Source organism: Paraburkholderia sp. BR14374 (assembly GCF_040948685.1).
In the GTDB taxonomy this organism is placed as follows: Bacteria; Pseudomonadota; Gammaproteobacteria; order Burkholderiales; family Burkholderiaceae; genus Paraburkholderia; species Paraburkholderia youngii.
This window is the reverse complement of record NZ_JBFPKF010000029.1, coordinates 1-44,839: the sequence shown is the minus strand read 5'-3', so window position 1 is coordinate 44,839 and position 44,839 is coordinate 1. Positions and strand designations below refer to the sequence as shown.

General features: G+C 64.8%; 39 protein-coding genes. 26 read left to right on the top strand and 13 right to left on the bottom strand.

Annotated elements, in window-relative coordinates:
• Positions 1 to 32 precede the first annotated feature (32 nt).
• Both AB3X86_RS34770 and AB3X86_RS34765 read left to right on the top strand, forming a co-directional pair.
• Positions 33 to 1,307 (top strand): YadA family autotransporter adhesin, encoded by a 1,275-nt coding sequence (locus AB3X86_RS34770; RefSeq protein WP_368599460.1) that lies wholly within the window; start codon positions 33 to 35, stop codon positions 1,305 to 1,307.
• 331 nt (positions 1,308 to 1,638) lie between these two features.
• Entirely contained in the window at positions 1,639 to 4,653 is a 3,015-nt protein-coding gene (locus AB3X86_RS34765) for an ATP-binding protein (RefSeq protein ID WP_368599459.1), read from the top strand.
• 95 nt (positions 4,654 to 4,748) lie between these two features.
• Here the strand turns inward: AB3X86_RS34765 and AB3X86_RS34760 are convergent, their stop codons facing one another.
• Positions 4,749 to 5,537, bottom strand: coding sequence for an IclR family transcriptional regulator (locus AB3X86_RS34760; protein ID WP_368599458.1), 789 nt, complete (start codon positions 5,535 to 5,537; stop codon positions 4,749 to 4,751).
• 141 nt (positions 5,538 to 5,678) lie between these two features.
• Here AB3X86_RS34760 and AB3X86_RS34755 point away from each other — a divergent pair, with 141 nt between their 5' ends.
• From AB3X86_RS34755 to AB3X86_RS34735, 5 genes are all read left to right on the top strand, one after another.
• Positions 5,679 to 6,953 carry an aromatic ring-hydroxylating dioxygenase subunit alpha gene (locus AB3X86_RS34755; RefSeq protein ID WP_176385139.1) on the top strand — a complete coding sequence of 425 codons (1,275 nt, stop codon included), beginning with the start codon at positions 5,679 to 5,681 and terminating at the stop codon, positions 6,951 to 6,953.
• A gap of 105 nt (positions 6,954 to 7,058) precedes the next feature.
• A complete protein-coding gene (locus AB3X86_RS34750; RefSeq protein WP_176126051.1) occupies positions 7,059 to 7,841 on the top strand; it encodes an SDR family NAD(P)-dependent oxidoreductase in 783 nt (260 codons plus the stop codon).
• A gap of 16 nt (positions 7,842 to 7,857) precedes the next feature.
• Positions 7,858 to 8,817, top strand: coding sequence for a 2Fe-2S iron-sulfur cluster-binding protein (locus AB3X86_RS34745; protein ID WP_368599457.1), 960 nt, complete (start codon positions 7,858 to 7,860; stop codon positions 8,815 to 8,817).
• Positions 8,818 to 8,916: 99 nt separating this feature from the next.
• Entirely contained in the window at positions 8,917 to 10,176 is a 1,260-nt protein-coding gene (locus AB3X86_RS34740; protein WP_368599456.1) for a nitrate/nitrite transporter, read from the top strand.
• Positions 10,177 to 10,285: 109 nt separating this feature from the next.
• Entirely contained in the window at positions 10,286 to 11,392 is a 1,107-nt protein-coding gene (locus AB3X86_RS34735; protein WP_368599455.1) for a porin, read from the top strand.
• Between the two features lie 18 nt (positions 11,393 to 11,410).
• Here AB3X86_RS34735 and AB3X86_RS34730 read toward each other — a convergent pair whose 3' ends face one another.
• From AB3X86_RS34730 to AB3X86_RS34705, 6 genes are all read right to left on the bottom strand, one after another.
• Complete coding sequence (locus tag AB3X86_RS34730) at positions 11,411 to 14,014, bottom strand: response regulator (RefSeq protein WP_368599454.1); 2,604 nt, start codon at positions 14,012 to 14,014, stop codon at positions 11,411 to 11,413.
• A 16-nt stretch (positions 14,015 to 14,030) separates the two neighbouring features.
• Entirely contained in the window at positions 14,031 to 15,263 is a 1,233-nt protein-coding gene (locus tag AB3X86_RS34725; RefSeq protein WP_368599453.1) for a hypothetical protein, read from the bottom strand.
• Between the two features lie 298 nt (positions 15,264 to 15,561).
• Positions 15,562 to 15,708: a hypothetical protein gene (locus tag AB3X86_RS34720; protein WP_368599452.1), complete on the bottom strand. Its 147-nt coding sequence runs from the start codon at positions 15,706 to 15,708 to the stop codon at positions 15,562 to 15,564.
• Between the two features lie 34 nt (positions 15,709 to 15,742).
• Positions 15,743 to 16,927 (bottom strand): phospholipase A, encoded by a 1,185-nt coding sequence (locus AB3X86_RS34715; protein WP_368599451.1) that lies wholly within the window; start codon positions 16,925 to 16,927, stop codon positions 15,743 to 15,745.
• A 641-nt stretch (positions 16,928 to 17,568) separates the two neighbouring features.
• Entirely contained in the window at positions 17,569 to 18,360 is a 792-nt protein-coding gene (locus AB3X86_RS34710; RefSeq protein WP_368599450.1) for a phytanoyl-CoA dioxygenase family protein, read from the bottom strand.
• Between the two features lie 60 nt (positions 18,361 to 18,420).
• A complete protein-coding gene (locus AB3X86_RS34705; RefSeq protein WP_368599449.1) occupies positions 18,421 to 20,424 on the bottom strand; it encodes a VTT domain-containing protein in 2,004 nt (667 codons plus the stop codon).
• A 152-nt stretch (positions 20,425 to 20,576) separates the two neighbouring features.
• Between AB3X86_RS34705 and AB3X86_RS34700 the strand changes: the two genes are divergently transcribed.
• Positions 20,577 to 20,948: a hypothetical protein gene (locus AB3X86_RS34700; protein ID WP_368599448.1), complete on the top strand. Its 372-nt coding sequence runs from the start codon at positions 20,577 to 20,579 to the stop codon at positions 20,946 to 20,948.
• A 45-nt stretch (positions 20,949 to 20,993) separates the two neighbouring features.
• A complete protein-coding gene (locus AB3X86_RS34695) occupies positions 20,994 to 21,470 on the top strand; it encodes an OsmC family protein (protein WP_368599447.1) in 477 nt (158 codons plus the stop codon).
• Positions 21,471 to 21,536: 66 nt separating this feature from the next.
• On the opposite strand, the gene AB3X86_RS34690 is transcribed toward AB3X86_RS34695, so the two are convergent.
• Positions 21,537 to 21,770 carry a hypothetical protein gene (locus tag AB3X86_RS34690; protein ID WP_368599446.1) on the bottom strand — a complete coding sequence of 78 codons (234 nt, stop codon included), beginning with the start codon at positions 21,768 to 21,770 and terminating at the stop codon, positions 21,537 to 21,539.
• Between the two features lie 76 nt (positions 21,771 to 21,846).
• Positions 21,847 to 22,317: an Lrp/AsnC family transcriptional regulator gene (locus AB3X86_RS34685; RefSeq protein ID WP_176105629.1), complete on the bottom strand. Its 471-nt coding sequence runs from the start codon at positions 22,315 to 22,317 to the stop codon at positions 21,847 to 21,849.
• A gap of 157 nt (positions 22,318 to 22,474) precedes the next feature.
• Between AB3X86_RS34685 and AB3X86_RS34680 the strand changes: the two genes are divergently transcribed.
• A complete protein-coding gene (locus AB3X86_RS34680) occupies positions 22,475 to 23,155 on the top strand; it encodes a LysE family translocator (RefSeq protein WP_368599445.1) in 681 nt (226 codons plus the stop codon).
• A 283-nt stretch (positions 23,156 to 23,438) separates the two neighbouring features.
• Positions 23,439 to 23,765 carry a YnfA family protein gene (locus AB3X86_RS34675; RefSeq protein WP_368599444.1) on the top strand — a complete coding sequence of 109 codons (327 nt, stop codon included), beginning with the start codon at positions 23,439 to 23,441 and terminating at the stop codon, positions 23,763 to 23,765.
• Positions 23,766 to 23,800: 35 nt separating this feature from the next.
• On the opposite strand, the gene AB3X86_RS34670 is transcribed toward AB3X86_RS34675, so the two are convergent.
• On the bottom strand, positions 23,801 to 24,313 hold the full coding sequence (locus AB3X86_RS34670; protein WP_368599443.1) for a DUF1993 family protein: 513 nt from the start codon (positions 24,311 to 24,313) through the stop codon (positions 23,801 to 23,803).
• 273 nt (positions 24,314 to 24,586) lie between these two features.
• On the opposite strand from AB3X86_RS34670, the gene AB3X86_RS34665 reads away from it, so the two are divergent.
• From AB3X86_RS34665 to AB3X86_RS34645, 5 genes are all read left to right on the top strand, one after another.
• Positions 24,587 to 26,146 carry a protease pro-enzyme activation domain-containing protein gene (locus tag AB3X86_RS34665; RefSeq protein WP_368599442.1) on the top strand — a complete coding sequence of 520 codons (1,560 nt, stop codon included), beginning with the start codon at positions 24,587 to 24,589 and terminating at the stop codon, positions 26,144 to 26,146.
• Positions 26,147 to 26,224: 78 nt separating this feature from the next.
• A complete protein-coding gene (locus tag AB3X86_RS34660; RefSeq protein WP_368599441.1) occupies positions 26,225 to 27,889 on the top strand; it encodes a S10 family peptidase in 1,665 nt (554 codons plus the stop codon).
• Between the two features lie 182 nt (positions 27,890 to 28,071).
• Positions 28,072 to 28,743 (top strand): hypothetical protein, encoded by a 672-nt coding sequence (locus AB3X86_RS34655; RefSeq protein ID WP_368599440.1) that lies wholly within the window; start codon positions 28,072 to 28,074, stop codon positions 28,741 to 28,743.
• A gap of 72 nt (positions 28,744 to 28,815) precedes the next feature.
• Positions 28,816 to 29,166 (top strand): hypothetical protein, encoded by a 351-nt coding sequence (locus tag AB3X86_RS34650; RefSeq protein WP_368599439.1) that lies wholly within the window; start codon positions 28,816 to 28,818, stop codon positions 29,164 to 29,166.
• A 412-nt stretch (positions 29,167 to 29,578) separates the two neighbouring features.
• Complete coding sequence (locus tag AB3X86_RS34645) at positions 29,579 to 29,854, top strand: RNA-binding protein (protein ID WP_176105636.1); 276 nt, start codon at positions 29,579 to 29,581, stop codon at positions 29,852 to 29,854.
• 108 nt (positions 29,855 to 29,962) lie between these two features.
• Here AB3X86_RS34645 and nadE read toward each other — a convergent pair whose 3' ends face one another.
• Positions 29,963 to 30,823, bottom strand: coding sequence for an ammonia-dependent NAD(+) synthetase (nadE, locus tag AB3X86_RS34640; RefSeq protein ID WP_176126070.1), 861 nt, complete (start codon positions 30,821 to 30,823; stop codon positions 29,963 to 29,965).
• 383 nt (positions 30,824 to 31,206) lie between these two features.
• On the opposite strand from nadE, the gene AB3X86_RS34635 reads away from it, so the two are divergent.
• The gene (locus AB3X86_RS34635; protein WP_368599438.1) at positions 31,207 to 32,190 is read left to right on the top strand and encodes a L,D-transpeptidase; all 984 of its coding nucleotides are present in this window, start codon (positions 31,207 to 31,209) and stop codon (positions 32,188 to 32,190) included.
• An 18-nt stretch (positions 32,191 to 32,208) separates the two neighbouring features.
• Here AB3X86_RS34635 and AB3X86_RS34630 read toward each other — a convergent pair whose 3' ends face one another.
• A complete protein-coding gene (locus AB3X86_RS34630) occupies positions 32,209 to 33,078 on the bottom strand; it encodes a DMT family transporter (protein ID WP_368599437.1) in 870 nt (289 codons plus the stop codon).
• 86 nt (positions 33,079 to 33,164) lie between these two features.
• A complete protein-coding gene (locus AB3X86_RS34625; protein ID WP_368599436.1) occupies positions 33,165 to 34,721 on the bottom strand; it encodes an ABC1 kinase family protein in 1,557 nt (518 codons plus the stop codon).
• Positions 34,722 to 34,988: 267 nt separating this feature from the next.
• On the opposite strand from AB3X86_RS34625, the gene AB3X86_RS34620 reads away from it, so the two are divergent.
• From AB3X86_RS34620 to AB3X86_RS34580, 9 genes are all read left to right on the top strand, one after another.
• Positions 34,989 to 35,744 (top strand): DeoR/GlpR family DNA-binding transcription regulator, encoded by a 756-nt coding sequence (locus AB3X86_RS34620; protein WP_176105641.1) that lies wholly within the window; start codon positions 34,989 to 34,991, stop codon positions 35,742 to 35,744.
• A 613-nt stretch (positions 35,745 to 36,357) separates the two neighbouring features.
• Positions 36,358 to 37,449 (top strand): 2-aminoethylphosphonate ABC transporter substrate-binding protein, encoded by a 1,092-nt coding sequence (phnS, locus tag AB3X86_RS34615; protein WP_368599435.1) that lies wholly within the window; start codon positions 36,358 to 36,360, stop codon positions 37,447 to 37,449.
• Between the two features lie 101 nt (positions 37,450 to 37,550).
• On the top strand, positions 37,551 to 38,666 hold the full coding sequence (phnT, locus tag AB3X86_RS34610; RefSeq protein WP_368599434.1) for a 2-aminoethylphosphonate ABC transport system ATP-binding subunit PhnT: 1,116 nt from the start codon (positions 37,551 to 37,553) through the stop codon (positions 38,664 to 38,666).
• Positions 38,644 to 39,606 carry a 2-aminoethylphosphonate ABC transporter permease subunit gene (locus AB3X86_RS34605; RefSeq protein WP_368599433.1) on the top strand — a complete coding sequence of 321 codons (963 nt, stop codon included), beginning with the start codon at positions 38,644 to 38,646 and terminating at the stop codon, positions 39,604 to 39,606. The genes phnT and AB3X86_RS34605 overlap by 23 nt, the downstream gene beginning before the upstream one ends.
• The gene (gene phnV, locus AB3X86_RS34600) at positions 39,596 to 40,459 is read left to right on the top strand and encodes a 2-aminoethylphosphonate ABC transport system, membrane component PhnV (protein ID WP_176105646.1); all 864 of its coding nucleotides are present in this window, start codon (positions 39,596 to 39,598) and stop codon (positions 40,457 to 40,459) included. The genes AB3X86_RS34605 and phnV overlap by 11 nt, the downstream gene beginning before the upstream one ends.
• A 108-nt stretch (positions 40,460 to 40,567) precedes the next feature.
• Positions 40,568 to 41,311 (top strand): phosphonate utilization associated transcriptional regulator, encoded by a 744-nt coding sequence (locus AB3X86_RS34595; RefSeq protein ID WP_368599432.1) that lies wholly within the window; start codon positions 40,568 to 40,570, stop codon positions 41,309 to 41,311.
• Positions 41,312 to 41,336: 25 nt separating this feature from the next.
• The gene (gene phnA, locus AB3X86_RS34590) at positions 41,337 to 42,617 is read left to right on the top strand and encodes a phosphonoacetate hydrolase (protein ID WP_368599461.1); all 1,281 of its coding nucleotides are present in this window, start codon (positions 41,337 to 41,339) and stop codon (positions 42,615 to 42,617) included.
• Positions 42,614 to 44,065 carry a phosphonoacetaldehyde dehydrogenase gene (gene phnY / locus AB3X86_RS34585; protein WP_368599431.1) on the top strand — a complete coding sequence of 484 codons (1,452 nt, stop codon included), beginning with the start codon at positions 42,614 to 42,616 and terminating at the stop codon, positions 44,063 to 44,065. Before phnA ends, phnY begins: the two co-directional genes overlap by 4 nt.
• A gap of 3 nt (positions 44,066 to 44,068) precedes the next feature.
• Positions 44,069 to 44,629, top strand: a complete 561-nt coding sequence (locus AB3X86_RS34580) for a phosphonate degradation HD-domain oxygenase (RefSeq protein WP_368599430.1) — start codon at positions 44,069 to 44,071, stop codon at positions 44,627 to 44,629.
• Positions 44,630 to 44,839 lie beyond the last annotated feature (210 nt).

Sequence of the window (44,839 nt, the reverse complement as noted above, 5' to 3'; positions counted from 1 at the left end):
TCGACAACCGGGTGACGAACGTCGAGGGTTCGATGCAGAACATCGCGAATGACTTGAGCAGCGGTGTGGTGGGCCTGGTGCAGCAGGACGCGGGCACGAACGCGATCACGGTGGCGAAGGACAAGGCCGGCGCGATGGTTGACTTCTCGGGCACGGACGGCGTTCGCACGCTGTCGGGCGTGAAGGCCGGGACGCTGTCGGCGACGAGCAGCGAAGCGGTGAACGGCTCGCAGCTGTATGCGACGAATCAGGGTGTGGCGAAGAACGCCTCGGACATCACGGATCTGGATGGCCGCGTCACGCAGAACAAGACGGATATCACGAAGCTGCAAAGCCAGGTGGGCGATGTCGGAACGCAACTGTCGGGCGCGGTGCAGTATGACCGTTACGCCGACGGCTCGGTGAACCTCGGTTCCGTGATGCTGGGCGGAGGCCTGAGCGCGGGTCCGGTGATCCTGACCAATGTGGCCAACGGCACAAGCCAGTACGATGCTGTGAACTTCGGCCAGCTGTCGGCGTTGCAGGACCAGGTGACGGACCTCAACGGACAGGTGTTGGATCTCGGTAGCCAGATGTCGAACATCCAGCCGGGCAGTCCGTACTTCAATGCCACGGAAGTTTCGATGTCGGGCAGCGGTAGTGACCCAGTGGTCAATGCAGCGACGCCGGGTACCGGTGTGGGCAGTACGGCGGCCGGAGCGGGTGCTGCAGCCTCGGGCAACTACGCCACAGTGGTTGGCGCAAACGCCAGCGCGGCAGCAGACAACGCTGTGGCAGTCGGCGCCAGCGCAGCCGCTACCGGCGCCAACTCGACGGCGATTGGGACGGGCTCGCAGGCGGATCATGCGAACTCGGTGGCGTTGGGTCAAGGTTCGGTGACGGAGCGTGACAACTCGGTGTCGGTGGGTTCGGCCACGCAGCAGCGTCAGATCACCAACGTCGCAGCGGGTACGGCGGACACGGATGCGGTCAATGTCGGTCAGATGAACAGTTCGGTCGCACAGGGCGTGCAGCAGGCCAACAACTATAGCGACCAGCTGTTTAACCAGACCAACCAGGCGATCAACGATGTTGCCAAGAACGCTTACGCCGGTATCGCAGCGGCAATGGCTATGCCGAACATGACGCCGTCCGGTCCCGGGCGCACGATAGTCGCGGCCGGTGGGGCTACCTATAAGGGGGGAAGTGCTGCGGCAGTAGGAGCGACGTACCGTTCACGTAACGGTAAGTGGCTGATGAACGGCGCCGTATCGGTCACGTCGACGGGTGATGCTGGCGTGCGTGCCCAGGTTGGCTACGAGTTCTGATATCCGCGTTATGACAAACCAGCAAACCGGTTGGCACATGGCTAGATGATGGAAATTGCACGGTCTTGCCGGTCACGGCAGACCGTGTTTTTTTATACCGGCAGAGTTCCCCCTTGTCGTGTAGCCGCAATGCGTCGCTACATGGCGCCGCTCTCTGGATAAGGCTGTCTCTTGCATATATACGGCAGTCGTCGGCTGCATGAACGCGGGTTGGGCGGCTTCAAACGCCCAACGACTCAGATTGGCCGTATGATGCTGAAATCATCCCCCGTGGTCCCGGATCCGGTACGCCATGCCATCAAAAAGCACAGATTCCAGTGGACATGAGCGCGTGACTCACACGCCCGGCGTCGGCGCACACGTTGATGAGCCGAGCAGGCTCAACCGCTATCAGCGGACGCTCGTCATGGGGGCGGGCGTTGTCATCACGTTTGTGGTGGTGCTACTGAACGGCGTCTTGCTGCAATCGGCGGTTGCGGACTACATAGAAGATCTCTATAGGGACTTCTCTCTTCGGCAGGCCCACCTGCAGTTGGAGATTCTCGAGCGGGAACGAACGCTGAGAGCCGCGATCCTGCACGAAGAATCGACATGGGGCACACGAGAGCCTCCACCCAAAGCACTCATCGACGAATTTGCCGCACAGCATGGACGAGTCGTTCTACAAAGGCACGCGAATTTTGACCCAGTGATGATGCTCGGCGATATTGGTCCGTCGCGGCCCGCATCGGATTTCGCACCGTATCTCGCGCTCGGCGTTGATTTTGAGTATCGTGTCGGGCCCTGGGCCAAGGTGCAGATCAATGCGGTGTCAGGGTATTTCTATTCGCCTGATCGGCACTTCGTCGGAATTCTTCCTGCACCGATACCCGGCGACCCGTTCAAGCAGAGCGGCGCGAAAGACGTCCATGAGCTTCTCGACCGCATTGCACCGGACATAGGCGATTTGACAGACCCAACGGTGGTCGAACGGTTGCGTGAGGGCGGCGGAGAATCCTGGTTTCCCCCAGTCACCGATCCTTTGAGCGACCAGCCCGCTATCCGACTTGTTATGCCGGCTTTTAGCGAGGGGAAGATATTCCTCGTGGCTGTCCGAAAGATTTACTTGGGTTCCCTAATCGAAAAGCTTGCCGGGGGGCGCTACGATGAGCAAACGCTGCTGCTCGATTCCGCCGGTAACGTGATCCTCAGCACGGCCAAGCCAGGTACCGGCGCCGCCCTGAGGCAACGCATTCTCGATTCCCGTCCGCGAGCGGCGGAGCGCACAGCAGGAAACCGTAGTCATCGAAATGGACTGTTCATGGCCACTGAGGAAGTCACGAACACCGGCTGGACAGTCGTTTATGCATTCACATGGCGCACGATTCTGCGCGACTTAGGGCCCCGCCTCGCCACTTACATCTCGGTGATGCTGCTAGTGCTGGGTTTCATGTGGCTGCTTTTGCTGATGCTCGATCACAAGCTCTTCAAGCCCGACTACGAGCGTTCGCAACGAGTATTCGAAAGTGAGGCCTTGAATCGCGCGATGGTTGCCGCCGCGCCGTCCGGGTTCGCGCTGCTGTCTTTCGAACAGGGCGAAATTCTGTTGCAGAGCAACCTGATGCGTAGCTACGAGCTGAACACGCATCCGGACGAACCACGCTTGCACGAGCGTTTGCTCGCTCTCTATGACCACAGCCCCGGCGCTCCCGCGTGGCAGTCCGATCTGGAGATGCCGCTCAGGCTGGCCGATGGCCGCGTGGACGACCTGCTGGTGAGCATGGTTCGCACCAAATATCGCGGGAAAGACGTGTTGCTTTGCAGTTTTTCCGACATCACGACGCTGAAGAACACCGAACGCAAGCTCGACGAAGCGCGTGCCGCGGCGGACGCCGCCAATCAGGCGAAGTCGGCGTTCCTCGCGATGATGAGCCACGAAATACGCACGCCGCTCAATGCCATTCTCGGCAACCTCGAATTGCTCGGACGCTCGCCGTTGTCGCCGTTGCAGGAGGAGCGGGTAGGGGTTGTCACGTCGTCGTCCACTGCGCTGCTCGGCATCATCAACGACATCCTCGATTTTTCGAAGGTAGAGTCGGGGCAGATGACGCTCGAGTCGATCAGCTTCGATCTCGCTCAGGTGATTCGTGAGGTGGCCGCGATGTTCGAACCAGTCGCGCAGGCGAAGGGACTCGAGTTCGACTGCGTGATAGACGATGCGCTCGCGCCGCACTATCTCGGTGACCCGACGAGAATCCGGCAGATCGCGATCAACCTGGTCAGTAACGCCATCAAATTCACCGCCACGGGCGATGTACTGCTAGAGGTCTACCTGAAGGACGACACGGCCGCCGATTCTCCGATCGTGATCGGCGTCAGCGACACCGGCATCGGCATGACCCCGCAGCAGCAGGAGACGCTATTTCATGCTTTTACACAGGCCGATTCGTCGATTGCAAGGCGCTACGGCGGAACAGGCCTCGGACTCGCGCTCTGTCTGCGCCTGACTGAATTAATGCATGGCACGATCTGGGTGAAGAGCGAGTTGAATACCGGAAGCACCTTCATCGTGACCTTGCCCATTCCGGTGAGTGCAGCCACCCCGGTCAGCGCCCCAGGGCATACCAAAGCCGAACCGAAATCCACCGAGATCGACACACAGGCCATTCACATCCTCGTCGTCGACGATCAGTTCGCCAACCGGGAGTTGCTCGTCGCGCAACTCGCTACGCTGGGGTACGAGGCCGAAATGGCCGATAGCGGCGGGGCGGCATTGCGGCGCTTCAACGAGCGGCACTACGATCTGGTGATGACCGACATCAATATGCCGGGGATGGACGGATACGCGCTCGCGCGGTGCCTGCGTGCCCAAAGCGCGACGGTGCCGATCATCGCGATTACCGCGCACGTCGCGGCAGAAGAGCGCGCGCGATGCACGAATGCGGGAATCGACGAGGTCCTGCTCAAGCCTGTCCTGCTCGACACGATGGACGCGACGGTGCGGCGGCTGGTCGACGAGGCGGCCAGGCGTCCCGCGAACGACACCGTGGCGAGGCGCGATATCTCGCAAGGGCCATTGCCCGAGCACATCCACGCCGCGATGACTCAGGCGCTGAAGGATTCGCTTCGGGAACTGCATGCCGCCATTGAACTTGGGGATATGAAAACGGTGCTCGCCCAACTTCATGCGGTACGCGGATCTTTCGCGATGATTCAGGAAACCGAACTAGCGACTGCTTGCGCACAGATGGAGCAGCAAGCCAGAAATAACGACATCGCTGCCGTCAAGGATGGGCTCGAACGTTTCGAGCCACTTGCATATTCGGCGCTCGCGCGGCGCGTCATTGGCGTGCAGTCCGACGCATGAGTTTCGGCGTCAGCGCTGAGTCAGCCGGCGCCTGAACCGAGCGTCGACTTCGCCGCCGATACTCCCCGCGTTGGCCAATATCTTCGATGCCGATTTCACCGGCGCGTCGCGACCGGCACTCGTCCCGTTTCCCCTTGATGCCCCAGCGCGCGCGACAGATTGCCCACCTCTCGCTTGAGCAACGCCGCGAAGTGCGCGATGCGCTCGTCGGTTACCCGCACGCTCGGCCCGAAGATGCACACCGAACCCGCCACCTGGTTCGCACCGTTGAAGAACGGCGCGGCCACCGCGACTGCGCCGGCGATCAGCTCGTGATGGCTGGTGCCGAAGCCCTTCGCGCGGACCGCATCGAGATCGGCGGCGAGCGCCGCGACGTCCTGATTCGGATCGGTCAGGTAGCGCCGCAGATCGTCCTCTGACAGCGGCATCTGCGAAAGAATCGTGCGGCCGCTCGCGCCGAGCACGAGCTTCTCGCGATAGCCGACTCCGCGCCGGAAACTAAGCGGCTGCGGACTTTCCAGTTCGGCGACGCAAATCCGGTAGGTCCCCTCCGGCACGAACAACGCGACCGTCTCCGAGGTCGCTTCCCAAAGCTCGCGCAGCATCGGCTGCGCGAGCTGCGCGATCGTATTGTTCGCCATCCACGCGTGCGCGACTTGCGCGACCGAACTGCCGAGCCTGAAGCGCTGCGGCTCGCCCGACGACGCGAGAAAGCCGTTCTGCTCGAGCGTATTCAGCAGCCGGTACAGCGTCGGCCGGCTCAGGTCCACGCGGGTCAGCAACTCCGCGACGGTCAATTCCTTGTCCCCCGGTCGGAACGCCAGAAGAATTTCTAGCGCTCGTTCGACTGCGCGCACATTTTCGTGCGGCTTTTTTTCTTCCATTTGAAATTTCCTTTCCGCGACGGTCCGCATCGATTGCACATTGTAGTGAAAGTCCCTATCAGCACGAACTTGACTCACATCAATCTGTCCGTACAATGAGACCACATTCTCATACAATGGACAACCGGATTCGGAGGAATTATGGACAAGAACATGTCGGAGACGCTGGTTCGCACTGGCCCGGGCACGGCGATGGGCAATCTGATGCGCCGCTACTGGGTGCCGGTGCTGCTCGCGAGCGAAATCGCGGAGCCCGATTGCCCGCCGGTGCGCGTGCAGATCCTCGGCGAAAAGCTGCTGGCCTTTCGCGATTCCGAGGGCCAGCCCGCGCTGATCGACGAGTTCTGCTCGCACCGCGGCGTGTCGCTGTACTTCGGCCGCAATGAAGAGAACGGCATTCGCTGCTCGTATCACGGTCTCAAGTTCGACCGCAACGGCAACTGCGTCGAAGTGCCGTCCGCACCGCAGGCGTGCAAGCACATGGGCATCACCGCGTATCCGTGCATCGAACGCGCGGGCATCGTGTGGGCGTACATGGGGCCGAAGGACCGTCAGCCCGCGCCGCCGGATCTCGAGTGGTGCAACCTGCCGGACAGCCACGTGTTCGTGTCGAAGCGGCTGCAGGAATCGAACTACCTGCAGGCGATGGAAGGCGGCATCGACACGAGCCACGTGTCGTATGTGCACCGCTACGAAGTCGACGATGACCCGATGCACCAAGGCACGAAGGCGCTCGACTACATCAAGGCGGACGGCAACGTGATCTTCGAGATCGAGAAGCAGCCGTTCGGCCTCACGCTGTTCGGCCGCCGCAACGGCGAGCCGGATTCGTACTACTGGCGCGTCACGCAGTGGCTGTTCCCGTGGTACACGCTGATCCCGCCGTTCGGCGACCACTCGCTCGCGGGCCACGTGTGGGTGCCGATCGACGATCACAACTGCTGGGCGTGGAGCATCAACTTCCGCCCGGACCGTCCGCTCGACGAGCAGGAACTCGCCGACCTGAACGCCGGCAAGGGCATTCACTGCGAGTACGAGGAGGGTGGCTCGTTCCGTCCGAAGGCGAACAAGGACAACGACTACCTGATCGACCGCAAGGCGCAGAAGGAAAAGCGCGCGTACTCGGGCGTGTTCGGCTTCGCGATGCAGGACGCGTCGCTGCAGGAAAGCATGGGTCCGATCCAGGACCACAGCAAGGAAAAGCTGTTGCCGACCGACCGCGCGATCGTGATGGCGCGCCGCATGATGTACGAGGCGGCCACGGCGCTGGTGCCCGACACCGATCCGCCCGCGATCGACGCGGACCAGCAGCGCGTGCGCGCTGCCGGCGTCTTGCTGCCGCGCGATCAGAAGCCACAGGAATGGGCGGTGATCCATCTGCACGACGGCAAAGACCAACCGATCTACACGATCTGATGCGCGGCGGGGCCGGGCTTCGCGCCGCCCCCTCGTGTCGTCGTCTGGTCCGACTGGACCTTCTGCCCATTCCGCAAAAGGAGGCCGGCTGCGCGCCGGCAAGCAATGCAGCAACGTAAAAGACTCGAAGACAAGGTCGCGCTGATCACTGGCGGCGGAGGCGGCATCGGCGCCGCGACCGCGCGCGTGTTCTGCGCCCAGGGCGCTGCGGTAGTGCTCGTCGACGCGAATCCAGAGGCGCTCGCGCGCGTCGCTGAAGAACTGAAGGAGGCTGACACGTCGGCGCGTGTCGAGACGTTCCCGGCCGACGTGTCGGATGACGCCGATGCGGTGCGCGCGGTGCAGTTCGCCGCCGCTTCGTTCGGCCGGCTCGACGTGCTGGTGAACAACGCGGCGATGCGCAACTACAGCGCGCTCGCCGACGCGACGCCGGCCGAGTGGCAGGCGATGGTGTCGGTCAATCTGGTCGGCACGTCGAACTATTGCAGGGCGGCGCTGCCGTTCCTGCGTCGCGCGGGTCGCGCGAGTATCGTCAACGTATCGTCGTGCTATGCGGTGACCGGCCGCAAGGGCATGGGCCTGTACGACGCGACCAAGGCCGGCATGCTGGCGATGACCCGCACCCTCGCGTTCGAGGAGACCGCGAACGGCGTGCGCGTGAACGCGATATGCCCCGGTTCGACGCTGACCGGATTCCACGTGAACCGCGCCATTGCAGCGGGCAAGAGCGTCGAAGTGCTGAAGACGCAGCGCCAGGACACGTCGCTGATCGGCCGCTGGGCGTCGCCCGAAGAGATCGCATGGCCGATCCTGTGGTTCGCGAGCGACGAGGCATCGTACATCACCGGCACGACGCTGATGGTCGACGGCGGCCTGTCGGCGATGTGAGCGGAGGAGAGGTGGCATGAACATGACCGATTCCACGCTGATGGTGCGGGTCGCCGCACGGCGCGACGAAGCCGACGGGATCGCCGGCTTCGAGTTCGTCGATGTCGACGGCCGCGAGCTGCCGCCGTTCGAGGCGGGCGCGCACATCGACGTCTACGTGCCCGGCGGGCCGGTGCGGCAGTACTCGCTGTGCAACGCGCCTCACGAGCGTCACCGGTATCAGATCGCGGTGTTGCGCGACGCCGATTCGCGCGGCGGCTCGCTGCGCATGCACGACGCGGTGAACGAAGGCGACGCGCTCCGCATCGGCGTGCCGCGCAATCATTTCCCGCTCGCCCGCCATGACGCGAAGCCGCTATTGCTCGCGGGCGGCATTGGCGTCACGCCGATTCTCTGCATGGCGGAGCAGCTGGCAGCGATGGGCGCGGCGTTCGACATGCATTACTGCGCGCGCTCGAAGAGCCGTGCGGCGTTCGTCGAGCGAATCGCCGCGTCGTCGTGGGCGGACAACGTGCAATACCACTTCGACGACGAGCACGGCATGCTCGATCTGAACGCACTGCTGACGGGCGGCGTGGACCGGCATCTGTACGTGTGTGGCCCGCAGGGCTTCATGAACGCGGTGCTCGATACGGCGCGCTCGCTCGGCTGGAGCGACGATCGTCTGCATTACGAATACTTCGCGGCGGCGCAACCTGCCGGCGACGGCGGCTCGTTCGACGTGCGGCTCGCGCGCTCGGGCCGCGTCGTGTCGATTGCGGCCGATTGCACGGTCACGCAGGCGCTCGCGGCGGCGGGCGTCGACGTGCCGGTGTCGTGCGAGCAGGGCATCTGCGGCACCTGCATCACGCGGGTGCTCGAAGGCGAACCCGACCACCGGGATCTGTACCTGTCGCCCGAGGAGCAGGCCCGCAACGATCAGTTCCTGCCGTGCTGTTCACGCGCGAGGTCGAGGGTGCTGGTGCTCGATCTGTAACGGCATTCGCCGGCGCCGGTCGCAGCAGGCGGCCGGCGCCCTATCCATCAGAAAGAAAGAAAACGGGCGGCCGCTGGCACGCCCGGCATTGGAGGAGTCATGGAGAAGAATCTGGCGTCGTCGGCGGGCATGTCCGCGAACGTCGGGGCCACGAACGGCGCACGGGAGGCGAGCAGCGCCGACACGAACCCGTATCGCTGGGTCGCGCTGTTCATCGTCTGGGCCGCGTTTCTGCTCAGCTATGTGGTCCGCGTGGCGTGGAGCACGGTGGCCGCGCCGGTCGGCGCGTCGCTCGGCATCAGCGTGTCGATGCTCGGTGCGTTCGTGACCGCGTTCTACGCGGGCTATGTGCTTGCGAATGTGGTCGGCGGCATGCTGACCGATCTGCTCGGCGGTCGCGCGATGCTCACGCTCGCGCTGCTGCCGCTCGGCGTGCTCACCTTCACGTTCGGCTATACGCATTCGCTCGCCTTCGGCATCGTGATTCAGGCGGCGATGGGTTTCGCGGCGGGCGCCGACTACTCGGCCGGCATGAAGATCATTCCCGCATGGTTCAAGCGCGACCGGGGCCGCGCAATGGGCCTCTACACGACCGCGACGTCGCTCGCCGTCGTGATCGCGAACGCGGTCGTGCCGTCGTTCTCAGCGCGGCACGGCTGGTCGAACGCGTTCCATATGCTCGGCATCGTCACGTTCGCGTGGGGCATCGTCACGTTGCTGCTGCTGAAGAACCGGCCGTCGAACGAAGCGAAGCCCGCGCGCAACAGCCTGCAGGACATGCTCGGCCTGTTGCGCAACCGGAACCTGATCGCGCTGTCGATCGCGGGCTGCGGCGGCTTGTGGGCGACCGTCGGCTTCGCTGCATGGGGCAACGCACTGATGACGCGCCAATACGGCATTGCGCCGATCGTCGCCGGATCGATCGTCGCGTCGTTCGGCATCGGCGCGGTGATCGCGAAGCCGACGCTCGGCTGGATCTCCGATCTGCCCGGCGTGTCGCGGCGGATGATGTCGATCGGCTGCCTGATCGCGTTCACGATCGCGCTGCTGGTGTTCGGCTACTGCTCGACCGCGCATCAGTTCTATCTGATCGCGCCGATCCTCGGGGCGTTCTCGTTCGGCTATCTGCCGGTGCTGATGGCACAGGTCAGCGACGCGTCCGGCAAGCGCCTCGCCGGCGCGAGCGCCGGCTGGACCAATGCGATCTGGCAGTCCGGCAGCGCGGTGTCGCCGATGGTGGTCGGCTCGCTGTATGGCGCGAGTCATTCATTCATGCTCGCGCTCATCACGCTCGCGATCGGACCCGCTATCGCGGTCGTCGCGATGTTCTTCGTCAATCCGCACATCGCACGCGAATGACCGACTCTCTCCGGTAGCCGCCGCGGCCACGCGCCGGCTACCGCGACCACAGAGACCGAACAATCACGCTTTCGCAGCACAAAACAACTCAATTTCCAGCAGGAGACACATGGTGAAGCACAAGCCTCTCGCCAGGCCGTCGAAGGTCCTTTTTGCATGGGGTATTGGTATCGGCATCAGCGGCGCGGCGCATGCGCAGTCGTCGGTCACGCTGTACGGCATCGTCGACTCAGGGGTGACTTACGTGACTCACGCTGTCACGCCGCAGGGATCGTCTGGCACCCAGGTCGCGCTCGGCACCGGCAACCGGCAGAATTCGCGTTGGGGTTTTACCGGCAAGGAAGATCTCGGCAACGGACTGCGGGCGATTTTCACGCTCGAATCGGGCATGGCGATGAACACCGGCGCGCTGCAGCAAGGCGGCCGGCTGTTCGGCCGGCAAGCGTTCGTCGGACTTGAATCGGACCGCTACGGCGCGATGATGCTCGGCCGGCAGATGACGCCGATGTACCGCTACTTCCTCGCGCTCGACCCGCTCGGTTATTCCAGTTACGGCCTTTCCGCGCAGGACGCGCAGTTCGTCGGTCGCGCGGATAACGCGGTGTCGTATCTCGGCCATGTGGGACCGTTCGAACTGAACGCGCTCTACAGCTTCGGCTATGACGCAGTCGCCTCCAATGTGCCGGTGGCGGGCTCGTTCCGCGTCGGCAAGCAGTACGACATCGGTGGACGCTACGTGCAGGGGCCGCTGAATCTGACGTTCGTGTACGAGCAGCGCCAAGGCTCGGTGATCGCGACATCGGGCGATAGCGAGCGGCGCTACGTGGCCGGCGGTTCGTATGCGATCGGCAAGGCGACGCTGTACGGCGGCTACGAATTGCTGCTGAACGATGTCCCGTCGACGCTCACCGCATCGCCGCCGCAGTCGATGGCGTTCGCGGGCGTGCGCTACAAGGCGACGCCGGCGCTGGACCTCGCAGCCGCGACTTACTACCACGCGTATCGCCACGTCGACGCGCACGCATTGAGCACCGGCGTCAACGCGGACTACTGGCTGTCGAAGCGCACCGCGCTGTACACCGACATCACCTATGTGATCAACAGCTCGAAGGCCGCGCTGAGTGCGACGGGATGGGCGACTTCGGTCGCGACGACGACCGTGAAGACCGGCGCGAACCAGCTGGCGGTTGCGATCGGCGTGCTGCACAAGTTCTGACGGCGGCGGTGCGCGCGCTCAATCGCTCAGTGCATCGCGATGGTCGCGCGGGCCTTTCGCCGACGCGTAATATCGCTGCAACGCGTCGGTCGAGCGCGCGCCCAGCGTGCGGATCTGGACGAGCCAGTCAGTTTCCACCGGCCACTCACCGCCGATCACGCGTGGATAGATCTGTCGTGCGTAGCGATGCAGTGCCTTCGCGCCGATGTTGCCGCTGACGCCAAGCAGCGCATGCAAGCTCGCGTGCGTCGCCTTGATATCGACAGCCGCGCTGTTTGCCGCGAGCCGCGCGACGAGCGAGCGGATCTGTTCGATGCCGTTCAGGAACGATTCGTCGAGCAGATCGAGGGAGACCAGTTCTTCCAGGTGCGGTTCGTCGAGCAGGCTTTCTTCAGCGATGGGGGTGGCCGCGTGCGCGCTCGCAGTGGGGGCCAATGTCACTGGCGTCGCCGCAAAATCCGTTTGCGCGCTTTCGCCCGCGGTTTTCGTGATTCGTTGTGAAGACGGAGCGTCCGCAATCGGCGCGCCGCGTGTGCCGAACTGCCGTGCGAGACATGCGTACAGCGAGCCGGCTTGCACCGGCTTGATCAACACCTCGTTCATCCCGGCGGCAAGGCAGGCCTGCACCGCTGCGGGATCGGTGTGACTGGTCAGCGCGATGACAGGCAGCGTCGCGTAGGCATCGGTGCGCGCGCGAATCGACTTCGTCGTCTCGATGCCGTTCATGCCCGGCATGTTCACGTCCATCAGGATCGCGTCGATGAAGCCGTCTTCGTGCAGGTTGGTCAGCACCGCCTGACCGTGATCGGCCTCGATGACGCTCGCGCCGCAGCGCTCCAGATAAGCCTTCGCGACGAGCCGGCTGTAGGTGTCGTCGTCGGCGATCACGAAGGTTCTGCCGGCGAAGCCATCGGGCAGCTCGCCCGGCTGATGCCGCGCGCCGTTGTCGAACAGGGCCTGCACCGCGGTGATCAGCTCCTGCACACTCGACGTCTTGCCGATGATCTCGTCCATGCCGGCGCGCCGCGCGCGCAGCCGCACCGCGTTGCCCGGTTCGGCGGTATAGGCGGCGATCAGCACGTTGCGGTTCGGGCAGTCCCGGTCGGCCCGGATGCGCTCGGTCGTCGCATAGCCGTCCAGATCGGGCATGCTGATGTCCATCAGCACGAGGTCGTAGAGCGGCGCGCGCCGCAGCGTGGCGAGCGCAAGCTCGCCGCCCGACGCCTCGCTGACATAGGCGCCCGCCTTCGTCAGCAGGCGGCGGGTGCGGGCGCGCAGCGTAGCGTCGTCGTCGACGACGAGCACGCGCTTGCCCTTGAACGCCGGCATCGCGCGTTCGAACAGGCGCCGCTCGTGCTCGGCGACCTCGTCGGCCGCCACCGGCGGAAAGCGCAGCGTGAATGCGGTGAACTTGCCGAGTTCCGATTCGCAGTCGATGCTGCCGCCGAACGCGCGCATCGCGCGCTGGCAGTACGCGAGCCCGAGCCCGGTGCCGCCCGAGTTGCCGGCCGTGCGAAACGGCTCGAACAGATGCTGCAGGATCTCCGCCGCGATGCCGGGGCCGGTGTCGCGCACGATCACCGAGTCGCTATCGACGGTCAATGTCAGCGTCGCCTGCGGATACGCGACGATGTGATGCAGCGCGTTCTTGATCAGGTTGAACAGCGTGAAAAGATAAACCGTCTCGTCGACCTTGAACACGAAGTCGCGGTTGACGACGACGCTCACCTTCGCGCGTTCCTTGTCGTTGTCGAAGCCGTATTCGGCGAGCGCCTTGCGCGTGGTCGCGCCGGCATGCAGGTAGCTGAGACTGTCCGGGCGGATCGATTTCGCGGCGACTTCGTCGAGCGTCATCGCGATGATGCGCAGGCCGCGCTCGATCGACAATTGGCCCTGCGCGAGATGGTTGTACATCAGCGAAGCCGTGCCGTCGGTGAGCGTCGGCGCCGCGCCCGCCTTGTTCGCCGAGGGCAACGCTTCCTCGACGCGGTCGAGCACGTGCCGCAACTGGCTCAGCGGATTGCGCATCTCGTGCGCGATGGAACCCGCGAGCGCCTGCAACGCGCGGTTCTTTTCGACGAAGATGCGTCCCTTGCTGATCGCGTGGCTGAACGCCATGCTGCACAGCACGACCACCGGCAGCAGCGCGAGGTTGGACTTGTCCTCGGCGCTGAGAACGACCGGCGTCGGCGAGCTCAACACGCCGGCAAGGCCGCCGGAAAACACGCCGATACCGATGCACGTTATCAGCAGCAGCGGGTTGTCGATACACAGCGCCAGAATGAAGATCATCATGACCTCGGTCATCATCCACATCGTGGAGAAGCCGTTTCTGACGGTCAGGAACGTGCAGACGAACGGCAGCACGTAAATCAGGCAGCAATGCCAGTAGATCAGCAGAGCGGGGTTGTAGCGCCTCGGCCAGCGCGCCTGGAACAGCAGCGGAACGCAGACGGCCGCCGCGCTGAGCCGCAGCAGCAGGTTGTCGTAAGGCTGCGGAAGGATGTAGGTCCAGACGATGTAATAGATGGGGTGACACAGGAGGCCGAGTGCGCCTCCCCATCGAATCGCGAACCTGCTTCTTTCCAGCATATCCCGCATGCTTTCGCGCGGTCTCGCCATCAGGCCTCCGAGTTCATCAGGAACCCATCATTTCATGCGTATTGAATTGCTGTGCTTCCACGCCTTCGGCGAGCGAATCGCCGTTCTTGCCGTGAAACGGTCCGACCGAAAAGCCGTACTTCCTCAGAAGACCATGAGTATAAGAGACCGACCACACGGGCGGGCTACCGATGATGAAATCGGATGCGATGCCTTCTTGCCACGCGGAATATCCTTCGGCAAAGCAGGTATAGCAGTCGCGGGTGGACGGCAGCCTGAACGGGAAAGCGGTGTCGAGTTCAGCGGGCCCACGCGCGAAACATTCAATATAGAGCGTATGACCGCGAGAAGCGAGTTCCGCTTCGACGCTGGCGGCGCGCGGATGCGAATCGTCGATCCAGAATTGCGCGCGTTTGAGATCGGCGGCGCTCAGGTAGGGCACGCTCGTGCTGCTCGCGAGGATCGCGCCGTCGAAGTCAGGGAGCGGCGTGTCCGGGCTGAACGTATGCACCGAGACTTTCGATTTGCCGAGCAGGTCCGACGCGAGCAGCTCGTTCGCCTGATCGGTCAGCAGGTTGATCTTGTCCGGCAGATCGATCAGCACCAGTTCCTTCGGCGCATCCTTGTACAGCAGATACTTCGCGACCGTCGTGCCGAGCCGGCCGGCCGCGCCGAACAGCGCGAGCTTCGTGTTGCCGAATTCGAGGCTGAGCTGTTCGCAGCAATGCATCGCCCAGTCCTTCAGCATCGCCGCGGTCGCCGCGTGGCCGGTCGTGATGTGAGGCGGCTTGACAGGCCGGGGCAGCGCCCCGTAGTTGCATGCGTACGGCGTCGACGCGCCCATCGCGACCATGTTCAAGCCCGCCTTTCTGGCGAGCTCCAGCGCCGGAAAGAATTGCGTCGCCCGAAAGCGCTTGATGCCGCGCGGGCTGCCGAGCCACATTTCGAGCGGCACCGGGCAGGCGATATTCGCGCCGATCACCTGCGAGCCCGAATAGATCGGCGATGCGATGAAAGGCTTGGTCTTCCACAACTCTTCTTCGAACGACTCGCTGCGTTCGCGAACGTTGTGAAAAGAAAATGAAAGGGTCTCCCAATCGGTCGCGTGAAACAGAAAGCCGACTCCCCCCTGACGGGCCGGAAGGCTATCGCGGATCTGTTCCGGGTGAATTTCGTGCTTGAGCGCAAGCGGTGCACTATTCCGATGCAAAAGAAGTCCGGTTGGCTCGTTTGAAACGGTCGACAGGTCTTTAAGGAGAGCGGTCTTCATTGGTTTTTCCTTGGTTTTGATTAGACGCTGGAAAAGTCAGCGCGCGGCGTGGCCAGCCGGTTGGACCGGCGACCCTTCAACTCTAGAGAAATCCGCACCGATATGCCCGTCTGTTCGTGCACACAGCATTCACGAGCGGGTTCAAGACGGGTTGCCCGCCGGGTGGGAATCGGCTCTGGGCAATCTTTGAAAGAATTACGGCAGGACTTTCGATGTATTACGGCACGTCGTGCGCCGTCCTCGAATGGCAAAAGGGCCGCTCGGCGGCCCTTTGCTTGCATCTCCCGCGAATACCGGATCAGCGTGTGATGCTATAGCCGATTCGCGCAATCCAGCGATGCTGGTTGTAGTCGAGAATGTTCTCGCCATAACCGCTAAAGAAGCCGAGCCATACGTAACCGCTGTCCTGCATGTAACTCGTGTCGCGCAAAGGCGCCGAGTACATCTGGCCCGGCGCCCAAAGAGGACAACGTCATGCGTCAGCGCGACACGGCGAAGCCAATGCGCGCGGCCCAGCGGTGCTGGTTGTAAGAGAGAAGATCTTCCGCGTAGCCGTTGAAATAGTTTAGAAACAGATACCCGCCCCATGCACTGCCGAACATCTTGGCAAGCGGGTAGGTAAATTGTACGTCGACGCTTCCATAGGTCGATTTCGTGCCCTTTCTCAACGTGGTCGCGAGCTGCCAGCCATCCGGGCTGCCGTATTTGACGAGCAGGTCGACATAGCCGCGATAGTTGGCGATATCCGAATTCGTGTCCTGTTTGTGCGTGTAGGCGTAGATTTTCGGCTCGATGGTCAGGTGGTTGGCGTTGAGGTCGCCAAAATCCCAGATCGGCTTGATGTAGACATAGTCGATGCCACGCGACCCGGGACCGGCGGTCCCGTTCGACTCGTGCTCGTAGCCCGACTCGATGCCCATCCGGGTGAACCAGCTGGTCCTCCACCCGGTGTCCTCCAGGTAGTAGAAAAGAGCGGGCATGTAGCTCGTATCGTAGAACGGGTTCATATGCCCGCGGATATCCCACAGAGAAGTCTGCGTGTAGGCGAAATAAAGGTTGTCGAGAAAACCGCGTGAACGCGGATCATCGGGCAGTACGAAGCGGAATTTGAAGCTGACCTGGAATTTGGCGAGACCGCTTTCCGACGAGTCCCAGCCGTCGGCGAAGTAGGTGGGCTGGTAGAACGAAAATCGCCCTACGAGAAAGGTGCCGAGGTCCGGCACCAAGGAATTCGAGGGCTTCACGGTCGAAGGCGGCACTTGCGCGGCGATCGACTCGTTGCCGGCCATCGGCCCTTCGACTGGCGCGCTCACGACCGGTGCGGATGCGGACGCAACCGCCGCCGCAGACGCGGGCGCCGCTGTTGCGGCGCTGGCCGTCGCCGCGTTGCGAGGCATGCGCGTGAGCAGGACTACCGAAGGTGATACGTCGACGCCAGGCACGTCGATGCGAAGCGCACCGCGCGCCCAATCGGGCCATGGCGCGCTATAGCTGACCGCCTTCATCTCGCCGGCCGCTAGCCGGACATGCTCGGGTGCGCCGGATGCGCGGGTGAGCAGTACGGCCCTTGGCAGGGCCTCGCCGTTGGTCAGCGTGACGCTCAAGGTGCGAGGCACGTCGACCGACGTGCCGGAGGGTGCGTCGCCGGTGTAGACGATCGTCACGACAAGCGGTTCGTCGGACCTCGCTTCGCGCGGCGGACGCAATATGGAAACCCCGGCGACGCTATACGCAGAGTAGCTGCCGAGCACCAGCGCACTAATGCAAACCGATAGGCTGGGGAGCAGTTTGGAAAATGAGCCGGAAAGCGGACTCGACGACAATCGGAAAACGCGCGAGCGATGGCTGCGAACGCCAGACTGGCGGTTTTTCTTCACGCGAGACATCAATCGATTCCGCACACGGAGCTCCTATTGGTCTACGAGTCAGGTCGCAATGAGACGATAGCGCCAAAGCATGCAGTTGGATAGAAAATCAGGGTCCGCGTTTTGATTGCGGAAACCGCCATCCACGCCGGTTCCCGCTATCCGCTTTTTCGCTCATTCTGCCAGTGCTATTAGGAATTGCGCGAGTGGAAAAAGACCTGCCGCGCTAGCGATGCGAATAGCGACGGGAACAGCGTCGGAATAGCGTCGTGTCGTTGCATTTGCGCAACGGAGCTTTAAATGTTAAATCGCGGATGATTCGCGCGTTGATATATCCGTTAGGCGGGGCGCACTTTTCGCTTATGACCATTGCGTGGCGATTCGCGATTCGATTGCCCGGCAAATCGTTGCCCAATCAATGCGACAGTTGAAAGCCCGCTTCAATAGGCGAATTTCCGGTATTGCTCCGGCGCGCCCGCCTTGTCGAGTTCGCTCACGCGCGGCATATGGCGCAGTAGTCGCTTCGCGCGTGACGTCAATTGCGCATAGACGGCTTCGGGTACGTCGATGTGGACTTCCGGTCGGAAATACCAGTTGCGGCTATAGCCGATCACGACCATCGGACGCGGCAGGTCGGTCCGGTTCGGCGTGCCGCGATGGAGCGCGCGCACGTCGCGAATCATCACGTCGCCGAGTTCCATCGTGATCGCATGCAACGGCAGGTGGCCGTCGCGCCACGCGTTCAGCGCGTCGTCGGAGCGCATCCGATGCGTGCCGAGCGTCGTTTCGAATGGGCCGTTCTCGAGCGTGACCTCACATAACGGAAAGTTGACCGCGAGCTGGAACGACGGGGTTTCCGCTTCGCCGTCGAACAGCGCGGGTGTGTCGCGATGAATCTCCTGATACGTCGAGCCGTTCAACGGCGTGTCGGTGGCCAGCTGGCACATCACGGGATCGTCGCCGGCCACGCGCTCGACGATGCCGAGCACGTCCGGATCACAGAAGATCGACTGATCGGCGAAGACCCCCGTGAACGGCAGTGTGACGTAGTGCCGGTTTTCGCCACGCACGGCGGTCGCCCGCGCGGCAATCTGCTGTTGCAGCAATGGCGCGAACGCGTCGCGCCATGCGAGCAGCGTCGCCTTCGGGAAGTGCTGGCGAAGAACGACGATGCCGTCGCGTTCGAACGTCGCTGCGCAATCATCGAGTTGTTCGGTCGAAAAGCGGCCCACGGTTGTCTCCTTTATCGAGTCGTTGAGTCGGGGCTTGCCTAAGTAGCCTGCATGTGACGCTCATTCCATCGGCGAGACCAGCAGCGACACCGGCACGCCGTGACAATCGACTTCCGCGAGGACCGTCGCGCCGAGTTCTTCGCCCAGGCTGGTGCGCGCGTCGATCGGAGTTCCATTGCGGTCGATGCGCAGAATGTTCAGCGGCCACGACGGCCGCGTCAGCCTCTCGTGTGCAAATGCGCCGACCCACAGCGGCGCCGCGGCGGTGCCGTTGCCGACCGCGTAGGCGCTCGGCCAGAAACGAAGCACGTAACGTTCCTCGCGCGATTCGCCCGGCCGCATGAAGACCAGCGACGACGGCACGCCATTGTTCAGCTTCGGCAGCACCGGCAGCGACATCGCCGCGACGTCGGGCGAAGCGAGCGACAGCAGGCTGTGCGCGGACACGTCGGTGCCCTCGACCCAGCCTCGCGCGCGCAGTAGCTCGCGGATCGAAGCGGGTTCGGAGACCCATTGCAGTGTCAGCGGCTCCTTGCGATCGCCGCCCATGTCGGAGCGATAGCACGGCAGCCGCTGCCACTCGGAGTGTTTCCACTGCGCCTGCGTGAACTGCACGGGTGGTGGTTGCGGCGCGCTGTTCGGCGGCGCCGGCATGGCGACGCCGAGCTGCAGGCCGACGCTGAGCACGACCACCGCGAGCACCACGAGCGGCATGAAACGGCGCGGCGGCGGCGGCCGCGGATGCCGCCAGATCGCCGTCAGCGCGATCAGCGCGACCCACACATAGGCGAGCGCCGCGCCGCCGATCGCGTCGGACACCCAGTAGCGGCCAAAGTACACGCCCGCGAGCGCGACCACGATCACGACGATGATGCTCGCTCCGGCAACCAGCATGCCTTCGAGCTTGTCGACCCGACGCGCGAGGAGGAACGCGAGAAAGCCGTAGACGATCACCGTCGCGGCGACGTGATTGCTCGGAAACACGAAGTGGCCTGTCATCAACTCATTGGGCGGCGCGCGGCGCATCGCGAGTTGCAGGCCGAGAATCAGCAGCTGCGAAAACACGACCGCGGCGAGCCAGTAGGTGATCGTGCGCCAGCGCCGCTCCAATACCATCCACAGCGCAACCGTGACGACCAGCGCGAGCAGCGTGATGCCGCTGCCGAGCGTCCCGAGCGCCGCGAGTACCGTGTCGCCCCACGGCGTGCGCACCGATTGCAGGAAGTGATAGACGGACAGATCGATGGTGGTCAACGGATCGCCGCTGACGACGTCTTCAAGGACCCCGAAGAAAAGCGCGCCGGCCACCAGCACGATCAGCGACGTCGCGAGCAGATGGGTCGCATCGGGCGTGTCGGGGTCGAGCATGCGGCGCGCGATGCGGCCGAGCGGACCCGGATGTCGGCATGCCCAGCTGCCGAGATGACGGCCCGCCGCGCTCGACCACGCATTCGCGTGCGATACGAGGAACCCCGCGCCGCGAAAGCTGAGCCACACGATGCACACCAGCATCGCGATGATCACGACGAGCCGGAACGACACCGCGCCCGCGAGCAGCACCGATGCGCCGAACACGACACCGGGCAGAATGTGCGCGGGCGCCCACAACAGCGCGGACAGCACGTTGATCGCGAGGAAGCGCAGCGGCCGCATGCCCATCATGCCCGCCACGACCGGCACGATCGCCCGCAATGGGCCGATGAAGCGGGCGAGCACGACGCTCTTCGCGCCATGCTTCAGAAAGAAGCGCTGGCCCGCGTCGAGTACGCCGGGGTGTGCGCGGAACGGCCACAGGGTGACAATGCGCTCCTTGTAGCGATCGCCGAGCCAGAAGCTGGCGCCGTCGCCGGCAACCGCGCCGACGATCGCCCACGCGAAGACCCAGGCAAGACTCAGCGAGCCGGTGCCGGTCAGCGCGCCGGCGAGGAACATCGCGGTGCTGCCGGGAACGAAGGTGCCGATGACCGCGATGGATTCGAAAAATGCGGCGAGAAACACGACCGCCAGCATCCACGTCGAGTGGCCGGCGAGCAGATGCAAAAGGTGGCTGTAGGCGTGCTCCATCGTGCGCGATCGGCGGTTCTCGGGCGTGACGATCGATCATAACGCGCACGGGCAAACGGTGGGCGCGGGCGGGGGCGGCGCTTCTGCAGCGGTCGGGCGATCGGCTCAGAATAGATATCGTGGCTCGGCGGATCGATGCGCTTGGGGGAGCTATGAAGACAGCAACCGGTGGGATCGTATGGTCGGCGTTGCTCGTGACGCTTTTGACGGTGGGGGGCGCGGGGACGGTCGAGGCTCAGCAACTGGGCAATCCTGGCGGCAGCCAAGCCGGAACTCGTGCGGGCACCGGCGCGGACAGCGGCAATGCGGCTGCCGGCGGCGCAATGGGCATCGGTACCGGCGTCAGTCCGAGTGCGATGCCGGGGCCGGGCATGTCGGCGGGTGGCTCGTATGGGCTCGGCGCCGGTGGCGCGACCGGCTCGGGCGGCGCACTCAACAACATGCGCGCGAACGGCACGGCGCTCTACATGAGTCCCGACCCGCGCGCGCCGAACGTGACCGGCCGCGCGGCGCCGCCGCGCTAGGGCGGCGGATAGAATGCAGATCCGATCCGACCACAGGGGAAGGGAATGGCACACGGCGAGCACAAGTACCGCGTATCGGTGCAATGGACCGGCAACCGCGGCAGCGGCACCTCCGGCTACCGCGACTACGGCCGCGACCACGTGATTTCTTCCAGCGGCAAGCCCGACATTCCGGGCTCGTCGGACCCGGCGTTTCTCGGCGACGCGACGCGCTGGAATCCCGAGGACCTGCTGGTCGCGTCGGCGAGCGCGTGTCACAAGCTGTGGTACCTGCATCTGTGCTCGGACGCGGGCATCGTGGTGCTCGACTATCGCGACGACGCCGAAGGCACGATGCTTGATTCCGGTCACGAAGGCCGCTTTTCGCAGATCGTGCTGCGCCCGCGCGTGACGATCCGCGCGGGCGGCGACGTCGAGCAGGCCATGCATCTGCATCACGTCGCGCATCAGAAGTGCTACATCGCGAACTCGATCAACTTTCCGATTCTCTGCGAGGCGGTCGTGGAGACGGATGCGCGTTGAGGCGCGGGCGGCGGCGCCAGGCATGCGAGCCGGCGGGCGGGGCGCCGGCCAGCCGCTCGCTAACACTCAACGATTGCCGTCGAGCAGATCGCCGAGCAGTTCGTCGAACGCGGCTTGCGCGTCTTCGAGTTCCTGCAGCGCGGCGTCGAAAGTCTGCAACGCAAATTGCGAGGGTTTGCCGCTGCCTGCGGGCGGGAATTGTGATTGCAGCGACTCGAACGCCGTCTGCACACGCTTGGTGGCGGTCAACACGCGTTCCATTGCGGCGGTTTCTTCGGCTCGCGCCTTGTCGTGATCCATGAGAACTCCGGGGTCGTCGGGGCGGCTCGCGCCGCTCCTAAAGGGGACTAAAGGGGTGACTATGCCACGTTCGCGTTCAGGACAGCGGCAGACCGCCAAACGCTTTCACTTCGCGCAACGACAAGGCCGATTCCACCGACGTCACGCCCGGCAAGCTGCGCAGTTCATCGCGCATGAAGGTGCCATAGTCGTCGAGGTCGCGCGCGACGATCTGCAGGATGTAGTCGGCGCTGCCCGACACGTTGTGGCACGACAGGATACGCGGGATGGCCTGCACCTCGCGCTCGAAGCGCGTCGACACCACGCGGTCGTGCACCGCGAAGCGCACTAGCACGAATGCGACCACGCCCAGACCGAGCCCGGCGCGCGACAGCACCGCGCGATAACGGTCGATGTAACCATCGTTCTCCAGACGTTTCAGACGCCGCGCGCACGGCGTTTCGCTGAGGCCGACCATGTCGGCGAGACGCGCGATCGACATGCGGCCGTCGTTTTGCAGCGCGGCGAGAATCGCGCGGTCAGTTTTGTCGAGATCGTCGGCGGACATAATCGGAAGGTGCTTGCTGCGGGTTGGGGGGAAGACGCCATTAGATCTTGAAATCTTAGCGTATTCCGCTATTTGCTGATTGGTCTGGGCCGAAAATCGCCAGCAAACGCTCCGCTTTCGATAGCAAGATGGAGCCTCGAACAACAAGGAGGCTCCGATGATTTCCGCTCACCTGCTGGCCGTCTACGTGGCGGCATTGATCGTCGTTTATGCGGTGCCCGGGCCCGACATGGCGCTGATCCTGCAAACCAGCATCGCGCGCGGCGTGCGCAGCGGCTTCGCGGCCGCAGCGGGGCTCGGCGTGTCGCGCGCGACGCACGTGACGCTATCGGCGTGCGGCATGGCGGCGCTGCTGCGCAACGCGCCGTGGCTGTACGACGCGGTGCGTTATGCCGGCGCGGTCTATCTCGCGTGGATCGGGATTCAGATTTTCCGCTCGCCCGGGTTCGCATTGCCCGCCGGTGCACGCGACAGGCAAGCGGCCGGCGCGTCGCGAGTGGAATCCACTCCTTCGAGCGATGCGGATAGAGGCGCGCGGCCGTTGCGGACCGCGTTCGTCAAAGGTCTGCTGACGAATCTGCTCAACCCGAAGGCGCTACTGTTCTGCTCGGTGCTGTTGCCGCAATTCGTGCGGCCGGAAGCGGGGCCGGTGGCGTGGCAGATGATCGAACTCGGTGTCGTGCTGCTCGCGATCGGCGCATGCTTCGACGCGTTGTATGCGATCGGCGCCGCCCGCATCGCCAACTGGATGCGCGCCCATCCTTTGGCGCAAACGCTGCAACGTTGGACGTTTTCGGCTGCGTTGATCGGCTTCGCGCTGCGGCTTTCGCTGGATTGAGACTCGAGGCCGGCGTGAGACTGCGTGAGCGGCCGACCGGCGCCGCCCGCCGCTCACTTCTTCAGCTTGCGCTCGCGCCGCGGCCGGTCCTCGATATTTTTCTTGCGATGCTCAGATATCGACACAGGGTGACGCAATGCTCATGACCGGTGGCCGTTGGAGTTGAAGTAGCGCGACTGTCGCACGTGCAGCGCGCACGATGCCAGGTGATTGTGTTAATAAAGCCGACCGCGCAGCGTCCGCGCGCACGCGCGGCGACACAACCACCTTCTCACGTGCGTCGATGAAAACTTTCCTGCTGTATGTCGTGACCGCTATTGCCGAGATCCTCGGCTGTTACCTGCCTTGGCGTTGGCTAAAGGAGGGCGGCTCGGCGTGGCTGTTGCTGCCAGGCGCGGCAACCCTCGCGCTGTTCGCCTGGCTGCTGACGCTGCATGGCACCGCCGCGGGCCGCGTGTATGCGGCATACGGCGGCGTCTACGTGGCGGTCGCGATCGCGTGGCTGTGGGTCGTGGACGAGGTGCGCCCCACTCTGTGGGACGCGGCGGGCGCCGCGCTGACGCTGGCCGGCATGGCGGTGATCGCATTCCAGCCGCGCCTGCACGCGTGAACGGGGCGCCGCTTTCGACGACCCGCCCGCTCCCATTACTGCTGCATCCCGCCCAGATAGTCGAGCTTACCGAGCTCGACACCGTTATGACGCAGGATGTCGTACGCGGTCGTCACGTGGAAAAAGAAGTTCGGCAGCACGAAACCGAACAGATACGACGCTCCCGTGAACTCGATCGGCCCCGGCCGCAATTTCAGCGTGATCGTGCGGCTCTCCGAGCCGTCGATCTGCGCCTCGTTGAATTCCTTCAGGTAATCGATCGTCTTCTGGATACGGGCCCGCAGTTCATCGAAAGTCTGCTCGACGTCCTCGAACTTCGGCGGCTCGACGCCGGCGAGGCGCGCCGCGCAACCCTTGGCGGTATCGCTCGCGATATACACCTGGCGCACGAGCGGCAGCATGTCCGGCGCGAGCCGGGCATTAGTGAACACCGACGGTTCGATCTGCTTCGCGGCGGCATGCGCCTCGGCCTTGCCGAGGATGGCCTGCAGGTTGGTGAGGCCGCGAATCAGCACAGGCAGTGATGCTTGAGACATCGAAATTGACATGGGTTCCTCTGATTTCTCGATCGTGCGCGCGGGCGGCGCGCGCGGCACTGAAACGGCGGGAATGCCGCTCCAGCATCATAGCGTGTCCCATCCGCGCCGCGCATTAGCCATTCGGACGACTGCCGCACGCGTCGGAACTGTGTTCGAATGCCTTGGTCGGACGCTTGGACGAAGTTCTTGAACAACCCCTGCCGCGTACCGCGCAAACGATGTGCTTCGTGCAGGCGCGTGGCTGACCGTCTGCGAAGCCACGCTAACAGGAGAGTCGACACCATGGTCACCAAGCATCCATTGCCAGGCAGCGAGCGTAAGGTCGCGCAGGGCAGCACCGTCATCGGGCAATGCGATCCCGCCGAGCGGATCGAAGTTTTCGTGATGCTGCGCCGCCAGCAGCAGGCGCAGTTCGACGCGTTGATGAAACGCATCGAAGCCGGCGACGCGAGCGTGAAGCCGCTGTCGCGCGAGGCGCTCGCCCAGGACTACGGCGCCGCGCCCGATGACATCGCGAAGGTCCGCGCGTTTGCGGCCGCGCATGGGCTCGCCGTCGTGCGCGAGGACCCGGCGGCGCGCTCGGTGCTGCTGAGCGGCACGATCGCGCAATTCCAGAGCGCGTTCGAGGTGAAGCTCGAACGCTACCAGCACCACACGGCTGGCCAGTTCCGTGGCCGCACCGGCACGATCAGCGTGCCGGACGATCTGCGTGGCGTCGTCGAGGCGGTGCTAGGGCTCGACAACCGGCCGCAGGCGCGACCGCACTTCCGTATCCGGCCGCCGTTCGTCGCGGCGCGCGCGCAGCAGGAGTCGTTCACGCCGCCGCAGCTCGCGTCGCTCTACCAGTTTCCGCAGGGCGACGGCGGCGGCCAGTGCGTAGGCATCATCGAGCTCGGCGGCGGCTACAACACGTCGGACCTGAAGACCTATTTCTCGAGCCTCGGCGTCAGCGAGCCGACCGTGACCGCGGTCGGTGTCGATCAGGCCGGCAACAACCCGAGCGGCGACCCGAACGGGCCGGACGGCGAGGTTACGCTCGACATCGAGATCGTCGGTGCGCTCGTGCCGCGCGCGACCATCGCCGTGTACTTCACACAGAACAGCGACGCCGGCTTCATCGACGCGGTGAGCCGCGCGGTGCACGACACGACCAATAAGCCGTCGGTCATTTCGATCAGTTGGGGCGCACCGGAGTCGGTCTGGACCAGCCAGTCGATGAATGCGCTCAACAGCGTGCTGCAATCGGCGGCGGCGCTCGGCGTGACGATCTGCGCGGCGTCGGGCGACAGCGGGTCGAGCGACGGCTCGGGCGGCGGCGACCAGGTCGACTTCCCGGCGTCGAGCCCGTACGTGCTCGCCTGCGGCGGCACGCAACTGAGCGCGTCCGGTTCGGCGATCACGCGCGAGGTCGTGTGGAACGACGGCGCGCAGGGCGGCGCGAGCGGCGGCGGCATCAGCACCGCGTTTCCGGTGCCGGCATGGCAGCAGGGTTTGTCGGCCGCGACGACGGGCGGCGGCAGCCAGCCGCTCAGCGGGCGCGGCGTGCCGGACGTCGCGGGCGATGCCTCGCCGTTGACCGGCTACGACGTGCTGGTCGACGGAACCCAAACGGTGGTAGGCGGCACCAGCGCAGTCGCGCCGCTGTGGGCCGGGCTGATCGCGCGCATCAACGCGGCGAAGGGACAGCCGGTCGGCTTCGTCAACGCGAAACTGTACAAGGCGACGGGCGTGTGCAACGACATCACCGAGGGCAACAACGGCAGTTTTGCGGCGTCCAAGGGGTGGGACGCCTGCACGGGGCTGGGCAGTCCCAATGGCGGGAAGGTGGCGGGCGCACTATAGTCTGCAACACAGCGCATCACACAACAACAAGACGTAAGAACGAGGACGCACGGCAATAAAACAACCCTTGGAGCGATCATGACGAATACAGAATCAGCTTCCGGTAGCCAGCATTCGCCGCACAACACGCACGCCACGGCCTCGGCCGGCGCGTCCACCGCCACGAGCACCCCGCACAAAGCCGGCGACCAGCCGTTCTTCGACCCGGTCGCCTACGGCAACGGCCCGGACGACTCGGTTACCGATACGGTCGAGACGGCCGCGATCACGCATCATTCGGTGACCATCGGCGGGCACAACATCAACTACACGGCGACCGCGGGCCACCTGGTGATCGTCGATCCGAGCAGCTCGCAGCCGTCGGCGAGGATGTTCTACGTCGCTTTCACGCAGGACAACCAGAAGGAAGAGACGCGGCCGGTCACGTTCTTCTATAACGGCGGGCCGGGATCGTCGTCGGTATTCGTGCTGCTCGGCTCGTTCGCGCCGCGCCGCATCAAGACGTCGATGCCGGGCTTCACGCCGCCGGCGCCGTATTCCCTCGAAGACAATCCGGACAGTCTGCTCGACAAAAGCGACCTCGTATTCATCAACCCGGTCGGCACCGGCTATTCGGCGGCGATCGCGCCGAAGAAGAATCGCGATTTCTGGGGCGTCGATCAGGACGCGGACTCGATCAAGCAGTTCATCAAGCGGTTTCTGACCAAAAACAACCGCTGGAATTCGCCGAAGTATCTGTTCGGCGAGTCCTACGGCACGGCGCGCAGCTGCGTGCTCGCGTACCGGCTGCACGAGGATGGCGTCGATCTGAACGGGGTGACGCTGCAGTCTTCGATTCTCGATTACACGCAGTCGGGCAACCCGGTCGGCGCGCTGCCCACGGCGGCCGCGGACGCGTGGTATCACAAGAAACTCGGCGTCGCGCCGCGGCCCACCGATCTCGGCACGTTCGCCGAGGAGGTCGCGCAGTTCGCGCGCACCGACTACCTGGCCGCGCTGCGCAAGTTCCCGACCACCGACACCGCGACCGTCGAAAAACTCAGCGAATACACCGGCATCGACAAAACGACACTGCTCGCGTGGAGCCTCGACATCGCCGGCTACGACAGCCGCGGCAATTCGCTGTTCCTGACCACCTTGCTGAAGTCGCAAGGCCTCGCGCTCGGCGCTTACGACGGCCGCGTGACCGCGATCGACACCGGCATCGCCGGCAAGATCGACCCGAACTCCGGCGGCAACGATCCGACGATGACCGCGGTCAGCGGCGTCTACACGACGATGTGGAACGTGTATCTGAACGAGCAGTTGAAGTACACGTCGAACTCGTCGTTCACCGACCTCAACGATCAGGCCTTCAAGTACTGGGATTTCAGCCATATCGATCCGACCGGCGCGCAGAAGGGCGTCGACTCGACAGGCAACATCATTCTGTACACGGCCGGCGACCTTGCGGCCGTGATGGCGCTCAATCCCGACCTGAAGGTGTTGTCGGCGAACGGGTTCTTCGATTTCGTCACGCCGTTCTATCAAACCGTGCTCGACCTGCAGCAGATGCCGCTGGTCAGTCAGCAGGTGCGGCAGAACCTGTCGGCGCGGTTCTATCCATCGGGGCATATGGTGTATCTCGACGGCGGTTCGCGCACCGCGCTGAAAGCCGACCTCGCAAAGATGTACGAAGAGACGGTGTCGGACGCGCAGGCGCTCGGGCGGATCCGCGCATTGCAGGCGCGGGTGGCGAAGTAGCGGCGGTGGCGGGGCGTCGCGACATCGCGACGTCGCGTCGTGCCGGTCTGCTCTGGCTCGCGGCGGTCGCCGCGAGCCGGCAAACGGTGCGCTGCCATGTCGGGCTTTTGTACTCATCCAGATTGAATGTGTTTTAATTGCCTTGCGAATTGAACTACCGCGTGCCGCCGGCGCGCAGACGAATGAACGCAGGCATCGCAGACACGCATCGGCGGGGTCTTTCCCGCGACATCACCAGCAGCAATGACGCGGCCAACGCGCCGCGGCTCGGGCGCAAGAGCGTGGTTCGACCGCGCGCGCGCATCACACATCGTGCGCTGTTCGTAACCGTCGGCGCACTGCTCGCGCTGCACATCGGGGACGCCGCCGCGCAGCCGAGCGACGTCCTCGACGACCGCGTCACCCAGCAATCGATCGGCCGGACGATTTGCCGCCCCGGTTATGCGGAAACCGTCGCGCCGCCGTTCGACGAACTGATGGCGCACAAGGACCGCATGCTTGCCGCGCGCGGCATCGATGTGGATGACAGCGCCGCGTTTGCGCTCGACCGGCACGTGCCGATCATGCTCGGCGGATCGCCCGATGCGCCGGCCAATCTCGATCTATTGCCGTGGGCCGGCCCACGGGGCGAGCGCCGCAAGGCACGCGCGGCGGCGATGCTCAAGCACTGTGTCTGCGAAGGCAAGCTGAGTCTCGCGCAGGCGCAAGCGGCGATCGTCGGCAACTGGTCGGCGGTGTATGCGGGCTTTGGCCAGGCGTCGTGCGACGTGAGCCGGCTAGACGTCGCGACTGGCGACGACGGCGTCGACAGCGAAGACAACCGGCGCGGCGACGCGCATGAGCGCGAGCGTTGAGCGCATCCGCGCGCTGCCGCAGTCGTCGCGGAACCACGGTTCGCTGCACCTCATTTTTTTCGGAGAAACACGATGACCCATTCCCGCCTCGCCGCCGTTGCGCTGACGATCGGCTGCCTGAGCGGCAGCGCAGCCGCGGTTGCCGCCGCGACCGCGCATTGCGCGCGCGCCAATGAACTGGAGATTCGCGGCGACGTGCCCGCGGCGCTCAGCTTCGACGTGTATCGGCAGCTGCGCCCGCTGGATGCGCGGCGAATCGCGCTGTTCGAGGCCGCCGGCGAAGTGAAGCGTCTGCCCGACGGCCTGCCGGTTTGCCAGATCGCCGACGACGGCGTCGACGATCCTTCCGCGGTGCTGGTCCGCCTGCCGCACGGTAAGAATGCGTGGTGGGTGAGCGCGGCGAACGTGCAAGCGGCCAACTGATCGGCGAGATCAGCCCGCCTTGCTCACATCCTCCGCAGGATGCCTTTGACGATGTGTGTCTGCGTGCCAGGCATGCAAGGTGCTGAAGCAGCCGAAGTTTTCCAGGATTGGCGCGACTGATTCAGGTACAGTGCATCGACCGGGGTGTTTCGCCGTTGCCTACGACACTGCGTCACAGTGTGTTCGCTGTCGAAGCGGGTTATCCTGAGAACAGGATGAAATTTGCACAGGAGATTGGAACGATGGCCGTCTTTTTGTCATTGCTCGCTTTCGGATTGGCCGGCGCGACCGGCGTCGTCGCACTTCGCGCACTGGCCGTGCCTCAGACGAAGCAGCGTGTCGCGCTGCGACCGGTGCGTGTCTCCAGCTCTGACCGACTGACTGAGCGCCGGGCACGGCGAGGGTAGTCCGCATGAACCTGACCGTGCGCAATATCGCCGAATCGTGCAGCGAGCAGGACGTGCGGGATTTCTTGAAGCGCGAACTCGGCCACTACGCTAAACACGTCGAGGTGGTGGACGCCGGCAAGCCCAACGCCTACGCGACGGTGGAACTCGACGCGAGCGTGCCGTATGTCGGCGACGTGATCGCGCGGCAGATTCACGGCAAGCATCTGGGTGGCCAGCCGCTCGAAGCGAGCGCCGATCTGTTCAGCGACGAACCGCCGCCGGAGCAGCGAGCGCCGTAGGTGTAGGCGGCTCAGTAACGTCGATTCCTTTCGAAGGCGGTGGACATGCGCGGCGTCGCGCGCAGGTCCACCGCTTTTATTCGTTTGAGAGCCCGCTTCGCTGCCTCGTCATTGCCCATCAGGTGACGCCTGCCAGTCGAACGGGGTGTACGGCAGCGCCCGCTTGTGACGCGTCGCGTTGTAAAACTGCAGGACCACGTCACGCACGGTATCGCTGACCGGCTTGCCTTCGAGAAAATCGTCGATCGCGTCGTACGGGATCCCGTACGCGTCTTCGTCGGGGCGAAGCGGCCGCAGCATCTCGAGGTCGGCGGTCGGCACCTTGTGCGCCAACGCGTCGGGCGCGCCGAGCGTATGCGCGAGCGCGCGCACGCGGCGCTTGCTGAGCCCGGCGAGCGGCAGCACGTCGGCGCCGCCGTCGCCGAACTTCGTAAAGAAGCCCATCACCGATTCAGCCGCGTGGTCCGTGCCGATCACGACACCGGAGCGCGCACCCGCCACCGCGTATTGCGCGATCATCCGCTGGCGCGCCTTGATATTGCCGTGCACGAAATCCCGCTGTGATTCGTCCTTGAACGACACACCGCTTTTATCGAGCGATTCGAGCATTGCATCGGCGGCGGGTTTGATATCGATAGTCAGATTTTCGTCGGCGCGAATGAAACGTAATGCCTCCAGTGCATCCGCTTCATCGCGCTGTTTTCCGTAAGGCAGACGCACGGCGACGAAACGCGCGTCGTAATGGTTAGTCCGCAAACGCTCGACCGCGAGTTGGGCGAGACGCCCGGCCGTCGTCGAATCGACGCCGCCGCTAATGCCGAGCACATAAGTTCTCAGGTGGCTGTTGCGCAGATAGTTCGCCAGAAAATCGACCCGGCGCTCGATTTCACGGCTTGCGTCGAATTTAGCGGTGACGTGCATTTCGGCCGCGATGCGGGCCTGGCGGGCGGCGGGATCGGATGGAGCCATGATCGTTGTTGTCCTCGCGAGAGAAAAAGCGCTTGAAAGGGCTCGAGTATCGGGATGTGCCGCCGTATTCGGGCGATCTTTCGTCGAATGAAATCGTCCTTCGCTTTTGTGGCCTGATTTTCCAATGACCAGCTTAATTGCGAATTAATTGCATTTCACGGATATGTCGATTGCGGGGAAATAGTCAATCGTTTTTGAAGAGGTCGTAAGTTAGAGGGTATATTCATCGACACGCGTCAATTCGCTGCGTAACATCGCTTGTAGCGAACGCCACCGGGATCCGGCGTGTCAATCAATAATAATCATGTTTGTTTCAGGACGCGATGAGATACCCAGATCGGCCTGGCCAGCCTGGATTTAACCGCCTGAGGATTTGCGCGTGGATGTGCGCAATGGTCATATCGGCAGGTGCGGGCGCGATGGCGGCGCAGGTTCATGCAGCAGTGTCCGGTACCGCTCAGTCGCCTGCATCCGCAACATCGGCGGCGCATACGGTGAATGTGACCGCTTCGGTCAAAGCGTGGAATGGCGCGAGCGAACCATTGGGCGCGATCGACGCCGCCACCGTCGCCGCGCCCGACGCGGCCGGCGTCGTCGATCCGCGCCGCGCGTTTCTGCTGCGCGACGTATTCGCGCAGGACGTGACGCGCCGGCTCAGACTGCCCGTCGCGGAGCAGCGTGCTTACGCCGACCGTCTGGAGACGGCGCTCAACGGGAACGAGCTTGGCAATCTGTCGGGCGAGTATGTGGTGCTCGTCGATCGCAATGCGAACGTGCAGGCGCTCCTGATTTACTTCCGCCCAGCGCCCGCCGACAACTGGCAGATGATCGGCGCATCGCCGGTATCCACCGGACGGCCTGGCGAGTACGACCACTTCATCACGCCGCTCGGCGTGTTTGAACATACGCCCGACAACATGGATTTCCGCTCCGAGGGCACGGAGAACGAAAATCACATTCGCGGTTATGGCCGGCGCGACATGCGCATTTTCGACCTCGGCTGGGCGCAGGGCGAACGCGGCTGGGGCAAGGGCGGCATGTCGCAGATGCGTTTCCAGATGCACGCGACCGACCCCGATCGGCTAGAACCGCTGCTCGGTATTCGCCATTCGAAGGGCTGCGTGCGGATTCCCGCGTCGCTGAACACGTTTCTCGATCACTACGGGATTCTCGACGCGGAATACCAGCAGCTCGTCGATTCCGGCCAGTCTTTGTGGGTGCTGAAAAGCGATCGGCAGATCATGCCGTGGGCGGGGCGTTTTATCGTCGTCGTCGATTCGCAGCGCAAGAGCCGGCCAGCTTGGTCGCCAGTGCCCGGTGCGGTCGCGCGCGCAAAAATGCCCGCGCACGCGGATACGGCCGACTGACGGACGCCTGGGCGCCCCTCACGACCTCGCCAACAACACGCCAGCCAGGGCGACCGCAAACCCGGCAATCTGCACGGGCAGCAGCGTCTCGCCGAACCCCAGATAGCCTCCGAGCGCGGCGAGCGGCGGCGCGAGAAACAACAGCGCGGTCGCGCGCGAAGCATCCCCGCGCCGGACCATCCAGACGAGCAACGTGACGCTGATGCCGGACAGCATCACGATGGCCCACGCGAGCGATGCCCACAGCGTCGGCGACGCGATCCAGCGATGCTCGCCGAGCGCGAGCGCCAGCACCCCCGCGACGACAGCCGCGCCGACGTTCTGCACCGCGCTCGCGCTGCGAATATCGGCCTTGGCGAGCGAGGTCTTCTGGAACAGCGTGCCCGCCGTGATCGCCCCCACCGCGACGATCGATATCAGCACGACCAGCCACGCCGGCGCATTGCCGTGCGTGGGCGGCGTCGCGGCCGCGAGCTTCGGCGCTAGCACCAGCACGACGCCGGCGAGGCCGACCGCCATGCCGCTCCAGCCGCGCCGCGACAAGCGCTCGCCGAACAGCGGCGCGGCAACGGCGGCCGTCGCGAGCGGCTGCAGCGCGCCGAGCAAAGCCATCACGCCCGCGCTCAGACCTTGCGCGACAGCCCAGTAGCCGGCGCCGAGATAGACCCCTTGCAGCAGTGCGCCGGCGCTCAGGTGCTTGCCGAAGTTGCGTCCGGTCGGCCATGCCGAGCGCGCGACGAGCGCGGCCAGCGCGAAGATCAGCGCGGTGCCGCCGAAACGGGCCAGCAGAAACAGATTGGGATCGGCATAAGGCGTGATCGCGCGGGCGACCACGAAACCGGTCGACCACAGCACGACGAACACGGCGGCAGCAAAGGTGGCGAGCATCGGGGCGGAGGGTGTGAAAAAGCCGCCATGTTGACCGCACGGGCGGCGCGCGTCTTGTTCAAAGCTGCACAATGCGCGCGGGACCGTCACCACGCGAGCAGCGTCATCCCCGCTCCGAGCACGCCGCCACAGACTACGCACGCCCACAATAGCCAACGCGTGCGCCGGTATTCGCGCGCGAGATCCGCGAGCAGTTGCGCGTTCTGCTGCGGCGTACCCGCGCGATCGTGCTGCTGCAGATAGCGCACCGCCAGTTGCGGCACGCGCGGCAGCATATGCGCGAGATGCGGCAGTTCGTGTGTCAGCCGCTTGAGCCAGCCGCGATGATCGAGATCGCGTCGCGCGATATCGGCAAGCACGCCGCGTGCGATGTTCCATGTATCGACGCCGGGATGCAGCGTCCGCGCGAGCATCTCCGCCTGCTGGAACGAGCGCTGCGCGGTCGCGAGCTGGCCCGACACCTGACCGTCGAACGGTTGCACGCCGTGCAGCAGATGATGAAACAGCGAACCCGCCGAGCGATCCTCGGGCGCCGCCGCGAAGTGCGCTTCGGCGCGCGTGCGCAGTTCGGCTTCGAGCATCTCGGGGCGTGTGTCGTCCGGCACATGGCCGGCCTCGCGATGCATGTCGGCGAGCCGCCCGTAGTCCTGGTCGAACAACGCGGTCGCGCCATGCACGAAGAACTCGCGCTCGCCGCTCGACAGCGTCGCCATGACCGAGAACTCCGCAAGCACGAGGCGTCCGAGCGTGTCCGGCTCGAGGCTGACGCGCACGCGGCGCGCATCGAGCGTCGCGTGGAAAAAGCCATGCTCGAAGGCCTGCTCGGTGACCACCTCGACGATATGCGCGGCGAGCGGCGCCAGCTTGATGCCGTGCGCGTGCAGGCCGGGCAGGTCGCTCGCGGGCAGCGTATTGATGCGCTGCATCGTCAGCGTGTGGTCGGTGCACAGCTCCCAGATCACGTCCGGCACGACGATGCGCTTGTCGCCGTCGAAATGATGGCCGGTCTGGCTCAGGTTCGCGGCTTCGGCGCGCAGGTCGAAGCGGCGCAGGATGTCGTCGGTGAAGGTTTGCGCGAGCGAGCGCAACTTCAGCCGGCGCGCGACGCGCGACAGCTTTTCGAGCCAGCGCGCGACCCAGCGCAACAGCGCGAGCTCATCGCCAATCTGTTGCAACTGTTGCGCGCGCACGAGCTTGACGGCGACCTCGTGGTGACCTTTGAGCGGCACCGCGAGCCGCGCGAAATGGGTCTGCTCGGCAAAGCCGCTGCGCACCGGCACGAGGTCGACCGCGCTGAACAGTTCGCCGAGCGGCCGGCCGAACGCGCGCGTCAAAGCCAGCGCGGAGTCGTCCGGCGACAGCGGTGCTTCGATGTGATCGATGGCGTCCAGCGCGTCATGCAGCGTGCCGCTCGCGAGCTCTGGGCGAGCGGCCAGCGTCTGTGCGAAGCGGCTCGCGAGCGGACCGAGCGCCGGCAGCAGGCCATGCAACTGCGCGCCGCTGCGCTCGGACGCATGCACGCGGCCGATCAGCTCGACCATCCAATGCAGCTTGTGGTCTGGCGGGGCGGCGAGCCAGATCAGGCGCGCGCCGTAACGCAGCGCATGGAACAGCAGCAGTAGACGGCGAAACAGTGGCGGCATCGGCGGTTCGGTTGAGGGGCGAGGCGTTGTGCGGGACTCGGCCGGGCGGCGGCGTGGCGTTCGCCGCATGGCCCGAAGAGTCCAGCCGTCAAGGTTAGCAGGTCGGCGCGGCGGCGGGCGGGTTCGCGCGCAAGGGGCGGCTCGCAGCAACCTTGGCGCGCCATGAGCGCGCGATGAACTCGCCATGAGCGCAACCTGCGCGCCCGCGCCAACAACGCGCAATACGCGTAATACAATACGGCGGCCTTCCTCAACCACGGCGCACAGATGCTCGCAGAACAACGTCATCAATACATCCTCGCGCAAGTCGCAAAGAACGGCGCGCTGTCGGTCGCTGAACTGGTGCGCGAACTGAACGTATCGCGCGAAACGATCCGTCGCGACCTCAACGCACTGGCCGGCCGCGGCCTGCTCGTGACGACCCACGGCGGCGCGCTGTCGAGCGATCGGCGCGAGCCAGATCTCGATACGCGCGAAGCCGAGAACGCGGGCGCGAAGCGTGCGATCGGCGAGCGCGCGGCCGAGTTCGTGCCGGACGGCGCATCGCTGATCGTCGATTCGGGCAGTACCACGCAGGCCGTCGCGCGCGCGCTGCTCGACCGGCATCGGCTGACGGTCTACACGAACGACTGGCGCATCGCGCTGCTGCTCGGCCGACGCAACGACAATCGCGTGACGCTGCTCGGCGGCGAGCTGTCCGATATCGAGGACGCGACCTTCGGACTCGACACGGTCCACCAGATCACGCAGTACCACGCCGATTTCGCGTTCATCGGCGCGGGCGGGATCTCCCCGGACGGCTATCTGACCGACTACAGCCGCATGGCGGCCGAAGTGCGCAGCCGCATGATCGCCGCGGCCGACCTGGTGGTGGTCGTCGCCGATCATTCGAAGTTCGGACGCGTGACGCCGGTGCGCATCAACGGGATCGAGTCGGCGCGGTATCTGGTCACCGAACTGGCGCCCGAGCGCGCGCTTGGCAAGGCGATCACCGCGCATGGTCCGGAGATTCTGATCGCGTGAGACGGCTCCTTCGCTGAACGCCATTCCGCACCCGCCAAAATCTAACTAAAAAAAGCCGCGGGTTTCGCTCCAGATATTGGAACGGCCGGGCACAATACGCGCCGTTATCAGGGCCGCATACACCGCAGCAGAAGTAACCGCGGGGAACGCTACGAGCACGGCCAGCGCGCCGCGCGAGCGCCGCGTCCGCGAGCAGCGCCCGCCTTCGCAATTTCGTCGATGCAGCGTGCATACATCGTCGTTTTCGCCATGTACGATCCACACGGGACCGGCGCGCGGAGTTCCATTTTTGGGCGGCGCGACGAATCCCATCGGTTGGCTTGAATTGGCAATTTGTGTCTTTTTTTGGAATTCGGCAAAATCGTCACGGCCGTGTCATCGAAACCTGTGATTCTTCCCGTGCCCGCTCAGGCGCGTCAGGCAGCGCGGGTGTCGGATGCGCGCTGTCAGTCAGGGTGGGCGAGAAGCGGCAAAGTTGTCGGCAATCTGCAATCCACGACAGACCGGCGCGGCAACCGCAGCGGGCAACGCCAAGCGGCGCGTGCCGCCGTTCAATCACCACAGGTATGGGTTATCCCGACCGTCTGGTTTTTAGCCTTTCGGAGAGAGCGACATGAAAAAGACGAATTCCCTTGACGCCGCGGCCGGTCTCGCGCGCAAACTGCTGCCGGTGCTGGTCGCCGCCGCAGCGTTCGGCGGTGCCGCGATGCAGGCTCATGCGGCCGACGCCGTCGTGCTGTACACGGCCGACGGCCTCGAAAATCTGTACAAGGATGTGCTGCCGGCCTTCGAAAAGAAGGAAGGCGTGAAGGTCAATATCGTCACGGCGGGCAGCGGCGAAGTCGTGAACCGCGCGACCATCGAGAAGGACCAGCCGAAGGCCGACGTGCTCGTCACGCTGCCGCCGTTCATCCAGCAGGCCGACCAGAACGGTCTGCTGCAGGCGTACCGGAGCGCCAACTACAAGAACGTGCCGGCCATCGCGAAGGCGCCGAACGGCGCATGGGCGACCTTCGTGAACAACTACTTCTCGTTCGCGATCAACCCCGAAGTCACGAAAAATCAGCCGAAGACGTTCGCGGACCTGCTGCACCCGGACTTCACCGGCAAGGTCGCCTATTCCAATCCGGCGACCGCCGGCGACGGCATGGCGGTGATCATCCTGACTTCGTCGCTGATGGGCGAAGACCAGGCGTTCGACTATCTGAAGAAGCTCGAGCAGAGCGCCAAGTTCCACACCAAGGGCACGGGCTATCTCGACGTGCTGCTATCGCGTAACGAGATCGCGGTCGCCAACGGCGATCTGCAGATGGATCTCGACGACGCGGCCAACGGCGGCCTGTCTCTGAAGCCGGTGTTCCTCGCCGCTACGCCCGGCGGTCAGCCGACCACGTTCCAGCTGCCGTACGCGATCGGGCTGATCAAGAACGGTCCGAACCAGGCCGAAGGCAAGAAGCTGATCGACTATCTGATGTCGACGGAAGTGCAGTCGAAGGTGCCGGACATCTTCGGCATTCCGGGTCGCAGCGACGTGCCGCTCGCCGGCAAGAACGGCGAAACGGTCAAGCAGGCGATCAGCGGCGTCAAGCTGATTCCGGTCGACTGGAATCACGTGATGGCGAAGAAGGCCGACTGGACCGCGCGCTGGAAGAGCGACGTGATCGGTTCGTCGGGCAAAGAGACCGAAGTGGTCAAGCCGAAGTAAGTGACTCAGATAAGCAACGTTTGACGTTGTCGATTCAGGCGGCGCTTCGCAGCTACTGCGCGGCGCCGCATCAGCATTAATTCTGTTGGAGGACGACCCCGGTGAATACGGCCAGTCTCGCTCACCCCACCGCGCCTGGCGCGCCGCTGGAAGCGCTCGACGCCGCGCGTTTGGACGCGCCGGGCGCCGCCGCGCCGGGCGGCGTGCAGATCGATCACCTGACGGTGCGCTTCGGCGCGCGCACGGTGCTCGACGATCTGTCGTTGACCATCCAGCGCGGCGAGTTGCTCACCGTGCTCGGCCGCAGCGGCTGCGGCAAGACGACCTTGCTGCGCTTCATCGCGGGCTTCATCGAGGCCGACGGTCTGGCCGGCACGCTGACGGTGGCCGGCCGCGATCTGACGCACGTGCCGCCGCACAAGCGCAACCTCGGACTGCTGTTCCAGAGCTACGCGCTGTTTCCGCATCTGACGGTATTCGAGAACGTCGCGTTCGGTTTGCGCGCACGGCGCATTCCGGCGCGCGACGTCGCGCGCCGCGTCGCCGAGGCGCTGAAGCTCGTGCAGCTCGGCGACGCCGGTCACGTGATGCCCGCGCAACTGTCGGGCGGCATGCAGCAGCGCGTGGCGCTCGCTCGCGCGCTCGTGATCGAACCCGACGTGCTGCTGCTCGACGAACCGCTGTCCGCGCTCGACGCGAATCTGCGCGCGTCGGTGCGTTCCGAACTGAAGGCGCTGCATGAGCGCCTGCCGAATCTCACGATCGTCTGCGTGACGCACGATCAGGACGACGCGCTCGTGCTGTCCGACCGCACGCTGCTGATGCGCGATGGCCACATCGCGCAGCTCGGCACGCCGCAGCAGCTGTACGACACGCCGGTCGACGGTTTCGTCGCGCGCTACCTCGGCGCGGCCAACCTGCTGCCGCCGCAGGTCGCGTTCAGCATGGACGACGCGCGCTACAACGAGCGCGAACGTGTCGCGTGTCTGCGTCCCGAGGCGCTGCGCATCGTGCCGCTCGGCGAGGGGCAGTTGCATGGCGCGATCGCGTCGGTCGAGTGGTATGGCGCGGCCTTGTCGGTATCGGTCGTGCTCGATGCGCTGCCGAACGATCCCGTGCTCGTCACGATGCAGCGCAGCCTCGGCATGACGCCGGAGAAGGGCGCGCGTGTTTCCCTGCGTTACGAGGCTGGCGATGTCGTCCTTATCAAGCCCTGATACGTCCAATCCGCTCGACCTTGCCGCGCAAGCCGAGCTCGAAGCCGCCGCCGCACGCCGTCTGGCGAGCGCCGCGGCGCATGCGGCCGCGGTGAGGCGGCGCGAGCGCCTCGCGCAATGGCATCTGCTGTTCATTGCGGTCGTGGTGCTCGGACCGCTCGTCATCTATCCGCTGGTGCGGCTCGTGACGCTGAGTCTGACCGGCGCGCACGGCCTGTCGGGCCACGCGTACGTGACGTTCTTCGGCAACCCCGAAACGCGCGGCGTGATCGGCACCACGCTCGGCATCCTGTTCGCGAGCGCGAGCCTGGCGTCGCTGCTCGGCGTGGCGCTCGCGTCGCTGCTGTTCTTCAAGCCGTTTCCGGGCGCGCGAATGGTCACGCGCTTCCTTGAGCTGTTCGTCGCGTTCCCGTCGTTTCTGGTCGCTTTCACGCTGATCTTTTTGTACGGCTCGCAGGGCTCGGTGAGCATCGGGCTGCAGCGGCTGTTCAATCTGCAGGCGCCGCCGCTCGACTTTCTGTTCGGCATCGGTGGCGTGATTCTCGCGGAAGTGGTGTTCTATACGCCGTTCGTCGTGCGTCCGACGCTGGCATCGTTCGCGCTGCTCGACCAGCGGCTGATCGAAGCCGCGCGCAGCCTCGGCGCGAACGGCCTGATGGTCGCGTTCAAGGTGATCCTGCCGCTCGCGTGGCCGGGTATCGCAGCGGGCACGATCCTGTGTTTTCTGCTGACGTTGAACGAGTTCGGCATTCTGCTGGTGCTCGGCAGCGCCCATCTGATCACGCTGCCGGTCGCGATCTATAGCGCCGCGACCGTCGATCTCGATCTGCCGACCGCCGCCGCCGGCGCGGTCGTGATGCTGCTGATGTCGTTGTCGCTGTACGCGTTGTACCGGCGCGTCAATAGTCGCAAGGTGAAAGGAGCCGGTCATGGCCGTTGAACTCGATCCGACCGTGCTGCCGGTCATGCACAAGAAGGGCCGGCCCGTGCGGCACAGCCTCGTCGTGCGACTGCTCGGCGGTCTCTTTCTCGGTTTCGCCGCGCTGTTGTGCTTCTGGCTGTTCGTGCTGCCGGTGCTGGTCGTCGCGCTGTCGAGCGTCGCGTCGCACTGGTCCGGCACGATCCTGCCCGACGGCTTCAGCATGCGCTGGTTCGAGCGCCTCGGCTCGAGCGACTTCGACGCGCTGACCACCAGCCTCGAAGTCGGCATGGGCGTCGCGGTGCTCGGCACGATCCTCGGTTTGTGGCTCGCGCTCGCGCTCGAAGGGCGCGACCGGCGCGGCCTCGGCGCTATCGTCGACACGATCGCGATGATGCCCAACGGCGTGCCGAGTGTGGTGCTCGGCCTCGCGGTGCTGATCGCGTATCACAAACGGCCTCTCGATCTGTCGAGCTCGGCGGCGATCGTCGTGTTCGTGCAGCTCGCGCTGGTGCTGCCGTTCTGCTATCGCTGTGCGGCCGCCGCGCTGCGCCCGGAGCTGACCGTGCTGCGCGAAGCGGCCGCGAGCCTCGGAGCGCCGCCGTCGATGGTGCTGCGCCGTGTCGTGTTGCCGCAACTGGTGCCGGCGATCCGCGCGAGTCTCGCGCTCGGTTTTGCGCTGTCGCTCGGCGAACTCGGTGCGACGCTGACCGTGTATCCGCCAGGCTTCGCGACGGTGCCGATCGTCGTCGTCGGGCAGGTGGAGCGCGGCTATTACCTGCCGGCTTCCGCGCTGTCGCTGATTCTGCTGCTGGTCTCGCTGGTCGCGCTGCTGCTGATCGCGGCGCGTGCTCCGCGTCGCCGGATCGACTGACCGGGCTGACCCGGCTGATCGGCGGGCGGTTTCCTTGATCTGAAGCGCGCACGCCCAACGGTGGACATCCGATGCGATGTGGCGAAATTTGTCAAAGTGAACGAATATATGCACTCCGCTTCCGTCGATCCGATCGAGGTCGTGCGCCGCCATTCGCTGACGACGCTGGTGCGCGACGAGATCGAGAGGTATATCGTCGACGGCACGCTGGCGCCGGGCGATAAGCTCAACGAAGCCGATTGGGCGGCGCGCTTGCAGGTGTCGCGCGGGCCGGTGCGCGAGGCGTTTCGCGCGCTGGAGCAGGCGGGGCTGGTGCGGACCGAGAAGAATCGCGGCGTGTTCGTGCGGACGGTGTCGCTCGCGGAAGCGGACGAGATTTACGCGGTGCGCGCGGTGCTCGAAGAGGCGGCGTGCCGGATGCTCGCGGCCAGCATCGATGCGGGCAAGCTCGCGGTGCTGCGCGATTGCGTCGATGCGATGCGCGCCGCGCTCGCGTCGCACGATCCCGATGCGTATGCGCGCGCCAACGTCGCGTTTCACGATGCGCTGGTCGCGGCGGCGGGTAACACGAAGTTGTACGACACATATCGCAGGCTCGTCAGCGAGTTGAGCCTGTTTCGGCGAGCGGCGCTGGTCGTAGAAGGCGATGCGATGGCGCGCTCGCTCGCCGAGCACCGCGCAATTCTGACCGCGCTTGCATCACGCGATGCGGAACAGGCCGCGCAATTGATGCGCGCGCATGTGCAGGGCGGCTTGCAGCGCGCCCATGCGGCGTACGACGCGGCGGGTGATGCGGTGCACGAGCGGCGCATCCCGGCAACCGCGGGCGCGGCCGGCTCGCGCGGGCGATGAGGCCTTGGCAATGACAACCCCTGTAATGGAAGACCACGCGATGACACACGCCGAGCAACGCACGATCGAAGTCAACGGCCGGAGCTATCGTCTGCCTTCGCAACCGACGGTCGCCGTTTGTGTCGACGGCTGCGAGTTCGAGTATCTGGAAGCGGCGGTCGCGGCCGGTGTCGCGCCTTTCATCGGCTCGATGCTCGAGGGCGGCGCGGCGTTTCGCGGCGACTGCGTGATCCCGTCGTTCACGAACCCGAACAACCTGTCGATCGTGACCGGCGTGCTGCCGTCCGTGCACGGCATCTGCGGCAACTACTTCTGGGACACCGACGCGAACAACGGCGCGGGCGCGGCGGTGATGATGAACGACCCCGCCTACCTGCGCGCGCCCACGCTGCTCGCGGCCGCCGCCGACGCGGGCGCCGCGGTCGCCGTCGTCACCGCGAAGGACAAACTGCGCGGACTGCTCGGCTGGCAGTTGAAGGGCATCTGCTTTTCGGCGGAGAAAGCCGACAAGGTGACGGTCGAGGAAAACGGCATCGACGATGTGCTCGGTCTGGTCGGTCTGCCGTTGCCGGACGTGTATAGCGCGGGATTGTCGGAATTCGTGTTCGCGGCCGGCGTGCGGCTCGCGCAGACGCGCGAGCTCGACCTGATGTATCTGTCGACGACCGACTATATCCAGCACAAATGGGCGCCCGGCACCGAAGGCGCGAACGCGTTCTACGCGATGATGGACGGCTATCTCGCGAAGCTCGACGCGCTCGGCTGGGTGATCGGCCTGACCGCCGACCACGGCATGAACGCGAAGCACGATCCGCGAACCGGCGAGCCGAACGTGATCTATGTGCAGGACTTGCTCGACGACTGGCTCGGCGCATCGACGACGCGCGTGATTCTGCCGATCACCGATCCGTACGTCGTGCATCATGGCGCGCTGGGTTCGTTCGCGACCGTCTATCTGCCGCGCGAGCTCGATGCGGCGTCGGTGATTGTGCGGATCGGCCGCCTGCCGGGAATCGAAGTCGTGCTCGACCGCAACGCAGCATGCGCGCGCTTCGGGTTGCCCGAGGATCGCATCGGCGATCTGGTCGTGATCGGCACGAAGCATGTCGTGCTCGGCACGCGGCGCGACGAGCACGACCTGTCCGGCCTCACCGTGCCGCTGCGCTCGCATGGCGGGATTTCCGAGCAGGAAGTGCCGCTGCTGTTCAACCGGCGCGTTCAGCCAACGGCCAGCGGCAACGAAGGCAAGCGGCTGCGCAACTTCGATATCTTCGACGTCGCGCTCAATCGCGTGTCGACATCATGAACCCGGTGCTGCGGGACCATCCGGCGTTCCGCGTAGAAGCGCTGCGGCTGCGCGGCGAGCGCGCGACGCGCGCCCGCACGCTCGACGTATTCGATCCCTACACCGGCATGCGTGTCGGCACCGTGCCGCTCGCCAGCATCGACGATGTGCGCGCCGCGTTCGACTACGCGCTCGCGTATCGGCCGACGCTGTCGCGCTACGAGCGTTCGCAGATTCTGGAGCGCACGGCGGTGCTGCTGCGCGAGCGCATCGAACAGGCGTCGGATCTGATCTCGCTGGAGTCGGGGCTGTCGAAGCAGGATTCGCGCTACGAGATCGGTCGCGTCGCCGACGTGTTCCGCTTTGCGTCATTCGAGGCGTTGCGCGACGACGCTCAGAGTTTCTCGTGCGATCTGACGCCGCATGGCAAAAAGCGTCGGGTGTTCTCGCAGCGCGAACCGCTCGCGGGCGTGATCGTCGCGATCACGCCGTTCAATCATCCGATGAACCAGGTCGCGCACAAGGTCGCGCCGGCCATCGCGACGAATAATCGCGTGGTGGTGAAGCCGTCTGAGAAGGTGCCGCTGTCGGCGCTTTATCTGGCCGATCTGCTGTATGAGGCGGGGCTGCCCGCGCCGATGCTACAGGTGCTGACCGGCGATCCGCGCGAAATCGCCGAGGAGTTTATTACGCACGCGTCGGTCGAACTCGTTACGTTTACCGGCGGTGTTGCGATCGGCAAATACATCGCGGCGAAGGCCGGGTATCGGCGCGTCGTGCTGGAGCTGGGTGGCAACGACCCGCTGATCGTGCTCGACGACGCCGATCTCGAGCCTGCGGCGACGCTCGCGGTGCAAGGCTCGTACAAGAACTCGGGGCAGCGCTGCACGGCGGTCAAGCGGATGCTCGTGCAACAGCGCGTCGCGGCGGAGTTCACGGAGCGGGTCGTCGAGAAGACGCGTGCGTGGACGTTCGGTGATCCGTTCGATGCGTCGAACCAGATGGGCACCGTGATCGACGCCGCCGCCGCACAGCTGTTCGAGGCGCGCGTGAACGAGGCGGTGGCCGCGGGCGCGCGCCTGCGCATTGGCAACGAGCGCAGCGGCGCCCTGTATGCGCCGACCGTGCTCGACAACGTCGATCCGTCGATGACGCTCGTGCGCGAGGAAACCTTCGGGCCGGTGTCGCCGATCATCGCGTTCGACACGCTCGACGACGCGATCCGTATCAGTAACGGGACGCCGTTCGGGCTGTCGTCGGGCGTGTGTACGAACCGGCAGGACGCGATCACGCGTTTCATTAACGAACTGCGCGTGGGGACCGTCAACGTGTGGGAAGTGCCGGGCTACCGGATCGAGCTGACGCCATTCGGCGGCATCAAGGATTCCGGGCTTGGTTACAAGGAAGGCGTTCAGGAAGCGATGAAGAGCTTTACCAATCTGAAGACGTTTTCATTACCTTGGGAGTGACCCGTGGCATTGAGTCTCGACGATATCCGTGTGCTTTTCGAGCGGTACGGCAGCCTCGCGTATAGCGGCGAGCCGGTGACGCAGCTCGAGCACGCGTTGCAGAGCGGCGCGCTGGCGGAGGCGGAAGGCGCGAGCGACGAACTGGTCGCCGCGGCGTTTTTGCACGACCTCGGACATCTGCTGAACCTGCAAGGGGAAACGCCGACGGAACGGGGTGTCGACGATCTGCATCAGTATTTCGCCTTGCCGTTTTTGCGACCGGTGTTGTCGGATGCGGTGCTGGAGCCGATTCGTCTGCATGTCGACGCAAAGCGCTGCCTATGCGCGATCGACGCCACGTATTTCGGCCAGCTTTCCGCCGATTCGGTGCGAAGCTTGCAGTTGCAGGGCGGGATCTTTAGCAGGGAAGAGGCGCAGGCATTTACGCAGAAGCCGTACGCGGAGGACGCGATGCGTTTGCGCCGATGGGACGATCGCGCGAAAGAGAAGGATCGCGCGACGCCGGGGATCGACCACTTTTTGGCCGTCGTCGAACGGGCGATGCGCGCGCATGCGACTGCGTGAGTCGAGGTGTTTTTGAAGCAGGTTGCACTTGGAGCGTCAAAATATCGCTTGCAAGTCGCAATGGCGGCGACTAGAATTCCGCTCTTTCGTGCTCCGGACGCCGGGGCGCGGAGAGGCGGGAAGCCTTTGTTGGCGAGGGCTTCAGCGGCGTGGGCAGGTTAAGCAAGTGATAAAAACCTGTTGACGATCCGGTGAAAGTTCTCCATAATC

Bases quoted from the DNA above. Each gene is read 5' to 3' on its own strand.
- AB3X86_RS34770 (WP_368599460.1), top strand. From the start codon at position 33: ATGCAGAACATCGCGAATGACTTGAGCAGCGGTGTGGTGGGCCTGGTG.
- AB3X86_RS34655 (WP_368599440.1), top strand. From the start codon at position 28,072: ATGAACGCAGGCATCGCAGACACGCATCGGCGGGGTCTTTCCCGCGAC.
- AB3X86_RS34730 (WP_368599454.1), bottom strand. From the start codon at position 14,014: ATGGCGAGACCGCGCGAAAGCATGCGGGATATGCTGGAAAGAAGCAGG.
- nadE (WP_176126070.1), bottom strand. From the start codon at position 30,823: ATGGCTCCATCCGATCCCGCCGCCCGCCAGGCCCGCATCGCGGCCGAA.
- AB3X86_RS34735 (WP_368599455.1), top strand. From the start codon at position 10,286: ATGGTGAAGCACAAGCCTCTCGCCAGGCCGTCGAAGGTCCTTTTTGCA.
- AB3X86_RS34670 (WP_368599443.1), bottom strand. From the start codon at position 24,313: ATGTCAATTTCGATGTCTCAAGCATCACTGCCTGTGCTGATTCGCGGC.
- AB3X86_RS34705 (WP_368599449.1), bottom strand. From the start codon at position 20,424: ATGGAGCACGCCTACAGCCACCTTTTGCATCTGCTCGCCGGCCACTCG.
- AB3X86_RS34695 (WP_368599447.1), top strand. From the start codon at position 20,994: ATGGCACACGGCGAGCACAAGTACCGCGTATCGGTGCAATGGACCGGC.
- AB3X86_RS34750 (WP_176126051.1), top strand. From the start codon at position 7,059: ATGCAGCAACGTAAAAGACTCGAAGACAAGGTCGCGCTGATCACTGGC.
- phnV (WP_176105646.1), top strand. From the start codon at position 39,596: ATGGCCGTTGAACTCGATCCGACCGTGCTGCCGGTCATGCACAAGAAG.
- AB3X86_RS34635 (WP_368599438.1), top strand. From the start codon at position 31,207: ATGTGCGCAATGGTCATATCGGCAGGTGCGGGCGCGATGGCGGCGCAG.
- AB3X86_RS34690 (WP_368599446.1), bottom strand. From the start codon at position 21,770: ATGGATCACGACAAGGCGCGAGCCGAAGAAACCGCCGCAATGGAACGC.
- phnA (WP_368599461.1), top strand. From the start codon at position 41,337: ATGGAAGACCACGCGATGACACACGCCGAGCAACGCACGATCGAAGTC.
- AB3X86_RS34745 (WP_368599457.1), top strand. From the start codon at position 7,858: ATGAACATGACCGATTCCACGCTGATGGTGCGGGTCGCCGCACGGCGC.
- AB3X86_RS34755 (WP_176385139.1), top strand. From the start codon at position 5,679: ATGGACAAGAACATGTCGGAGACGCTGGTTCGCACTGGCCCGGGCACG.
- AB3X86_RS34665 (WP_368599442.1), top strand. From the start codon at position 24,587: ATGGTCACCAAGCATCCATTGCCAGGCAGCGAGCGTAAGGTCGCGCAG.
- AB3X86_RS34595 (WP_368599432.1), top strand. From the start codon at position 40,568: ATGCACTCCGCTTCCGTCGATCCGATCGAGGTCGTGCGCCGCCATTCG.
- AB3X86_RS34650 (WP_368599439.1), top strand. From the start codon at position 28,816: ATGACCCATTCCCGCCTCGCCGCCGTTGCGCTGACGATCGGCTGCCTG.
- AB3X86_RS34605 (WP_368599433.1), top strand. From the start codon at position 38,644: ATGTCGTCCTTATCAAGCCCTGATACGTCCAATCCGCTCGACCTTGCC.
- AB3X86_RS34630 (WP_368599437.1), bottom strand. From the start codon at position 33,078: ATGCTCGCCACCTTTGCTGCCGCCGTGTTCGTCGTGCTGTGGTCGACC.
- AB3X86_RS34720 (WP_368599452.1), bottom strand. From the start codon at position 15,708: ATGTACTCGGCGCCTTTGCGCGACACGAGTTACATGCAGGACAGCGGT.
- AB3X86_RS34645 (WP_176105636.1), top strand. From the start codon at position 29,579: ATGAACCTGACCGTGCGCAATATCGCCGAATCGTGCAGCGAGCAGGAC.
- AB3X86_RS34760 (WP_368599458.1), bottom strand. From the start codon at position 5,537: ATGGAAGAAAAAAAGCCGCACGAAAATGTGCGCGCAGTCGAACGAGCG.
- AB3X86_RS34685 (WP_176105629.1), bottom strand. From the start codon at position 22,317: ATGTCCGCCGACGATCTCGACAAAACTGACCGCGCGATTCTCGCCGCG.
- AB3X86_RS34625 (WP_368599436.1), bottom strand. From the start codon at position 34,721: ATGCCGCCACTGTTTCGCCGTCTACTGCTGCTGTTCCATGCGCTGCGT.
- phnY (WP_368599431.1), top strand. From the start codon at position 42,614: ATGAACCCGGTGCTGCGGGACCATCCGGCGTTCCGCGTAGAAGCGCTG.
- AB3X86_RS34725 (WP_368599453.1), bottom strand. From the start codon at position 15,263: ATGAAGACCGCTCTCCTTAAAGACCTGTCGACCGTTTCAAACGAGCCA.
- AB3X86_RS34700 (WP_368599448.1), top strand. From the start codon at position 20,577: ATGAAGACAGCAACCGGTGGGATCGTATGGTCGGCGTTGCTCGTGACG.
- AB3X86_RS34740 (WP_368599456.1), top strand. From the start codon at position 8,917: ATGGAGAAGAATCTGGCGTCGTCGGCGGGCATGTCCGCGAACGTCGGG.
- AB3X86_RS34675 (WP_368599444.1), top strand. From the start codon at position 23,439: ATGAAAACTTTCCTGCTGTATGTCGTGACCGCTATTGCCGAGATCCTC.
- phnS (WP_368599435.1), top strand. From the start codon at position 36,358: ATGAAAAAGACGAATTCCCTTGACGCCGCGGCCGGTCTCGCGCGCAAA.
- AB3X86_RS34620 (WP_176105641.1), top strand. From the start codon at position 34,989: ATGCTCGCAGAACAACGTCATCAATACATCCTCGCGCAAGTCGCAAAG.
- AB3X86_RS34660 (WP_368599441.1), top strand. From the start codon at position 26,225: ATGACGAATACAGAATCAGCTTCCGGTAGCCAGCATTCGCCGCACAAC.
- AB3X86_RS34680 (WP_368599445.1), top strand. From the start codon at position 22,475: ATGATTTCCGCTCACCTGCTGGCCGTCTACGTGGCGGCATTGATCGTC.